This is a genomic window from Symploca atlantica LB2515 (assembly GCF_052546295.1).
This window is the reverse complement of sequence record NZ_JBQWMT010000001.1, coordinates 2,511,374-2,569,044: the sequence shown is the minus strand read 5'-3', so window position 1 is coordinate 2,569,044 and position 57,671 is coordinate 2,511,374. Positions and strand designations below refer to the sequence as shown.

Below are 57,671 nucleotides of genomic sequence, written 5' to 3'. Positions count from 1 at the left end.
TACTATATATATTGAGTTCTAAGGCATCTGCACCTGCCTCTTGAATCTGTTGGGAGTAGTCTACCCAGTTGCCTAAAGTGGAGCCATTAAGGGAAGCAATAATAGGAATCTGCACTAATTCTTGAGCCCGACGAATGTGTTCGAGATAGATTTCTGGTCCGACTTGATAACTTTCTGGCTCTGGAAAATAAGTTAAAGCCTCGGCAAAACTTTCGCTACCGTAAGTAGTGTGGTAGTCGAGTTCTAACTGTTCCAGCCGCAGTTGTTCAGCAAAAATACTGTGGAGTACAATGGCACCAGCACCAGCATCCTCCATGCGCTTAACGTTATCTATGTCTTCAGTAAGTGGCCCGGCAGCTGAGGGGACAAGTGGTGATCGCAACTTTAATCCCAGATAATTTGTGGTTAGATCCATAATCTTTAAGTAAAGTAATGTTTGCTGCAAGATTTTTTTTAAGTAATAAGCATTAAGTAAACACTAAAGGGATAGGTATAAAATTGATTCCAATTCAAGCAGTAAATAGTAAACCAAACTCATTCCCTTCACGGCCCCTTAGCTGCACTCAGTGTTTTGACTCAAGGGCATGCTTATTACCCTTCGCTCCGCTCAAGGGCATGCTTATTACCCTTCGCTCCGCTCAAGGGCATGCTTATTACTTATTACTTCAAGCCAGAGTACTAGAGTCACCTTTACAGTGGCCATTTTGCTCCTCTAGCTGACGGGAAGCAAGATATTGGTACATCCGCCAGCGAGCATTTACGTCTTGCTGGGCTTCTTGTAATAGTTGCTTAGCTTCAGTTGGCTTGCTCTTGGTGAGCATCTTGAATCGATTTTCTTCATACATAGATTTGTCTACTGGGGATTTAGGCGATCGCATATCAAGCTTTAGTGGATTTTTGCCCTCTTTAAGCAGTTCTGGATGATAGCGATAGAGCAACCAGCGACCTGAATCTACTAGTTCCTTTTGATGGGACATGGCGGTGGTCATGTTGATTCCGTGGGCAATGCAGTGGGAATAGGCAATAATTAGGGACGGTCCATCATAGGCTTCGGCTTCTAGAAAGGCTTTGAGGGTGTGTTCATCCCGTGCACCTAGCGCCACACTGGCCACGTAGGTATTGCCGTAGGTCATAGCCATTAAGCCTAGGTCTTTTTTCGCGGCAGGTTTGCCACCAGCAGCAAATTTGGCAACTGCAGCACGGGGAGTTGACTTGGATGCCTGACCACCAGTATTAGAATAGACTTCAGTATCGAGTACTAGTATATTCACATTGCGGCCACCGGCGATTACGTGATCTAAACCACCGAAGCCGATATCGTAGGCCCAGCCGTCACCGCCGATAATCCAGACGCTCTTTTTAACCAGATAGTCGGCGAGGCTTAGTAGTTGTTTAGCATCAGGGGAATCGAGTTCTTGCAGTCTTTGCTTGAGTTGGGCAACTCGCTCTCGTTGTTCCCAAATATCGGCTTCGGACTTTTGAGACTGGTTGTTAAGAATAGCGCTAGCGAGGTTGTCACCTACTTCTCCAGCTAGTTTAGCAACCAGTTCAGCGGCGAATTGAGCTTGCTTATCAACAGAGACACGGAAGCCTAAACCAAACTCAGCATTGTCTTCAAAGAGGCTATTAGACCAAGCTGGCCCGCGTCCTGCGGCGTTGTGTGTCCAAGGCGTGGTGGGGAGGTTCCCGCCATAGATTGAGGAGCAACCAGTGGCATTGGCAACGAGCATGCGATCGCCAAATAGTTGAGTGGCCAACTTAATATAAGGCGTCTCTCCGCAACCAGCACAAGCACCCGAAAATTCAAATAGGGGTTCTTGCCACTGTTGTTGTCGTATGCGGTCTGAGTTGAGGGCTAGTCGGTCAGGATTGGGCAGTTTTAAGAAGAAATCCCAGTTTTCTCGTTCTGAGTCCCTCAAAGGCGGTTGAGATTGCATGTTAATCGCTTTAAGTCGCGACTGAGACTTGTTTTTGGCCGGGCAGATATCGACACAGATACCGCAGCCGGTGCAATCTTCAGCAGCTACTTGAATGGTGAATTTTTGACCGGAAAACTCTTTATCTTTGGTGTCGGTATATTTAAAGGTTGTCGGTGCTTGGGCTAGGTGCTGCTCGTCGTAAGACTTACCCCGAATCACGCTGTGGGGACAAACTATAATGCACTTGCCGCACTGGATGCAGACATCCGGATCCCACACGGGAATTTCTAGACCCACATTGCGTTTTTCCCATTTCGTAGTGCCACTGGGATAGGTGCCGTCTACGGGCAGAGCGCTAACTGGTAGCTCGTCTCCTTGACGAGCGATCATTTTACCCAGAACTTCTCGCACAAAGGCTGGTGCCGTGTCGGGAACTGGTGGCCGCATCTCAATAGTGCTATTTACCCTCTCTGGAACTGGCACTTGATGCAGATTAGCCAGGGTATTGTTCACTGCGTCTATATTCAGTTGAACCAGGATTGGCCCTTTCTTGCCGTAAGTCTTTTCAATAGATTTCTTAATTTGGGCAATGGCTTCTTCTCGCGGCAAGACATTAGCCAAAGCAAAGAAGCAGGTTTGCATCACGGTGTTAATCCGGCGTCCCATCCCAGAACTCACTGCTACCCTTGTGGCGTCGATGACGTAAAACTTGAGCCGTTTATTGATAATTTGCTCTTGTACCGGGCGTGGTAGATGACTCCACACCTCATCTGGTTTGTAGGGGCTATTGAGGAGGAAGGTGGCACCAGTGGCCGCACAACTCAGGACATCTAATTGCTCTAGAAATAACCACTGATGGCAAGCGACAAAGTTAGCTTGACTAATTAGATAGGTAGAACGGATTGGCTCAGGGCCAAAGCGCAAGTGGGAAACTGTTACTGATCCGGATTTTTTGGAGTCGTAGACGAAGTAGCCCTGGGCATAGTTATCAGTTTCTGTACCAATAATCTTAATCGAGTTTTTGTTGGCACCAACAGTGCCGTCTGAGCCTAAACCATAAAACATCGCCCGCACCACTTTGTCCGGTTCGATGGAGAAGCTGGCATCGTAGTCTAGGCTAGTGTGGGTCAGGTCGTCGTTGATTCCGATAGTGAAGTGATTCTTGGGTTCAGGAGCAGCTAAGTTATCAAAGATGCCTTTAATCATCGCCGGTGTAAATTCCTTAGAGGATAAGCCGTAGCGGCCACCGACAACTGATTTGAGATTTTGAATTTGCGATTTTAGAACGCTGTCTGAGCCAAACTGGGCTTCGTGGATAGCAGCGACAACGTCTAAATACAGGGGTTCGCCACCAGCCCCAGGTTCTTTAGTGCGATCCAAAACTGCGATCGCTTTAGTGGTAGCTGGTAAGGCGGCGACCAACCGCTTCTGATCAAAGGGTCGATACAAGCGTACTTTCAGGACACCTACTTTTTCCCCACTGTTGGTCAGGTAGTCTACGGTTTCATGCGCCGCTTCACAACCAGAGGCCATCAGCACAATTACTCGCTCGGCTTTCGGGTCACCACAATATTGAAACAGATGGTACTGACGCCCTGTCAGTGTAGCTAATTTATCCATTGTCTTCTGGACAATGTCGGGACAGTTTTCGTAGTAAGAATTAACTGTTTCCCTCGCCTGGAAATAGACGTCTGGGTTTTGTGCTGTGCCTCTTAATACTGGATGATCAGGAGATAAACCACGACTGCGGTGAGCTGTTACTAGTTGATTATCGATCATCGCCCGCAGGTCTTCTTTAGCCAGCAGTTCGATTTTCTGAACTTCGTGGGAAGTGCGGAAGCCGTCAAAGAAATGGATGAAGGGAATTCTTGCTTCTAAAGTGGCAACGTGGGCGATGAGAGCAAAATCATGAGCTTCCTGCACTGAGGCAGCAGCTAACATCCCAAAACCGGTAGCGCGGCAGACCATGACATCTTGGTGATCACCAAAGATAGATAGACCCTGAGCTGCAAGCGATCGCGCAGCTACATGGATCACGGCTGATGTTAGTTCACCAGCGATTTTGTAGAGATTGGGCAGCATCAATAACAATCCCTGAGATGCTGTGAAAGTTGTCGTCAGAGAGCCAGTTTGTAGAGCGCCGTGTATTGCACCAGCGGCTCCTCCTTCGCTCTGCATCTCTACCACTGAAGGGACAGTACCCCAAAGGTTTGCTCTTTCTTCCGATGACCATGCGTCAGCCCACTCACCCATTGGTGAAGAGGGAGTAATTGGATAGATAGCAACAACTTCGTTAAGCTGGTAGGCAACTTGCGCGACTGCCTCGTTAGCATCTATAGTTGCAATATTTATCTTATTCATAACCTCTTCGTCGCCTTAAGCCTTTAGTGTTCTCTGGGTAATACCCTTGTGTTAGTGGTGGTTCGACACCACTTCCCTGTTGTAAATTCTCCCTAAATTCCTCCTTGCTTTACGAAAGAACGCCGGAAATATTTAGGATCTTGCTGAGAAAGCGACGCTCAAGTAGGCAACTTCTTTAAATAACTACAATTTCCCTCTCAAAGAATGTGATAATCTTTATACGCCTACCTGCCTTTTACTTTTTTAAGGTTTTATAAGCCCGAAGGAAAGTACACTCAGTATTCTTAAGATATTCTTAAATTTATCGTTGTTTGTGTTTATGACTTTTACGGCTATGCCGTTAAATTAAAGAGCAACTTTTTACTCTGAAGTTTCGTCTTTTTTAGATCAACAGAATTTCCAGCAAGCCTCTTTAAAGATTTTTAAGGAAAATTATACTTCTGTTAAGCCTCACCAATTCGCTAACTAAATGCTATTTATATGTTATTGAACAGCCTGCCTAAGTAATTTTTACTGTTACAAATATTTTCTTTTCTATCCCGTCAGGTCATAGCTTTGGTTCTAATTTAGTAGCGTGCTTTAATCAAAGGCTAATTTTTATTGTATTGAAAGAGAGCAAGTTAGCTGTTAGCAAAGATACTAATGATCTAGGTCTCAGCTCTATCAGGCAAATTAAAGCGTTGGCGTTTGTAACGTAAAGTAAACTCCTAAGCTACTGTACCTCTGTATACAGTGCTTAGGGTAGTCGTATGCTTGAAATCAAAGCTTCTCCTGGTAAGTCATCTGAGGTGACACAACTTCCAGAAAATTTTGCTGTCTGTGAGTAGTACTTCCTTTCTTAGCCTGCTATCAAGAGAGGTTGGACTGTTGCTGTCATGCAAGTAGTTCAGTTAAAGGTAGGATCACTGTTCCCGCACTTTGCCAAAGACCCTGACCTTGAGGATAGAGTTAATTATTTAACGCAGGGTTCCACCCCTCACACCTCTCTAATCAGTTAACTTCCTTGCAGTCGATCTTATTCAGCTATTGAAGTTTTACTAACAGAGTTACTACTGTTTTGAGAAGAAGTTACTAGTTTTTCCTATTATTTCACGGTTTCTTACCAGTTCCTTCCCTGAAATTTTCACCTTTGAGTTTTACATTCAAATCGATGAAGATCTGATCTTGCCATAGTTTTAGTTAAAAAGGAGAAAAAAACTTGTTTTTCACGATTTACCACCGATTTGTTACCCGAAATTTTCACCTTTGAGTTTTACATTTAGATTAATCAAAAGTTTATTTGAGTAATATCTCAATTTAAAAAGGAAAATTTATCTTGTTTAGAGATAAAAAAATCGGTTGAATCTTGAAATGCTGGGAAGCAAAATAAGGGGTTCCCTGAAGAAGTATCAGTGCCAAACCTGGCTAAAAAGACTTTAGGGAATCCTAGTTAGTTATTGTGACGTCTTGAGGATAGAACAACGGCAGTAACCCTAGTAAAACCTCAAAGACAACTCCAGATGAGAGCTAATCCCCAAATTTGTTAATGCTTCTTGTCTGAGTATAAATAAACAAGATCAGGATAGTAGCTTCCAGTTAAAAGCAAATATCCAAGTAATTTAAAGCTACTCACTCTGCTGAAAATCAACTTGTAAGGAATTTTTTTGATAAGTATTGCTTCTTTTTGATGAGTAGTCAAAAAAACATTTTCCTCATTTATTAATCTCAGAATGTTTCAAAAAATCAAAATAGTATTAGTAATTACTGTTTAGAAACATTCATGCAGATAATCTGAAGTCTAGAGCAACGCACAATAATCAATCACCATTTTTATTAAACAAATGATGGCAGCTCATCATTAATGAGATGGTGAATTAGTCGATGATTATTTCGGGAATTGAGGCCAGATTAGCACTGCTCGTAGATGAAGTAGATGACTTGGAAAAGGCTCTGGTAGATCTTATACGGGTAAAGAAAAAAATGTCTGACAAATTAGAAAACTTGATGGAACTTAACCCGACCAACCAGCAACTGCAACAGACTCCGATCGCCATTATCGGGATGGCCTCGGTTTTCCCGAAAGCGGAAAATTTGCAGGAATACTGGGAAAACATCCTTAATGAAGTCGATTGCATTACTGATGTCCCTTCTTCCCACTGGGATGTAGATGATCACTACGATGCCAACCCTAGGGCAAAGGACAAGACTTACAGCAAAAGAGGCGGCTTTATCCCAAAAGTTGATTTCAATTCCCTGGAATTTGGACTTCCTCCCAACTTGCTGGAAGTTACAGATGTTTCGCAGTTGCTGTCTTTGGTAGTTGCCAAAAAAGCAATGGAAGATGCCGGCTACGGACAATCTCGTGATTTCAACCGAGATAGTACTGGAGTTATTTTAGGTGCTGCTTTGGGAAGACAAAGTGCTACTCCCTTCTCTTCTAGATTGCAGCATCCTATTTGGAGAAAAGTACTCAAAAATAGCGGACTATCAGACGAAGATACAGAAAAAATTGTTGAGAAAATTAAAGCCGCTTACGTCGAGTGGGATGAGAATGCATTCCCCGGCCTGCTAGCCAACGTAATTTCTGGTCGGATTACTAACCGACTAGATTTGGGAGGAACTAACTGCGTCATTGATGCTGCCTGTGCTAGTTCTTTAGCCGCGATGAGAATGGCAGCTACTGAATTGCTCACAGGTCAGTGCGACATGATCCTCACCGGAGGAGTTGATATTGATAACTCTATTTTTACTTACTTGTGCTTTAGCAAAACGCCCGCTCTTTCCCTGAAACAGCAAACTAGACCATTTGACGTTGATGCAGATGGGATGATGCTGGGAGAAGGAATTGGCATGGTAGTTCTCAAGCGCCTCACCGATGCTCAGCGAGATGGTGACAAAATTTATGCTGTGATCAAAGCAATTGGTACTTCCAGTGACGGCAAATTTAAGAGCATTTATGCACCTCGCCCAGAAGGTCAAGTCAAAGCCTTACGTAGTGCCTATCAAAATGCAGGTGTTTGCCCCACGAGTGTTGGTCTAATTGAAGCCCATGGAACAGGCACAATGGCCGGAGATCCAGCCGAATTTAAAGCGATAAAAGAATTTTTCGGCGAAAACAATGCAAATAAACAACATATTGCTCTAGGTAGTGTCAAATCACAAATCGGACACACCAAAGCGGCAGCAGGTGCGGCCAGCCTAATTAAAACTGCTCTAGCTCTGCATCACAAAGTCTTACCACCCACCATTAACATTACTAAGCCCAATCCCAAACTTAATATTGAAGACTCTCCATTTTATTTGAATACCAAAGCTAGACCCTGGATTCGTGGAGCAGGGCAAGAGCCGCGAAGAGCGGGAGTGAGTTCCTTTGGTTTTGGTGGTACAAACTATCACGTTATTTTAGAAGAATATCAAGAAGAACAACATCAGCCCTATCGCATCCACAGCACTCCTCAACCAGTACTCTTGCATGCGCCGACACCGACACAGTTGTTAAGCAAGTGTGAAGAAGTTCTAGGTCAACTCCAATCTGATAGTGGAAAGCAGCATTATGCAGAACTGAGTGCGGCTTCCAAATCTGTAGAAATCCCAGTTACTAGTGCCAGAGTGGGTTTTGTTGCCAGTTCCTTGACTCAAGCTGGCAAGAAGTTGCAAACTACGATTGATTGGCTGAAAAACAAGCCACAACTAGCAGCTTGGGAGCATCCTCAAGGACTCTTTTACCGCCAAACTGGTCTAGATCCTCAAGCAAAAGTAGTAGCTTTGTTTTCTGGACAAGGTTCTCAATACCTCAATATGGGTCGGGAACTGGCGATTAATTTCCCTGTGGCGCGCCAGCTTTATAGCTATATAGACTCTCTATTGGTCAAAGACGGACTAAAACCTCTGTCGGAAGTAGTTTTCCCTAAACCTGTATTCGAGCCAGCTCAAGAAGCTGCCCAGTTTGCTCTGTTGCAGCGTACAGAATATGCTCAGCCAGCAATTGGGGCTTTGAGTGTAGCGATGTACAAGATATTGCAACAAACCGGATTCAAGCCTGATTTTGTTGCAGGACATAGTTTTGGTGAGCTAACCGCTCTTTGGGCTGGTGGAGTTTTGACTGACGAAGATTACTTCTTCCTCGTCAAATCTAGAGGTCAAGCTATGGCCACGCCGGATGACCCCAACCTGGATGCTGGAGCCATGCTGGCTGTTAAAGGAGATGTTAGTAAAGTAGAATCGTTGATCCAGCAATTCCCCCAAGTCAGCATTGCTAATATCAATTCTCCTCAGCAGATTGTTTTGGCCGGACCAAAGTCAGAAGTTACCAAAGTACAAGAGGCTTTGAATAATCACGGCTATCAGGTTGTACTATTACCCGTTTCAGCAGCTTTTCATACGCCAATGGTTGCCCATTGTCAGGAGCCTTTTGCTCGGGCAGTGAAGTCAGTCATGACCAAGAGTGCAGGAATACCGATTTACACCAATGTAACTGGCGATCGCTATCCGACTAAACCTCAATCTATCCAGAAAAACCTAGAAGAACACCTCCGCAGCCCAGTATTCTTCAAGCAAGAAATCGAAAATATCTACGCTAATGGTGGTTACTACTTCGTTGAATTTGGCCCCAGGAGCATTCTGACGCACTTAGTAAAAGATATCCTCGGCGATAAACCTCATATGGCAGTAAGCCTAAATGCTAGTCGTCAGAAGGATAGTGATCAGCAACTGCGGGAAGCCGTGATGCAGCTGCGTGTAGCTGGCTTATCTTTACAAGATCCGGATCCTTATCAACTAGAGTATCCAGTACTCGAACCTCAAAAGCCCTTAAACAGCAAGCTAACTTTCCGTCTCGACGGCGTTAACCAAGTTAGTGAAAAGACGAAAAAAGCCTTTGAAACAGCTTTGCAAGATGGACATAAAATTACATCTGCTGCTATTGCATCTGAGGCAACTCCTCAACCTGAAGTAGCGCCTCCAGTTCAAGAAACTCCTCAACCAGAGCCAAGTTCTATTACTCAATCCACTTCTTCTTTAGTCATGAACTTTCCAGTCACCCCCTCTAAACCTATGCAGACTCAGCCAATGACAGAACTATCGATGAACTACCAACGCGTTTTAGAAAGTTTTGAATATAGCCTTGCACAGTTTAATCAACACCAAGGTGAAACTTTGCAAGTTCATGGGCAGTATCTCAACCATCAGATGGAGTATGCCAAAATATTTTTCCAACTGATGCAACAGCAAGGTGTCTTGTTTACTCAAGCGGGCGATGCTACCAAACCAGCCCAGGCTCAGTTAGCTGTAATGGAAAGTCTGGAACGTAGCATGATGAAGTTTCAGGAACACCAGGCTGCCACCCTGCGGGTTCATGAGCAATCCCTCAACCATCAGATTGAATATGCCAAGCACTTTTTCCATCTAACACAGCAACAGTACGCAATGCTGATGACTCGTGGCTCCACTCAATACCATTTGGGCATGAGTGAAGGGGTAGCAGACTTAATGGATACTCAGAGTAGTTCTTCGGTTGCTCTTCCTAATGGCAAAGCTATCTCTACCTCTGAGCTGGCCGTGAGTCAGCCAGAGAAAGTTTCTAGCAACGGCCATGGTTCTAAACCGACCGCAACAGCAGTCATGGAAATGGTTGCTCCCGCTCCAGAGAAAGTTTCTAGCAACGGTAATGGTTCTAAACCAGCCGCAACAGCAGTTCCGGAAATGGTTGCTCCCGCTCCAGAGAAAGTTTCTAGCAACGGTAATGGTTCTAAACCAGCCGCAACAGCAGTTCCGGAAATGGTTGCTCCCGCTCCAGAGAAAGTTTCTAGCAACGGTAATGGTTCTAAACCAGCCGCAACAGCAGTTCCGGAAATGGTTGCTCCCGCTCCAGAGAAAGTTTCCAGCAACGGTAATGGTTTTAAACCAGCCCCAACAGCAGTTCCGGAAATGGTTGCTCCCGCTCCAGAGAAAGTTTCCAGCAACGGTAATGGTTCTAAACCAGCCGCAACAACTCCAACACCGCCTGTAGTTGCTGAGACAGCAGCAATCGTAGACTCAAGCGCCATTGGCATCGACATCACTAAACTGAGCGAAACTTTGTTAGAAGTGGTTGCAGATAAGACAGGTTATCCTCCTGAGATGCTAGAGCTAGAAATGGATATGGAAGCTGATCTGGGGATTGATTCCATCAAACGTGTAGAAATCATGGGGGCAATGCAGGATCAATTCCCAGAGTTGCCCAAGCCAAATCTAGAAGAACTTGCCGAAATAGAGATGCGCACGCTGAGCCAAGTTGTTGACTTTATGAAGCAGCTCTCACAAGGAGAAGCAAAAAAAAAAGAACTACAACCAGCTTGAGCCTGAATCACTAGATTTAACCCACAACATTCCCCGCGCTTCGGTCAGACTGAAATTCCTTCCTCAACCTGATATGTTGGATTTCACCTTACCTGAGAACCACATTTGCTTGCTGACTGATGATGGTTCCCAAACCACATCTAAGTTAGCTCAGTCCCTGATCGAGCGAGGTTGGAAAGTGGTAGTACTAAGTTTTCCCCAGTCAGTAATTGCACAACAAGCACCTTTGCCTGGCCAAATCAATCGAGTGGTACTTGAAGATCTGAGCGAAGCTCATCTGCAACAACAACTAACAGCAATTACCACCAACTATGGCCCCATTGCCGCTTTTATCCATCTCAATCCAGTCGGTCAAGGCGAGCAAAGTGAAGGAATTCGCTTTTTGGAACTAGACCAATCTCTGATTAAGCAAGTTTTCTTCCTCGCTAAACACCTCAAAAAATCACTGACGGAAGCCGCAGGCAAAGGACGCAGTTGTTTTTTCACCGTATCTCGCCTTGATGGAGAGTTTGGTCTAGGACACAAGGTCAACTACAGTCCCATCAGTGCTGGCTTGTTCGGATTGACTAAGACCCTGAATCATGAATGGAAGCCCGTTTTCTGTCGAGCAATTGATCTGAGTCCTGAGATTGATACTGAACTCTCGGCTAATTACATCCTTGCCGAACTGCATGACCCCCATTTTCTGTTGACGGAAGTTGGATACGGTTCCCAGGGAAGAGCCACTATCATTAGTGAGTAAGAGACTTTCCCTTGATTGATAGTATAGAAATCTTAGGTGAATTGTGAGAATTGCATATTTTAGATATCCTCATAAATCATTTAGAACATCTATACATCTAGTGATCTGACAGCTATTAGATTTTAGATAAACTACTGAATGTCTAATAGTTAATGTCTCAAATTTTACTGAAAATTGGCAGCAAAACTGTAGTAGTTCAACGTAAAGAATAAATTACTAGTGAGGTATTAGAGATGGGGTAACAGAAACAAGGATGACCAATTACAAACCCCAGATCTAAAACCCTAAGTTTTGAGGGGCAGTTGCTAAAAACCTCCGAAATTTGCTTAGTTCTCAATCTGAAATGGAAACAAAAGCAATGAGTTGGTTTAGCCTGCCCCTTTTTCGATCAATAGAAAATTTCTCTAATAGATTCCCCTAAAAATTCACTTAAAGCTAAGATAATCTATTTAACGGTTAATAATCACCAAATTCAAGAAAGATTATGACTACCCTTCAAATTAAACCATCATCTGTTTTTCTTGTGAGTGGCGGTGCCAGAGGAATTACTGCTAAATGCGTTATTAGACTTGCCCAAAACTCCCCCTGTAAATGGATTTTACTTGGTCGTTCAAAATTTACTACAGATGAGCCTGCTTGGGCCAAGGATTGTTTTAGTGAGTCCGAATTGAAAAAACGGATTATGGAGGATCTCCGTAATCAAGGAGAGAAACCGACACCTAAAGTAGTGCAAAGTATCTACAAAAAAATTGCCTCTCAGCGAGAAATTGCTCAAACACTACAAACTCTCGAACAGACAGGAAGCCAAGCAGAATACCTCAGCGTAGATGTAACTGATGCGATTGCACTCAAAGAAAAGCTTACTGGTGCTGTAGAGCGCTTAGGGCCAATTAAGGGCATTATTCATGGAGCTGGCAATCTAGCCGATAAGTTAATTGAGAAGAAAACAGAGCAGGATTTTGACTGTGTTTATCAAACCAAAATCAAGGGTTTAGAAAACTTGCTCAGCTATGTACCAGCTAGTCAACTAGATTATTTAGTTTTCTTTTCTTCAGTTGCTGGTTTTTGCGGTAATGCTGGTCAAGCAGACTACGCCCTTGCCAATGAAATTCTCAATAAATCTGCTCATCTTGTTAAGCAACTCCATCCAGCTTGTCATGTAGTTGCAATTAATTGGGGTCCCTGGGATAGCGGTATGGTAACCCCGGAATTGAAGAAGGCTTTTGCTTCGCGCAATATTGAGATTCTCCCTATTGAAGCTGGCACACAAATGCTACTTCAAGAATTAGCTGACACTAATCATCAAACAGCCCAAGTGATTATTGGTAGCCAGGTGCCACCAATGGTCAAAGATTTCGACTCGGAACTGCGTAGCTACCGCATTTATCGCCAAATAGCAGTAGATGCCAATCCATTTTTGTACGATCATATGATCGCTGGCTACCCAGTTTTACCATTCACTTGTGCCATCTCATGGATGGCTCATGCCAGTGAACAAATTCATCCCGGTTACAAATGCTTTAGTTGCGAAAATGCTAGGGTTTTAAAGGGAATTATTTTTGATGAAAATGCAGCCAGTGAATATGTTTTAGATTTAAAAGAAATCACTAAAAATCCTGAAGAGATTCAACTAGAAGCCAAGATTTGGAGTAAAAATAAAGAAGGAAAAATTCGTTATCACTTCAGCACTCAAGTAAAGATTAGACGAGAAATTCCCGCCGCTCCTGTCTATGATTTAGTGAATATGACACCGGATCATATTATTTCTGGTTCGAGGAAATCATTCTATCAAAATGGACCAATATCCTTATTTCACGGCCCCACTTTTCAAGGAATAGAAAGAGTTGTAAATATTAGTCCGACAACAATTACAACTGAATGTGTTGTCCATAGAGTCAGCGAAAAGCAACAGGGTAATTTTACTGTGCAAGGTATTTGTCCTTATATTGCTGACGTTCAGACTCATTGCGTACTACTCTGGATACAACATTTTCAGCAGTCTTTGTGCCTACCAGCAAAACTAGATAAATTTGAACAATTCGCTCCTATCAAATACGGTCAGCCCTTCTATAGTTCGATGGAATTGCTATCTAAAACCGATACTGGATTGAAGGTCAATATGATTAGCTATAACCAACAAGGAGAAATCTACACTCGCATGGCAGGTGGACAAGCAACTATTATACCTTTGCATTTAGCGGTAGCTTAAAGATTTATAGCTAACTATTTAAGGACGTTTAAAGCTGCTTTTAGGTGTAAATAATGCAAATAAAGTCGCTATTTAAACTCCCAAAAAGCAGCATTGTAGATATTTTTGAAACCTTCTTATGACTCCGGCAGAATATCTAAGCCTTGGTTGGACGGAGGATGAGTTGTATCAAAGGGTTGACCACGTGGGATTAGTAGTCAGGTCAACTAATAAGGCACTCTCGGTTGAGCAAGTCCTTAGCTTTCACAGGGAATTAGCGTCCAATCCTGGTCTATTAGTAAGCAAACATAAGTAGGAGTAAGAGTAATGGAAAAAATAGCAATAATCGGATTATCTTGCCTCTTCCCCGATGCTCAAAACCCAGAACAATTTTGGCATAACCTAATAGGGGAAAAAGATTCAGCTTCCTTGGCAACGGCTGATGAGCTGGGAGTCGATCCGGCAATCTTTTATGACCCAGAACAGGGGACACCGGATAAGACATACTCCTTAAAGGGAGGATTTATTAAAAATTTTGCATTTGAGGCAACTGGCTACAACTTACCTTCAGCAGTTATTGAAGGTTTAGATACGATCTTTAAAGGCTCCCTCTATGTCGCTAAGCAAGCTTTAGAGAACAGCAATTATTGGGGTAATGAAAAAGTTCTCTCTAACTGTGGTGTCATTCTCGGTAATCTTTCATTACCTACTAAATTATCTAATCAGTTGTTAGCTCCAATCTATCAGAGGGCTATCGAGCCTGCTCTCGGAGAGCTTTTGCACCATGACAACTTTCGTCTGGCTTCTGCAGCGGACGCTGATCAGGTGTCGCCTTATAATGCCATGCTCTCTAGTTTACCTTCAGGGTTAGTTGCCCAAGCTCTTTCTTTGGGGGGCATTAATTTCTCTCTAGATGCTGCTTGCTCCTCCTCCCTTTATGCAGTGAAGTTGGCCTGTGACCAATTGTTGTCACGCAAAACCGATCTGATGTTAGCTGGAGCCGTCAGCTTTGTTGATTCTCTCTTCTTGCGGATGGTCTTTTCTGGGGTTCAGGCTTACCCGACAAATGGCGTCAGCCAGCCTTTTGATAAATCATCTAGAGGTCTGACTCCTTCAGAGGGAGTCGGAATGGTGGTGCTCAAACGCTACAGTGATGCACTCAGGGATGGCGATCAGATTTATGCCACTATCTGTGGTGCCGGATTATCCAACGACGGCAAAGGAAAACACCTGCTCAGCCCGAATCAAAGAGGACAAGTTCTGGCTTTTGACAGAGCTTACGCTGAGGCAGGAATTAATCCAAAAAGTATCGATTATCTAGAATGTCATGGCACTGGCACTCTGTTAGGAGACACTACTGAACTAGCTTCTATGGAGGCTTTCTTCGGTCAGCATCAGGCGGCTCCTTTGGTGGGCTCAGTTAAATCTAATGTGGGTCACTTGCTCACCGCTGCTGGCATGGTCAGCATTATTAAAGTAATTTTGAGCATGTCTAAAGGCGTCATACCACCCACGATTAATATTACCGAACCTCTGGAATCCCCAGATAGGATAATCGGGCCTGAGCAAATCGTGAGAACAGCTACTCCCTGGCCAAATAATGGCTCACTCAAACGTGGTGCAGTCAGTGCCTTCGGTTTTGGTGGTACTAATGGACATTTAATTCTTGAGCAACCTAGCAGGCTTGAACCAATCCCTGAAGCAGACACTAGATTCGAGCCAGTGCCTCCCACACCAATGGCCATCGTCGGAATGGATGCCTTTTTTGGAGTCTGCAATGGTTTGGATGCTTTTGATCGGTGTGTTTATGATGGAAACCAAGCTTTTATCCCTGTTCCTCCTCAACGTTGGCAAGGAATAGAACAGCAAGAGCAGCTACTGAAAGACTATGGTTTTGAGGACGGTAAAGCACCGTTGGGTGGCTATATTAAAGAGTTGGAAATCGATCCTCTACATTTCAAAATACCACCCAATGAAGTAGGCAAAGTACTACCTCAACAACTGTTGATGCTTCAAGTAGCTGATCGGGCACTCCGAGATGCGGGACTGGTAGAGGGAGGTAATGTGGCTGTAATTGTTGCCATGGAAGCAGAACTTTCTATCCACCAGTTACAGCAAAGATGGAATCTGCCCTGGCAAATTGCAGAAGGTCTCAAGCAAGAGAACCTGTCTTTGCCTGATCAGGAGATGTCGCAACTAGCAAATATCGCAAAAGATAGTCTTCATAACCCGGCTGGTTCCAGCGAATTTGTGGGTTGTATCGGCAATATTATGCCCAGTCGGATTTCTGCTCTCTGGGATTTCAATGGTCCTTCTTTTACGATGAGTGCTGGCGAAAATTCCACCTTCAAAGCCTTGGAAGTGGCGCAAAGGCTACTGGCAACTGGCGAAGTAGATGCGGTGCTTGTCGGTGCTGTCGATCTGGCCGGCGGGGTGGAGAATGTCTTGTTGCGCAACAAATTGGCAAAAGTCAACACAGGTGTCAACACCTTGGGTTACGACCAGAAAGCCAACGGCTGGACAGTCGGAGAGGGCGCAGGAGCGGTTGTTTTAAAACGTCATGACACAGCTAAGCAAGAGCAACATCGCATCTATGCAGTGATTGATGCTCTCAGTTTAGTGCAAGATAAAACCACGGCACGGGTCGATAATTTTCCCACCAAGCCCAATTCTCAAGCGATTGCCCAAGCTTGCCAACAGGCTCACCAACTGGCAGGCTTATCTCCTAAAGACGTTCACTACCTGGAAGTTTTCAGCAGTGGTATTCCTTTAGAAGATGACTCAGAGATTGCAGGCTTAATGCAGGCTTACAAGACCTCTGACCACGACCTGAGTTGTGCGATCGGCTCGGTAAAAGCTAATGTTGGTCATACCTACGTTGCTTCAGGAATAGCCAGTTTAATCAAAACTGCACTCTGCCTGTATCACCGCTACATTCCGCCAGTGCCACAGTGGTCAAGTCCGAAAAAACCTGAAGCTTGGCAAGGTAGTCCCTTTTATGTGGATACAGCAGCTAAAGGCTGGTATCTGCCGAAAGAAGCCCCTAAAAGGGTAGCTGCAATTAATAGTTTGGGGATAGATGGTACTTACGCTCATTTAATTTTGTCGGATGAACCGAGTCAGGTTGAGCGTCACAGTAGGTATTTGGAACAAATGCCTTTTAATATGTTCCCCATAGCTGCTAACAGTAGAGAAGAGGTACTGGAACAGCTTAGTAGTTTACAAAAAACTATTGAAGATAGCGTTTCTTTGTCTGCTACGGTCAGCCACACCTTTGCAGAATTTCAAAAACGTTCTGAGGCAACTTATGCCTTAGCAATTCTCGGACGTAACAAAGAGGAATTGGCCCGGGAAATTCAGCGGGCTTTCAGTGGTGTTGCTAATGCTTTCGAGCAGGGCAAAGACTGGCAAACTCCTGTAGGTAGTTGTTTTACAGCCAACCCCTTAGGGAGAGAGGGTAAAATCGCTTTCGTTTACCCCGGTGCCTTCAACGCTTATATTGGTTTTGCCCGGAATATCTTCCGGATGTTTCCCAAATCGACATTCGATGACTCGGCCGTCCAGAACGCGGATAACCTTCTTGTAAAACTAGAAAGAGTTTTTGCCCCAAGAAGCTTGAATAAATTGTCAAGAAGGCAGCTTGAGGCTCTCGAACAAGAGTTACTAGACAATGCACCAGTCATGCTGGAGGCTGGCATTGGCGTTTCCGGATTCCTCACTGCCATTATGAGGGATTATTTCCAAGTCCAGGCAGACTATACCTTTGGGTATAGTCTAGGCGAAATTAGCATGATTTGTTGCCAGGGCATTTGGCCGACTTATTACCAAGAAGGTAGACTCGCCTTAAACTCGTCTCCTCTTTTTGGCACAAGGCTGTCTGGTCGTAAAGATGCACTGAGGGAGTATTGGGGGCTATCTGAGGAGCATGATTGTCAGGATCCTGAGTTTTGGGCTACCTACGTTCTCATGGTTTCTGCTGAGCAGCTTCAGGAATGTTTGAAAGATGAGAGCCACGTCTATTTGACTCACATCAATACACCAACAGAGGTAGTAATTTCCGGAGATAAGCAGGCTTGTCAAAGGGTGATGAAAACTTTAAATTGCGAAGGTTTCAGTCTTCCCCTCGACCACGTCCTCCATTGCGAAGCAATGCTCTCGGAATATGAGGAGATAGCCAGAGTCAATACTTTACCAGCAGAAAATACAACGCGAACAGTTTTTTACTCGGCAGCGGATTACGAACCTGTAAAACTCGACAGTGAGTCCATTGCCAAAAATATTGCTAAAGCACTCTGTCAACCACTTGATTTTCCTCGGCTAATTAATAGAGTCTATGAAGATGGTGCCAGAATATTTATTGAAGCTGGCGCTAGTGGGACTTGTTCTCGTTGGTTAGATGTCAACCTAAAAGATAAAGACCACGTTACAGTTTCCCTGGATAAAAGAGGCGCGAATGAACATACTTCTATCCTCAAAGCATTAGCAAAATTGGTCATTCATCGAGTCCCTCTCAACCTGTCACCATTGTATTGCCAAACCCAAGCAAACTCTGATCAGAGTAAGTCAATTGTTAAAACTATTACCTTGGGCAGAAAAGGAATTGCTGAGACAATTTTGAGTGAAGAAAATCAAAAAATATTCAAAAATATTTCTTTGCAAGAACTTCCTAGCCAAAGTGAGTCTCAGCCAGTTGATCAATCTATTCACAGGTTGTTTGCAGAAGCAAAAAACACTAATTATTCCAGTGAAGCTAACGGAAATAGTGAGTCACCAAAAGATAAATTGGTGCTGAAAAAAGCACCTGACAAATATCAATTGAACGGTGACATTTGTAACAGTTTGTGCTCTCAAGAAAACTTACAATCTGAGCAAACAAGTGCAACACAAGAGGCAGCAGATAATCATCAATCAAATCAGACTCATAGCACAACAAACAATGAGTCTGTTGCAGAACTATCACTACCTAAATTACACAGCTCTCAGTGCCAAAAACTGAGCGAAAATAATTCCCGTCTCAACCACGCTCAGGCTGTCTTTCTAGACGCGCGGCAGGAATCACTCCGACAGATGTGTGAAATCATTCAGAACCAAATAGAATTCTCCCAACAGTTGCTTGCTCAAGAATCCTTAAGTAAAGAGAAATCACTTGTGGATAAGCCAGTTGGTGGTAGGGAATCTAATAGTAGGTAGTCACGATAGCAAATAACTAGCAAGCAGTTGGTTTTAATTGGAGGATTTAAAAAATGGTAACCACACAAACGTCCCTTGAAGGAAAAGATAATAGTCTGCAATCATCTACCTGTCCTTACGGTCAAAATCAGGTTAAGAGAAGCTTTATCGATTGCGTGTCTTTTGATGATGCAGGAATCAAAGCTAAACTACTCAATTTAGATCAACCTTGCTACATCGTGAGAGTTCAGGGGCAGGTTGGTGTAACCAATGAAGGTCATTGGTTACAGAGGGACAACACTCTGATGGAGCAAGTGGAAATGCTGATGGCTTCTCCACCACTGCCAATTCAACAGTTAGGCGACCCCAGTTTTCTAGCATTTCATGGCGTCAAATATGCCTATACTACTGGTGCGATGGCTGGTGGCATTGCCTCTGAGGAGCTAGTCATTGCTCTGGGTAAAGAAAAGATTTTGAGTTCTTTTGGCACTGGCGGTCTATCTCCTTCCCGTGTTGAAGAAGCAATCCATCGCATTCAACGAGCTCTGCCCCAAGGACCTTACGCCTTCAATTTGCTTCACAATCCCCACGATCAGTCGGTTGAACGCGCTACGGTTGACTTGTATCTCAAATATGGTGTTAACACTGTAGAAGCTTCTGCCTTCCTAGATTTGACTCCCAATATCGTCTATTACCGAGCTGCAGGACTTGGTCTAGACGGAGCTAATCAAATTCAAATCAAGAATAAAGTTATTGCTAAACTCTCCCGCCGAGAAGTTGCCAGTAAATTTCTCCAGCCAGCTCCGGCAGCGATTCTTCAAGAACTAGTCAGCCAGGGTTTGATCAGTGAGTTACAAGCAAGCTTAGCTCAACAAGTACCAGTGGCGGATGATATCACCGTAGAAGCTGATTCCGGTGGTCATACAGATAATCGTCCTTTAGTCTGTCTGTTGCCTTCTATCATTGAATTAAGAGATGAAATCCAGGCAAAATACTGTTACTCTAAACCCGTCAGAGTAGGAGTAGCAGGAGGAATTGGCACTCCCCAATCAGCATTAGCCGCATTTATTATGGGCGCTGCTTACGTAGTGACTGGCTCGATTAATCAGTCTTGTGTTGAAGCCGCAGCTTCTGAACATACCAAGAAATTGTTAGCTCAAGCAGAAATGCCCGACGTGATGATGGCTCCCGCGGGGGATATGTTTGAAATGGGGGTAAAAGTTCAAGTTCTCAAAAAAGGCACTCTCTTTCCTTTAAGAGCTCAGAAACTTTACGAAATATATAAAACCTACAACTCAATCGAAGAAATTCCTACCCAGGAGAGAGAAAAACTAGAAAAACAGATTTTTAAACAGAGCCTGGAATCTGTTTGGGAGGCTACCGCAGATTATTTATCTAAACGTAATCCTCAAAAATTGGCCAGAGTAAGCAATAATCCCAAGATGAAAATGGCTTCAATTTTTCGCTGGTATCTGGGATTGTCTTCTCGGTGGTCTCACTCTGGAGAAAAAGGTCGGGAAATGGATTACCAAATCTGGTGTGGTCCAGCAATGGGTGGGTTTAATGACTGGGTAAGAGATTCTTATTTAGCTCAACCACAGAATCGGAAAGTATTTGATTTAGCTTTCCATATTATGACCGGAGCGGCATTTCTCTACCGGATGCAAAATTTGAAAATCCAGGGTCTACAAATGCCAGTTCACTACAGTCAGTATCATCCATCTCCGTTTAAGTAGGGGCGAGTTTTGTACAGAGGTGAGCGAGCGTTTGAGTACTAAAATTTTTAGCTCAACCAGCCCCTAATCTTAGAGTATCGATACTTGTTTTCTAAAAAGTAAATAGTCTAAAGACTACAGTGGATTTTCAAGTCTGGTTAGACTCTCTAAAATAGCATTCAAACTTATGGACATTAATGACAAAACTCTCCTGATCACAGGCATTGGTAATTATGTTGGATTACGCGCAGCAGAAATAGCCCTAGAGCGAGGAATCAAAGTAAAGGGGCTGGAACCTTTACCAGAGGCGGCCAAAAAAGCTGAAGCACTGGGAATAGAGGTAGTGGTAGGCAGCACCTCAGATGCAGCCCAATTAGACCAGGTTTGCCAAAACATAGATATCGTGTTTCATACAGAATCTATGGTAGACCCAGCCGGCCCCATAGAGCCTTTTCGCCGAGTAAACGTCGATGGAGCTATCAATGCCGTTAAGGCTGCTAAGCAAGCAGGCGTTAAGACTTTCCTCCATCTTTCTACAGTGATGGTTTATGGCTTTAAATTTCCCGATCAAATAACAGAAGATGGACCTTTACGAGGCGAGAAAAATCCTCTTTGTCAGACGAAAATAGAATCGGAGCAAGAAGTATTAAAGTTTAACGCCCCGCCTGATTTCGGAGTGATCATCATTCGACCAGGGGACATTTATGGGCCTGGTGCCTCTAGCTGGATACTTGAACCACTGCAATTAATGCGACAGAAAGTATTCGCTCTGGCCAATGGAGGTAAGGGAATCATCAACCATGTCTATATCGATAACCTAATAGATGGCGTTTTTCTGGCTGCCGAACAAGAGAGATATGGTGAAGCCTTTAACATCACCGATGGCGGCAAAACCACCTGGAAACAGTTTTTCTACCGACTAGCTGAGATTGCTGGTGAACCTCAGCCGGCTTCTATGCCAGCCATGGCGCTAAAAACGGCGGCTAAACTCCAAGGCAAGCAACTAGGAATCTTTCCCGAAAGTATTGATTTTGTCACCCGGTGCCACACTTACTCCATTGAAAAAGCTCGGCGTGTTCTTGGTTATCAACCCAAAATTCTTCTTGACGAAGGTATGGCAAAAACCGCCACTTGGTTGCGAAAAAATGACTTATTAAAACCAATTCCTACCGGAGGTGCAAAAACTCTATGAGCAAGCCTACTATCAACCCCAATGTCGGAACCCCTCTAACAGCAGAAGCTATTCAAGATTGGCTAGTTTCTAATCTAGCTGAACAGCTAGGAGTTGAACCGGAAGAAATAGATATTAAAGAACGCTTGGATAGCTATGGTTTAGACTCAGCGCAAGCGATGCTACTTGCTAGCAAAATGGAGAATTTTTTAGGATTCCAACTCTCTCCTACTCTGGTATGGCACTATCCGACAATTGATGCTTTTTCTGAGCGCTTAGCTGAAGAATCAAAAGATTTAGATATGGAGATTGTTGAGCAGGTAAGTAGTGAGAAGCTAGCCAAAATGTTAGCTGAGATCGAGCAACTTTCACCAGAACAAGTGAATGCAGCAGTTACCACAGAAAAGCAATTTATTGAGGATTGAGGGATAGAATCAACATGACTGAACTATCACAGCGAATCGCACAACTTTCTCCAGCACAAAGAGAGCTGCTGTTACTACAGCTCAAAAAAGAACAAGGGTTTGTCCTGCGCAAAGGAGTATCTGGTGTCAATCCGCCAAAACCTTTGGATTTGAAGGCAGAAGCTGTTTTAGACTCAACTATTCGTCCTCATCCTTTGCAGCCTTACAGACCTGTAACAGAGCCACTATTCATCTTTTTCACTGGCGGAACAGGCTTTTTGGGAGCTTTTCTACTTCAAGAACTCTTGCATCGAACTCGCGCAGATATCTATTGTTTAGTACGGGCTGCTGATGCTTACTCTGGCAAGAGAAGGCTACAAGCTAACATGGAGCAATATGGAGTTTGGAACGAGCGTTTTAGCTCCAGAATTATACCAGTTCTCGGCGATGTTTCTAAGCCAATGCTGGGTTTTGCACCTGAACAGTATCAAATCTTGGCTCACAAGATTGATACTATCTATCACAGTGCTGCTTTACTTAACTATGTCTATCCCTACTCAGCACTGAAAAAGATTAATGTTCTCGGTACTCAGGAAATTTTGAAGTTTGCCTGCCATGTTAAGGTTAAACTTGTTCACTATATTTCCAGTGTTGCTATCTTTGAATCCTCTGCTTATGCTGGAAAAGTTTTAGAAGAAGATGGTAACTTTGACCAAACCAAAGGAATGTTTCTGGGTTACTCTCAAAGTAAATGGGTTTCAGAAAGATTAGTAATAATTGCCCGTGATCGAGGACTTCCTGTTTGTATCTATAGACCACCATTTATCCTAGGACACAGCAAAACAGGCATCGGCAACACAGACGACTTTCTGGCTTTGATGATCAAGGGTTGTCTCCAAATCGGTACTTTTCCTGATATAGATTATCTGATGGACGCCTCTCCTGTAGACTATGTTGGTAAGGCTATTGCCTATCTTTCACTACAGAAAGAGTCAATCGGGAAAGCCTTTCATCTGCAACATCCCCAACCACTACCCTTAAACCAAGTGGTTGAATGGCTTAAAGAAGGTGGCTATTCAATTGAGCATGTTACCTATGAAGCATGGCAAAAGCATTTGAAAGCCAGCATGCGTTCTGAAGAGAGTGCTTTATATAAACTACGACCTTTCTTATTTGAGAGATGGACTGAGGAGCAACTGACCATTCCGGAGATGTACTTCCAATCGAGAAGACCAAAACTCAGTTGTCAGAAAACTCTGAAGGCTTTGGCCGGCAGTTCCATTGTCTGTCCGCCTCTAGAACCCGAACTATTTAGTAACTACCTAGTTTACTTCATCAATAAAGGTTTTGTGAAGATGGAAGACCTTTCGAGACTTGCAGAAAACACCCCAGAAGAATTAGCTGTATAGGGGTAACTTAATGACCGAAGTAAGGATATTGGCGTTTGGGGTTTGGGCAACTATAGATTAACTTTGCTTGTTGTGTGAGAGTAACCAATCATCAAAAGTGGACGAAATCTGCTCAGATTACTACTTTGATCCAAACGTCAGTTACTCTTCGTGTAATTTAGTTTTTACCTAGTGGTAGAGTATAGATTTTTTCCCATGGTGATGCTGGATTAAGTCTGATTACTGAAACCCAAAACAGCATTTTGTAGCTTAATAGACAGCATATCTTTTAAATCCATAGTTGTCTAAATCTTAATAAACAGTGTACGGCACTAACGGCTATTGCTAAACAAGCATTAAGGAAAAAATGCTAGTAGCGGTACTATAGCAAAAGACTGGCACTAACGGAAGATTTTGGTTCTGGAGCGAGGTAATTTCCTAACAAAAAAAACAAGCCAATGGAGATTTTAGGCAAATTATAAGGTTGGGTTAAGTTTAATCTTTACCAAGCCAGATCCAACAAAGTCCGACATTTTTCTTTATTTTAAGATGCAGTACCGGGTGTACCCCGGAAACTGGGTAAAAGTAAGTCCTTTGGTTATCTCAGTGAAGTTGTGTCCTGCTAGTAGTGAGTCTGCAACTTTAACAATGATCTAGGAAACCAATCACCCAAACTTGTCTTTGCGTACTATGTCAACCTTTGAAGCCAATTATCTCCCTGAGGCGCTACTTATATGAGTCAACCTACTACCGAACTTAATCTCCAAAACACTCTGACAGCAGAAACTATTCAAACTTGGCTGATGATTAACATTGCCGAGCAGCTAGGAGTGACGCCTAATGAGATAGACATCCAAGCAGAATGGGAAAGCTATGGTCTAGATTCAGCACAGGCAATGCTTCTTGCTAGCAGAGCGGAGAAGTTTCTGGGGATTCAGCTATCTCCTTTAATGTTGCTACATTACCCCACAATTGAAGCACTTTCCCAGCGGTTGGCAGAAGAACCCGAAGTTTCGGAATCAGAATTTTTGGAGATTTGAATTATGAATGCATCCGAACTTTTGGCAAGTCTTACTCAGCAGGGTATTCAGTTATGGGCTGATAATGACAAACTGAGTATTCGTTCTCCTAAAGGAGTATTGACCTCAGAACTACGCTCTGAATTAGCCCAACATAAGGCAGAACTTCTGGAATTTTTGCGCAAGCAGGATTTGCCAGAAACCACTACTTCTGAATCCTCAAGTCAGGGTTTAACTCTACAAACTATTGGTCGCTTAATTGGCGGATTTAATAGTAATTCTGCTGCTGGTTATAAACAACCAATCATTGATCCAATATTAATGGCTCAAAGGCTAAAAGTTACCTTTAGACCTTTGCCCAAGAGCTATAATAAAGCAGCAATTCTTAAATTCCGAGAAGAATTAGAACTAAAGCTTCGCAATTACGGAGTGCAAGTAGAGCCTTGGCAAAAAGCAACAACTGAGTTTCGCTACGAGATCAAAATCCCATTTTTGAAATTGAAAAAAAGTTTCAAAATGAGGGTAGTCAAATCGGGCATCAATGCAGTAATCGATGTAGAAAGACCTCCTTCTTTAAATAGCAAATTCAAAAATTTCATTGCCGAGAAGTTGTACCAAATTTATTCTCGCTTTATTGGCAAGGATAAAGAAATATCAATTCCCAAAATTGCCAGATTAACCGGCTGGGCTGTTGAGCACGCTGCTAAATATATTGAAGATCCCAATAGTACCCAGGTGATTACACTCACTGAGTTAGATCAAGATTTTACTAACTCGCAAATTCCTTACCAACGGAAAATTGGCATTGGTTTAAACATTCTAGTCAGAACTTTTTCTGAAGTAGTTATTGGAGTATCTGACACCAAGCTCTCTATTTTGAACATGAATCTATCGGATTCTATCTTTGGTCAAGAAGAAGTTGATAGATTTGTTTTAAAATCCCTAATTCCCAAAATTTTTGTGCCGATTGCCCCAGTTCTATTGAATAGATTTGCAATCGGGCAGTACAATCCTCAGGAAACTAGTTATGCAGCTAAATTAGTAGCTCTGGGCAAAGAACTAGCTTCAACTGGTCTGTTTCCCCCTGGCTTTAAACTGAGTGAGGTAATTAAAAGAAAGTCCCACAGGGATATTGTCAAAGTAATTGTCAATGGAAGAACTGGTGTATCTTACGGTTTTGTTGCCTATGCCGAACAACCGCAATACATAGGCAAGCGGGAAATTACAGAGGAAGAGTGGGAGAGCCTATCAACTGTTGAGGGATTTGGCAGTAATGAAGTCCGTCAGAACGAAATTAATAGACGGTACGTCAAAACAAAAAGAGGTGAAGAAACTATCTTTCAACAGATTCCCGATATCTGGATTTTAAGTGCTCGTTCAGGTTCCAATAAGACTGACTTAAATCTTGAAAGTGATATCGTCAGAATTGGTTTGAAAGATAGATTATTCCTACAATTGCCTCAAGGAATTAATCCAGAAGAAGTGGATATCAAACCTTCTTATGACCTCTACGTCATGCTAGGTATGGCTCTCTCTGCAGCTTTGTATGCACCGGAATTAATCAAAAATGGTGCGCCCATGGTTCACTTTCATGGTTATCCTGCACTTCAATGGTTTAAGTCCCATGAATATTGTGTAGGAGTTCATAATCCTTCAGTCCCTTGTGGCACCTATGAATCAGGAGTGTTCAATTTCCTGGGTATCGACAGTTTGTCAAATCAACCTGACCCTAATATTGCCTTAGTGAGTTTGGTAGAACCAGACCACGGCACAAATTTCATGGCTCCTGAGATGGAATATCTCATAGAAAGATTAAAGGATGGATGTGCTCGCCAAGAAGTTGAACTAGGCGGTAAACATTTTACTTCTCTTAAGCAATAACAGCTAGCAGAGATTCAACTTAGCCTAATATCCCGCGCTTCTTTAGTTAACGACAAACTGCATCAAATTAAGATCTGAAATAATGCCACAAACTTACGATTTTCCTATCAACCAGTCTAGCCTCAATAACTCTGATACCAGTGCGCTCGAACTGCTAGAAGATCTTCCCTTTACCTGGGAACGCTTAATTCCTAAACAAATACCTGGCGATCCGGCAAGTAAAAAGCTGTTCGATATTCATCTACGACGCTATGAGACTGCGGCGCGTTATGTCAAAGGAAAGAGAGTACTAGATATCGCTTGCGGTACAGGATATGGCAGCCAGATGCTAAGCCTTGCCGGTGCAAAAGCTGTGGTTGGGGTAGATTTGTGTCCTCAGACAGTTGAATATGCTAAGAAGCACTACCGGGAAAGCAACATAGAGTTCATCTGCGCTGACGCCGAGCAGTTTGAGTGGCACGAGCAGTTCGACGTTGTTGTTTCTTTCGAGACAATTGAACACGTCCCTAATCCTCATAAGTTCTTGGAATGCCTCCGTCGCTCCATAGCTTTGGGTGGTGATCTACTGCTGTCAGTACCACTGGGTGAAACTCGGCATATTGATCCCTACCACCTTCATGCGTTTAGTCAGGAGGAAGTGTTTGTTCTCTTGGAAAATGCTGGGTTTTCTGTGGAGAAGTATCGTTGCGATGATTGGAGTTTGTCTCGTAGTGATCTTCTTCGATGGAGGCAACTCTATCCGGCAGCCAGACCATCCCTGCGCGAACAGTTATTGACTCGTCGAGGTTGGCATCTCCTGCGTGATTTTATCTTCCGAGGTGTGATTCCTGTGCCGGAACTAGCACTTGCTGCCAAGGCAACCGATAGCTCGGTTATTGAAGGTCAAAGAGTTTTGCGAACCCTCGAATAAGTACCAAATAAGCATCCAATTAGTTGATTAACTTTGCCACCCGGCTCACCTCTGAACCATGAACCTCAACGACAAAACTATTCTGATTACAGGAATTGGCGGTTTTATCGGCTTACGTGCAGCTGAACTTGCTCTAGAACGGGGAATGAAAGTCCGAGGACTGCAACGTTCTCAAGATAAGGTCAAAAAAGCAGAAGCTCTCGGTGTTGATGTGGTGGTTGGTAGCATCACAGATATCGTAGCTGCCCGAAAAGCCTGTCAAGGGGTAGATATAGTTCTACATACGGCCGCTATTGCCAAAGAAAGCGGGTCAATAGAAAAGTTGCGTGCAGTGAATGTTGGCGGCACAATTAATATGGCCAGAGCCGCAATGAATGCTGGGGCCAAAACATTTGTCCATCTCTCAAGTGTCATGGTATACGGATTTAAATATCCTGATCGTGTTACAGAAAGAGGGCCGCTCCGTGGAGAGAATAATCCTTACTGCCAAACTAAAATAGAAGCTGACCAGGAACTTTTAAAACTGAATACTCCAGAGAATTTCGGCATCATTATTATTAGACCAGGAGATGTTTACGGTCCCGGCAGCACATCCTGGATCGTACGACCACTTTCATTAATGCGTAAAAGACTATTTGTCTTGGCTAACGGTGGACAGGGAGTAATGAACCATGTATATATAGACAATCTGATTGAAGCGATCTTTCTTGCCATAGAAAAAGAAGCTTATGGAGAAACCTTTAACATCACTGATGGACAAGAAACTTCCTGGAAGGAGTACTTTACACGCTTAGCAGATATTGCTGGTGTCCCTGCACCATTGTCTCTGCCAGCTTGTATTCTGAGGTTTTTAATCCAACTACGCTGCTTTGGGCAAAACATTCTCCATCAAAATATTGATACTCTACCAGAATCGATAGATTTCATCACTCGTCCTTATGCTTATTCGGTAGAAAAAGCGCAAAACCAGCTAAGCTACGAACCCAAAATAACTCTGGAAGAGGGACTCAAGCGGACAAAGGAATGGCTTAGACAAACCAATCTCTAAAAATTGATTATGGTTAAAAGGTTCACCACTAACAGAATAGAAACCTCGTCTAAGTAGACCATAGCTAAGCTCCTTCTAAGTTGTTACTAGTTTCACAAGAGCGTATTAACTTTCTTTTTTTGATTGATCCATAAAATCTCTAAAAAACCGATAAAACAAGTCTGATATTCCCTGTGAAGTCATCATTGACCTGGGTGCCGAGGGTCGGGACTTAGCACCCCAATTCCCAATTATCTATAGCACCTCCTACGGTTAACTTGGTGCGATTCCCTAAGATTATTGCAATTTGGAAGTATTAGTAGTTATGGTGCATAAAGATAGTCAGCCACTCCCCAAAGGGACACTCGCAAAACCTATAGTTCAATGGGTTGCAGCTTCGGCAGCTGTCATGGCCTTAGCCAGTGGAGGTCTCTTTATCTATAGCTTTATCAGAGATCGACCGACTAACTTCTCGAGCGTAGGCTCCACTACTCAAGAGGTGGCTCCTGTCGTCCGAAACGTTGCATCTTTAGGGCGTATAGAACCAGAAGGAGGGATCACAGATATTTCTGCTCCCGCACCCAATTCCGGAGATGGTGCCGTAGTTAAAAAGATTTTAGTTAGTAAAGGCGATCGCGTTAGTGCAGGACAAGTGATTGCCATCCTTGATAATCAGGCTCAACGGCAAGCCATCTTAGAGCAGGCTAAATCAGAAGTTACAGTGGCCAAAGCTAATCTAGATAGAGTAAAAGCCGGAGCTAAATCGGGAGACATTAATGCTCAAAAAGCCTCAATTAGTAATTTAGAGGCTGAATTAACCGGACAAATTGCTTCTCAAAAGGCAACTATTGCTCGTATTAAGGCCGAGTTACGTAACGCCGAAGTAGACTTTAATCGTTATGAATATTTACAAAAACAAGGTGCCATTTCTGCCTCCGAGTTAGACAGTAGGCGTTTGAAAGTAGATACCACTAAAGAGCAGCTCAGAGAAGCCAACGCAGCTCTTGATCGCACTATAGAAACTCTTCAAGAAAGGCAGCTACAGGCTAGAGCCACCTTAGACAGCATTGCCGAAGTCCGTCCTGTGGATGTGCAAGTAGCACAAGCAGAAGTTGATAAAGCAAGCGCTGCAGTTAAGCAGGCCGAAGCCAACCTGGATTTATCCTACATTAGAGCGCCGATGGATGGGCAAATTATTGAGGTCAGTAGCAAAGCAGGAGAAATTCAAGACGTTGATGGGATTGCCAGAATAGCAAAAATAGCTAATACAGACCAGATGAATGTGATAGCAGAAGTCTATCAGACTGACATTGAAAAAGTTAGAATCGGCCAAGAGGCAATTATTACTAGCGAAGCTTTTCCAGTAGAATTACAGGGTAAAGTCGCCGAGATTGGTCTGCAAGTTAACAAACAAGAAATCTTCAGCACCAACCCCATGGCTAACACCGATAACAAAATTGTTAAGGTCAAAATCCGCCTTGATCCAGAAGCGAGTAAGCAAGTTGCTGCCTTAACCAACTTACAGGTAGAAGTGGTTATTGTTACGCCTCCTCAGAAGGAACCGTCAATTTCCTAAGTAGTCATTTTGAGGTAATTGAACGATGATTCTCAGTATTCCCGTAGCTTGGCTACAACTAATTCACAAAAAAGTTCGCTTCCTGGCTACTCTAGCTGGCTTGGCTTTTATCGTTATTCTCTTGTTTATGCAGCTAGGCTTTCAAGATGCTCTTTATGCGAGCGCGACCAAGGTTCATAACAGCTTGCGAGGCGACTTATTTGTAACTAGTCCTCAATATTTATCTTTGACCTCACCGCAAAGCTTCCCTAGATCGCGTTTGTACCAAACACTCGGCTTTCAAGAGGTAGAATCTGTCACTCCGGTTTATCAGGAGTTTGGTAAATCTAAAAGTATTACAACTGGTCAAAAAAACCCTATATTTGTTTTTGGTCTAGACCTGGGTAAAATAACTTTTGACTTACCCGACGTCAATCAAAATTTAGGCAAACTAACAATTCCAGATATCGCTCTTTTTGACCGTAGTTCTAGACCAGAATTTGGTCCAATTGCCGAAAAAGTTGTCCGAGGAGAAAAAGTCGAAATTGAAATTTCTCCCTTCAATGACTTAACCCTTGCTCATAGACTGAAAATTGGTGGTTTGTTTTCTCTCGGAGCTTCTTTTGGTGTTGATGGCAATTTAATTGTCAGTGAATCAACTTTTCTGAATACCTTTGATTACCGGAGAGCCGAAAATATAGACATAGGTTTAATTAAACTTAAACCCGGAGTTGATATTAACAAAGTGCGCAATACCCTAGAAACCAGCCTACCCAAAGACATCAAAATTTTTACCCGCAAAGAATTTAGCGAGTTTGAAAAAAAATATTGGAATGTCAGAACACCAATCGGCTTTGCTTTTCAGCTAATGGTGACGATGGGTTTTGTTATTGGTGTGGTTGTTGTTTATCAAGTGCTTTACGGTAATATTTCTAGCCACATAGTTGAGTACGCAACACTCAAAGCTATGGGACACGCTCATAGTTACTTACTAACTGTGGTATTCCAGCAAGCTGTACTTCTAGCAGTTTTAGGTTACATACCAGGATTTGCTCTTTCTTTAGGTCTATACGATATTGCCGAAGTTGGTACACACTTGCCGTTTGTCATGCATTTTGGTCAAGCATTTATGGTGTTAATGTCAACCATTTTAATGTGTTGCCTTTCGGGAGCTCTGGCTATGAATAAACTACGGTCTGTAGACCCAGCTGATATTTTCTAAGTTTTTTTATTGAGCTTAATCAACCGATGCACTCCGACAGTATCGTCTCTATTAGGAACCTCAATTACTACGTAGGTGCTAAGCCATTACGGCAGCAAATTTTGTTTGATATCAATGTAGAAGTTAAACCCAGAGAAATTGTGATCATGACGGGACCATCGGGTTCTGGAAAAACCACTTTACTGACTTTAATTGGTGGTTTGCGTTCTGTACAAGAAGGGAGTCTGAAGTTTCTCAATCAGGAACTTCGCGGTGCTAACGAAAAACAACTAGTACAAGTACGTCGGCACATTGGCTATATTTTTCAGGCTCACAATTTACTGGAGTTCTTAACAGCTCGCCAAAATGTACAAATGTCCCTAGAACTATGGAAGGACATTCCTGAACAGGAGGCAAAAGCCAAAGCAGAAGAAGTACTAGAGGCTGTTCAATTAGGCGACAAAATTGATTTGCATCCTCAAAAGCTCTCAGGGGGACAAAAGCAGAGGGTAGCCATTGCTCGTGCCTTGGTAAGCAGTCCCAGATTGGTATTAGCTGATGAACCTACTGCTGCCTTAGACGGTAAGACAGGTCGAACAGTTGTGGAACTTATGCAACGACTAGCTAAAGAACAAGGTTCTGCTCTGTTGCTAGTGACTCATGATAACCGAATTTTGGATATTGCTGATCGCATCATTAATATGGAGGATGGTCACCTAGTCAGCAAGATGCTAACCAAAAAATAGTGTTTTTTTGTCAAAGTTTGCAGAGAGCATTTTTTTATGGATTTTATTACTTCTAACCAACTGCGTTTTGCAGCAAAATTGACTACATTAACCTGTGCCTTGAGTGTAGGAATTATTTTTCCAGAAACTGTATCTGCTGCTTCATCAGAGCGTCAGTATAATAATGTTACGCCAACAGTTCTACAATGCATTCTCACAGCAGGCGAACAGCGAACAGAAGGTCTAGAATCAGGAAAAAAAATTAACTATGAACCTGAGTCCAATAACCCGTACATCGGCAAAGTTAACATCCCCAGCGTTTTAGGGCCAATCAGGTTAACATATAACCTCAATCCTTCAGCGAGTACTCTAAACTTCATATTGCGAGAAAAACCTTTCTTGGTGCCAACAAACACTATTTGGCAGGAATATAATGAAACGGTTACACAATGTGGAGGTTCAGTTAGAAACAGTTAAGTGGGAATTTAACTGAGCGACTGATAGCTGACGGCTCTTTTTTAACTGCTTAATTCTGACCACAATTTCTAACTTCTGTAGCAGATAAGTATCTAGATTTGATACTTATGTATCATTAAGAATAAACCTGGCGTACTTCCCTCATTTGTTTGCGTCTGTTTTATTGTCAATTACAAATTTCTTGATAATCCTTCAGCAAAAGCCTGGGGGATTTTTAACTATAAGAGGTACTTTTGAATTACCTCAGACTCAGGTTTACGTAATTATTGCCCATTGGGACTTTTAAGAGCAGCAATACATACGAAAATGAAATTAGCATGAAATCGATGTCTTTCAAAGGTTAGAAACTTTCAATACTCCGTTAGTAAGAGGTAATCTCACTAGCGACCCTGTAAAGTGAAGGCCATAGTTCGATCAAGATAATTCCTATGCCTCACCAAATACCTCAATCTAACGTAGACATTGCAGTTCACTGTGCTGACGAATGTGAAGACTGTGTCGATGAGTGTTTTGGTGGTATGCCTGAATGTGGGCGCCTCTGTCGTAGATTGCGCTCAGGTATGTTCGACTGCTGCTGGCTTTATGAGTAGAAGATCGCGCTTTATTCCTCAAGTAGTTCAAATTTTCCTTTATCCTCTCCTCAAAAACAGTGAAGACTTGAAACGATCAAGTTAATGTTTCTTGAGCATTATCGCAATTTAATCAAATAAATATTTGTCATGAACAACGCCAACTTCTGGCAACTCTACAGTGAGGCAGCGCTAACCTCACTAAGCTTTTTTTGGAAAGCATTATGGGCATTTATTCTTGGATACATTATCAGCAGTGCAATCCAAGTTTTTGTGACCCGCGAACGCATGAAAGAGACGATGGGTGAGGCAGGAAAAGGTAGTGTTGCCCTTGGTACATTCTTTGGCTTTATCTCTAGTTCTTGTAGCTTTGCCGCCCTAGCAACAACAAAATCTTTGTTTAAGAAAGGCGCTGGATTTATCCCTTCTTTAGCTTTTTTATTAGCCTCGACTAATCTTGTTATTGAACTTGGTTTTATTATTGCTATCTTTCTCGGTTGGCAGTTTGTCGTGGGTGAGTACCTTGGCGGCATTCTTTTAATTATTTTTATGTGGCTGGTAGTTCGCTTTACTCGTCCTAATAAGTTGATTAAAAAAGCACGTCGGCGACTACGAGAAGGAGAAGAAAACGAGAGCGATGCGGAAGAAATCCCTGATTGGAAAGAAAAGATTCAGAGCAAACAAGGATGGCGACAGGTTGCGAAACGCTACTTTATGGAATGGAAGATGGTCTGGAAAGACGTCACCATTGGCTTTACAGTAGCAGGTATCATCGCGGCTTTTGTACCACGCTCATTCTTTCAATTTCTCTTTATCGGTTCAGGACAAGGCAATAATCCAGGATTTCTAGCTGTACTGGAAAATACCTTGGTAGGGCCCCTGGCCGCTTTTTTCACCTTCATTGGTTCAATGGGCAATATTCCCTTGGCTTCAGTTCTATTTAGCAATGGTGTTAGCTTTGCCGGAATTATGGCTTTTATTTTTAGTGATTTGGTAGTCTTTCCAGTAATTCGCATTAATGCTAAATACTACGGCTGGAAGATGGCACTGTATATCCTCGGTGTCTTTCTGCTAGCACTTGTTGCCACAGCAATTGTCATGCATTACGGCTTTTCCTTCTTGGGACTGTTGCCTCAAGGCGGAGGTAGGAGCACTACCGATTCACAGCGCTTTGCAATTGACTATACTTTCTGGCTCAATCTTATCTTTCTGGCCATAACAGGCGTTCTTGCTTGGCTGCGCTTCGGTGGTAGCCAGGGTCGTAAACACCAACATCATCACGGTGGTGGCAAGCAAAGCATCATTGAACGCATACTCTTTTGGTTAGCTATCGTCTCTTATATCTGGCTTGCTGGCGGTGTAATTGCCCAATTCTTCTAGTAGACTTCTGGCAACAGTTTAATGAAACCTCCGTACTAAGCTTTGCTTCGCTTACTCCATTAGCGAGAAGTTACTGGTTAGGCACGACAAAATCACCCAGCAGCACAGAGTTAATGACACAAGAGCTAGTTTCAATCTGTAAAAGGGATAGTTGTTACGCGCAATCAACGGGATTTTTGTAGGGTGCCAGGTTTAGAGTTGGCGGATTGGACGATTGGGGAATTGGAATTGGGGAAAAGGTCTAGGTATGATTACCCAGACTAGCCTGTTGCGAGTCTTTGACCCAACAGAAATGTATTGGGTTATTGAAACCTTGCAGCAGACAATCAAGCAACTAGAAGCCGAAACAGGTAGACTTCCCAATGCTAGCAATGCTCATACCCAGCCACAACAGCCCGAAGTTCTCAAGACCACTCAGCGCAACCTAACAACGATCAAAAGCCACGAATTACAAACTCTCCTAGGCAACATCCACCTTTCTCTAGAAAATTTGATGGAAGAACCCAACCTTTCCCCGCAAATACTTCAGAGTCGCTTAAATTCTACATTAGCTGAAATTAAGCAGATACGTAACCTAATGAGTTGGCAGGAAACTCCGATGGGATTGATAGCTAAGGGAGAATAGAGCTGCTGTCTCCTGTAATGCCTGGTTTCGCCTACGTCTGCTAGGTCAGTGCTGGCGCAGAATCCTAGATAAGAGTGCCTGGTTACTGGAGGTATTTCTACTGCAAGAGTGTTGCTGAGTTAAGTAATCCTGTGCCATCTATTAAAAGGGTACATCTGGCAGAAACACTCTAGAATCAGGAACAAAAAACCATGTCTCAGTTTACTGGCACTGAATCAGGCGACTATTTGTATGGCTCGACTGAAGGTGATTTGATTGAAGGTTTAGCTGGCAACGACTATATCTTCGGTGAAGATGGTGGTGATATTATCTACCCCGGAGAAGGCGATGATACAGTTGAAGCTGGGCCTGGGGATGACCATGTTATTGGTCACGAAGGCAACGAAATAATCTACGGCGGTGATGGTCACGACGAGCTCGATGCTTGGATGGGAGATGATCTCCTATACGGTGATGCTGGTGACGACACGTTGTATGGTTATGACGGAAATGATACCTTAAGCGGTGGCTTAGGCAACGATGCTCTTTTCGGTGAGTCGGGAAATGATTACCTTCAAGGGGACGAAGGTAATGACACCTTGTTTGGCTCCGGAAAAGACACAACCTACGCAGATGATGCTCCCTACGACTATAGCTACAGCAGCGGTGAAACTGATACTGTAAGCGGTGGTTTAGGTGCAGACACCTTCGTACTCGGTCACACCTATCAAGGTGCCTTTTATCAAGGGGAAGGTTATGCCACTATTACTGACTTTAACTGGAGCGAGGGCGACAAAATCCAAGTGTACGGTAGTGTCGAAGATTACTTGCTCTCGAATAATTACGAGACACGAACTACTGATATCTTCTACCAAGGCGACTTAATTGGTTATGTGGCAAACACCAGCGATGTCATCCTGGCAGCAGACTTTATTTTTGTCTAAGACTGTTTTAGATTGACGCTATTTTCCACTGTCACCATTAATTTTCGGCATTGCTGAATAGTGGCATGATTTCTGACGGCTCCCCGACTTCTAAATCAAATTGATTCAATAGCAATTTGGGTTTCAACAAAGAAGTAGGGGGGCTCTATGGTTTTGCCTAGAAATCAATACTCAAGTTAGGTGGTTATGACTTTGGTTGGTTGTGTATTTAGTCATAATTTGGTAAAGTACCTGTTTGATAATCTTGGTCTGCCCCAATAAGCATGGTGCAAGATGCTGAGATGGAGAATCAAAAACCATACAACTAAAAATTGAGGAGTCTAGGGCATGAATCCCGGTGTCTTACCAGGTCAAAGTTTTCCCCTAGGCGCTACCGTCTGCCACGGAGGAGTAAATTTTTGCATCTTCTCTAAAAACTCTACGGCGATGGAGTTGTTGCTCTTTGACGACCCTGAAGCCCCCCAAGCGACGCGTATTATTCAACTTGACCCTAAACATCACAAAACCTTCTACTACTGGCACGCCTTTGTACCAGGCATCGGTGCAGGGCAAATTTACGCCTACCGGGCTGACGGGCCATTTGACCCAGAACAAGGTAATCGTTTTGACGGCACTAAAGTACTACTCGACCCTTACGCACGGGCAGTTGTTAATATAGAAAATTACAGCCGTGAAGCCGCGATTAGTCCCGGCGATAACTGCGCCCAAGCCCTCAAAGGCGTTGTCGTGGATTCCAGTACTTACGATTGGGAAGAAGATGTTCCTCTGTGCATTCCCTACGCCAAGACGGTGATTTACGAGATGCATGTTGGTGGTTTTACCCGTAATCCCAATTCTGGCGTCTCTGCGGCACGGCGAGGCACCTATGCCGGATTAGTAGAGAAAATACCATACCTCAAAGAATTGGGGGTGACGGCAGTAGAATTGCTACCTGTACATGAGTTTGATGAACAGGATGTGCAACCAGGTCTGATAAATTACTGGGGTTATAGTTCCATTGCCTTTTTTGCTCCTCACCGGGGCTACAGTTCCCGTCGTGATCCCCTTGGCCCAGTAGAAGAATTCCGTGATATGGTCAAGGCGCTTCATCAAGCAGGGATTGAAGTTATCTTAGATGTGGTCTTTAACCACACAGCAGAAGGTAACGAAAACGGGCCGACGTTCTCTTTTAAGGGTTTGGAAAACCAAGCTTACTATATCCTAGAAGAAAACCAAACTTACTACAGTAACTACAGTGGCTGCGGCAATACCTTAAAAGCTAATCACGAAATTGTCGGTCGCTTAATTATTGACTGCTTGCGTTACTGGGTAAGCGAAATGCACGTTGATGGTTTTCGTTTTGATCTGGCCTCTATTTTGTCCCGCAGTAAGACTGGCCGCCCTTTGGAAGACCCGCCAATTTTGTGGCTAATTGAGTCCGATCCCATCTTGGCCGGAACTAAAATCATCGCCGAAGCCTGGGATGCTGCTGGACTTTACCAGGTTGGTTCCTTCATTGGCGATCGCTTTACCGAGTGGAATGGCCCCTTCCGGGATGACGTGCGCCGTTTTGTCAAAGGTGATGCTGGTACTGTTAGCTCTTTAGCGGCTCGTATCCTGGGCAGTCCTGATATTTATCCGCAGCTAGACCGCGAACCCAACCGCAGTATCCAATTTATCACCTGTCACGACGGCTTCACCCTCAATGATTTAGTTTCTTACAATGACAAACATAACGAAGCCAACCGCGAAGACAACCGCGATGGAGCCAACGACAATCATAGCTGGAACTGTGGAGAGGAAGGACAAACGACTGACCCCGCAGTAGAAGCCTTGCGTCTACGGCAGATTAAGAATTTCATGACCATTTTACTGGTTTCCCAGGGTACACCGATGCTGCTGATGGGCGATGAAGTGAGGCGATCGCAACTGGGAAATAACAACGCCTACTGTCAGGACAATCCACTGAGTTGGTTTGACTGGAGTGGACTAGAACAAAACTCAGATATACTGCATTTTGTCAAGGAGTTAATTCACTTCATCCAGACAAGAGAAATCTTTCAGCAAGAGAAGATCTTGGTTACTGGCAACGGGACTCAGGAGCCCCATATTATTTGGCATGGGACTCGTCTAGGACAGCCTGATTGGGGCGATGATTCCCACAGTTTAGCTTTTGCACTGTCTCATCCAGCAAGCGGCGAGTATCTCCATGTCATGTTGAATGCTTACTGGGAACCTCTGACGTTTGATTTGCCGCCCCTGCCGAGTAAGAACCAGTGGCACCGCATTGTTGATACTGCTTTGCCTGCACCTGCTGATTGTTGTAACCTCCCGGCAGCACCAGCGGTAGCGGGATATCGGTATCGGCTGGAGGCACGTTCCTCTGTGGTGTTGATGGCGCTGTGAGTTGCTCAACAAATACGCGGTAATTGTTCCCCACTCAACATATCAACTAGGCGCGTTGCCCCAATTCTGCTGTGCATCGTCACTATGCCAGTAGCAGTGCCAACACTACCGATGCGGCAAGCTTGTCTCCCTAAAGGATGTCCTCTCATAATTTCCAAGGCTTTCTCGGCATCTTTTGGGGGTACAAAAGCCACAAATCTGCCTTCGTTAGCTACATAAAGGGGATCGAAACCGAGAATTTCACAAGCTCCCTGAACATCTTCAATTACTGGAATCTGCTTTTCCTCAATGCTAATGCTGAGATCAGCAGCTGAGGCAATCTCATTGAGAGCACTTGCCAAACCCCCACGGGTCAAATCCCGCAGACAGTGGATTTCAATTCCCGCATCGAGGAGTTGTAATACTAAACTGGCAACGGGTGCTGAATCACTCTCGATGGTTGTCTCAAACTCCAATCCTTCTCTTACCGCCATGATGGCGATACCGTGACGGCCAAGATCTCCGTTGAGTAACAAGACATCTCCAGGTTGGACACTGTTGGGGGCTATCTGCTGCTGATGTTCAATGATGCCAATGCCAGTCGTGTTGATAAAAATGCCATCCCCCTTACCTTGATCCACCACCTTAGTATCACCAGTGACAATCTGCACCCCAGCTTTCTGAGCAGCTTGTTGCATCGATTGCACGATCTGCCAAAGGGTTGCCATTGATAGCCCTTCTTCGAGAATAAAACCAGCACTCAGGTAAAGAGGACGTGCTCCGGCCATTGCCAAATCATTAACTGTGCCGTGAACTGCCATTGAGCCAATATCACCACCAGGAAAAAATAGGGGGTTGACTACATAGGAATCCGTTGTCAGGGCAATCTTACCGCTAGGAAGATTAAGGGCGGCGGCATCATGGGAGACACCGTTAAACCTGCCAAAAGTGGGCAGGAACATTCGTTCAATCAGCTGCTGCATCAACTTGCCGCCACCACCATGGGCAAGCAAGACGTTGGGGTATTGTTGGATAGGAATTGGACAAGAGAGGCTAAAGTCTTCGATTTTTTCCATAAGGTATTTTGGCAGAGATACCCCGCACCCTTGAGGTTCTAATCAGATTTTAATTAAGTAAGAGGTTCTTCTACAGTCTCTAGTAGTGTCTTAAGAATTAGATATGATGAAGTGGCTCCTGGGTCTTGATGACCAATGCTGCGTTCTCCTAAATAACTAGCTCGTCCTTTCTTCGCCACCAAAGGAATGGTGTTTTTCATGCCTTCCTCCGCTGCTAGTACTGCCTGTTGCAATGCTTCTAATGTAGAGCAACCCGCAGTTACAGCTTGTCCACAAGCATCTGCTGCTGGTGAGAGGGCATCCAGCATGGTTTTGTCTTTCAGATTTGCTTTGCCACGCTGCACCACACCCTCAACCGCTGCCCGGAGTAGCGCCGCCAGATCTTCTGCCGTAAGTTCCTGCTTCCCTGCTACTGCCGTACTTGCCCGTAGAAATAAAGTGCCATAAAGCGGCCCACTAGAACCACCAATACTAGAGATCAAGTTTATGCTGACGGCTTTGAAAATATTACTGATATCTTTGTCTACAAGAGTTGGCAGTTGGCTGGCAACCTTTTGAAATCCTCGGTTCATGTTGATACCGTGGTCAGCATCACCAATTGCCGCATCTAGTTGGGTTAAGTAATCCTTATTCTGCTCCAGTACCACCACAACTGCTTGCAACCATTGTAAAACTTGCTGTTTTGTGACCATAATCAAACACTCTCTCTGGGCAGTTTTGCCAGAAAAATTTTATCCCAACATCGCTATTTATCTGCTACAACCCCCGTACTGCTGAAAACAGCAAATAGAGAATTGAAGAGCAATCCTACATGAGATGCTCCCCACCTCCCCCTTGGCATGACAATTAAATAGGGTTGCTATATTTTCACACTCCCCACCTCAGTGCCGCAGTCTTTACGGGCGCATCCCATAATTTAATCAGCTCCTCATCCATTTTGAGCAAAGTAATCGAACATCCCTGCATTTCTAGAGCAGTGATGTAAGGGCCAACTAAGTTACGCACAATTTTCAAACCATCTTGCTCACAGAGTTTGACCAGTTGGCGGTAAACAATATACAACTCAGAAAGGGGAGTGCCACCCATACTGTTCACGAAGGCAAGAACGCTATCCCCAGTCCGCAAAGGCGGGTTAGTCAATTCTACCTCCACCCATTCTCCTATTTGTGTGTCCCACTCCCGTAATATACGGCTATAAGCTGAGTCTTCGATAATCGAGGTAGCCAGTATTTCCGTCATCTCATTTGCTGAAGTGAAAGTTATGCGTTGACGTCCTGGTTCTCCGTGAATACCAATACCCACCTCTATTTCTTGATTCCCTAGCTCAAATATGGGACTGCCTTTAGCTGGAGGAGTACAAGAAGTTAAGGCGATGCCCATACTACGACCAGACATATTGACCTTGCGACAGAGGTCTGCTAATTGTTTTAAGTTATAACCTTGTTGTGCAGCTGCACCGCAAATTTTCTCGGCAAGGATGGTGGTTCCCACGCCCCGACGCCCTTGAGTGTAAAGGCTATCTTTAACCGCAATATCATCATCAATCAGGATGTTTAGTGCCTGAATGCCTTCTGAAAAAGCTAATTCAGCCGCCATCTCAAAATTCATCACGTCACCGCTATAATTTTTGACGATGTTGAGTACACCAGCACCAGAGTTAACTATTTTGGCTGCTTCTAGCATTTGGTCAGGGGTAGGGGAGGTAAAAACTTCGCCGGGACAAGCTGCATCTAACATCCCCATACCGACAAAGCCACCGTGCATGGGTTCGTGGCCACTACCACCACCAGAAATAATGGCAACTTTGTTCTGTAAGGGAGTATCAGCACGGTAAATAAAGTGGGGGTCAAAGTGAATTTTAATCAATTCTGGATGGGCTGCGGCCATCCCTTCTAGACTTTCTCTAACAAAGTTGTCTGGGTTATTGATTAGCTTCTTCATCTTCAGTTACTCGGAACTTTTGAGATCGTTGGAGGTAGTTCTCTTTCTAAGATATGGGGAAAGCTAAACTCAATTAACACGATGAAAGTGCCCACTGGGGAGCCACAGCGTTCCTTGGATAGTAATTTAGTGTTTTAAGACACATATTTAAACAAACTATACACAAAATCTAGCTATTAAGTTGTTGGTAATCAGTTAATCGTCTTATCATGTGATAGTAAGAGTGTCTGACAAACGTCGGACAATGATAAATATTTCCAGAAATGAAAATGGTGGTCTAGTAATCGCCAATTTAATCACATGTGTCTGTTAATAAAAACTTGTCAAGATTATTATTTTTTTGTCAATATAGTAGTGTTTTTCTGAGTAATTAGTACCATAATTTTCCTTTACTTAGAAAAACACTATTAATCCAAATTTGGCTAATTATAAGCTGGTATCTGTCGAATAATTGTAATGTCACTTTATTCTCGATTAATGGCTACAGATCGGCTTGACTCAGACAAATGCTGAAGAGTTCTTTCGTAACATCTGTTTGCACTGTCTCTTAATCTTTTCAATGCGGTGCTTAGGCTATGGCATTTGCAACCTCAATATTTATTTGGTTAGTTCACCATCACTATGAGGTAATCGTTTCATGGCTAATAAGTTCGAGTCTAAGGCAATATCTGAGAATTATAACCTCAATGGACAAGAAAAGAATTTCCTCGATAGTCTGCAGCTTAATAATTTCCTGCGCAACAGTAATACTCGATTGCCTATCTCCTATCAACCTAAATCTCAGCCAACAAGTAAGTTAGCTAAGCCTCAGAGGTTTCAGGAAGGGGTCATCTTTCGCTGGCTAAGGCAGGCTTTGGAACAAAAAGCTCAGGCTTTAGTAATCGCTTGCTGTATCGTCCCTATGCTACTAATTGGAGGAACAATCTATTACCAAACTAACCAATCATTAACTCCAAAAATTTTCCAGATCCCAATTACTCATACCACTACTCAAACTCAGAAAGTTAAGGATCTGGTTACCTACCCACCCTTAAAGAAACAAGAAAACCAGCCAGAACTCGACTGGGAAGACGTGGTTGCCACACCAGTTGCGATTGCTTTTCGGGCGAAACGAGACATCATGCTGACTCTATTGTTAGGGACGGGTGGGATAGCATTACTAGGAGTAGTGATGGGAGCTGTTGTGGCTAGTCGCCTCCAAGAACAAGCAGAAGAACTGACAACCGTAGAGTCTAAGCTTGGATACACAAACGACCAGGTTGGGATTCTTTTAGAAGAGCGAAAACGCTATCTAGAGCAATTGCAGTTACTTGCCGATGTTGCTACGGTTGCTAGTAAAACTGAGGATCGAACTTATATCTTTGACCAAGCCGTTCGAGGGGCAAAGCAATGGTTGGGAGTCGAGAGAGTTATCATCTATGGCTTTGAATCCTCTTCTCAAGGCAGCGTTATTGCAGAAGCTGTTGCTCCAGGTTGGCCGCAGACTCTGACAAAACAAATTACCGACTCCTGCATTCCGGGGAAAATTCTCGAAGATTACAGAAAAGGGAAAGTTACTACTATTCATGACATCTCTGCCACTAGTTACTGTCCGGAACACCTTCAGTTGTTAAAGCAACTAGAAGTTAAAAGTAGCTTAGTCGTACCGATTATTCTCAATAATAATTTACTTGGCTTACTCATAGCGCATCAATGTACAAAAGCTCGTTTCTGGCAACAATCAGAAATTAACTTCCTTCAATTTCTGGCTATTCAAGTAGGGCTTTCTTTAACCAGTCTTGCTCTTGCTGCCCAAAGCAAAGCTGAAGCCGTTCGCTATTTTCAACTCGATGCTATTACTGCCCACTTCCGGCAATCTCTCGACCTTGAAGATATCTACAATATTGCGACTAACAGGGTAAGAGAAACTCTCAAAACCGACCGTGTTTTTGTCTATTTATTTGACGAAAACTGGCAGGGAAAAATTATTGCTGAGGCTGTGGGTCAAGAGTGGTCAAAAATGTTTGAGCTAAATATTGCTGACCCTTGCTTGAGCAAATATGTTGAAGAGTACAAGCGCGGTCGTGTGGTGGCGGTTGAAAATATCCATCAAGCTGGTCTGAGTGATTGTTACCTAGAGCAACTGGCACCTTTCCAAGTCAAAGCATATTTAGTAGCACCCCTTTTGACCTGCGGCAACTTACACGCCTTATTAGTAACCCATCAGTGTTCTCACAAAAGAGCTTGGCAAGAGTCAGAAATTACTTTCTTCAAGCAGGTAGCGGTTCTCGTCAGTTATGCCCTTGACCAAGCAGCATTTCTGGAGGAGCGAGAGCGAGCCTGTCTAGTTACTGAATCCGTTTCTCAAGAAGGTATTAAACAGACCAAAGAAACAGCTCGCAGTTCTACTTCCTCTCAACAAATATCTAGCTTTCTTAAGCAAACTGCGGAAGTTGCCCAAGAATTACAAGCCCCTGTTAGCGCCTTCCCAATCACTCCAGAAAACTAGTACTTGTTATTGCCTATTCGTACTTTTTGTAGATCATCAGCTAGCTAACATGCTTAACCAAGTTCTCTCAGTAGTTTCAGACTTAGTGTTTGTGCAAGATCCCCTAGGGCGCTTCACTTATATCAACTCACCAGGTGCACAGACATTAGGGTTTGAGCCCAACTACTTTTTAGGCAAAACCTTTGTTGAGCTAGGCTTTCCCGATTCAGTTACTGAGTGGTTTACCGCTAAATTACAGGTTGTGTGTAGCACCAAGCTAGCTACCAGTGGGGAGATGAGTGTCCCGACAATTCAAGGGATTAAAGACTACGAGCACATTTTCAGCCCGGTTCAGAGAACTGATGGTGGCATTGAGGCGATCGTTTGCATTTCTAGAGATATCACAGAGCGTAAGCAAACGGAAAGGGCGCTACGACATTCCGAGGCAAAATATCGCAATTTGTTTGAGTGTTCTGGTGACTCGATTTTCATTATGGATGCTGAAACTCTACAGCTTTTAGATGCTAACTGGAATGGTGTAAGGCAGCTAGGTTATACCCGTCAAGAACTGCTCAAATTGTCACTAGCTGATCTTGAGGCTCCCATGGCGGCTAGCCGCCGCCAAAGCCTACTTCAACAGTTAGAGCACGAAGGTAGTGTTATCTATGAACATGCTCTTCGTTGTAAGGATGGCAGCCAAATCATCGCTGAAATTCATACTCAGGTGATTGAGTACGGTGAGCGACTTGCTTTTCAATGTTTCGGACGTAATATCACAGAGTGCAAGCAAGCAAAGGTTGCCCTAAAAGAAAGTGAGGCAGGTTATCGTCGCCTGATTGAAACAGCACAGGAGGGTATTTGGATTATTGACGCTGATGCCCTGACAAGTTTCGTCAGCCCCAGGATGGCTCAAATGCTGGGTTACACAGTTGAGGAAATGCTTGATACTCACTTATTTGACTTCATCGATGAAGAAGTTCAAGCAATTGCTGAGGTCAATTTAGAGCGCTCCTACCAAAATATCAAAGAGCAACACCAGTTCAGGTTTCGCCGTAAAGATGGCTCCCCACTGTGGACGATTGTCTCTACCTCTCCCATCTTCAATGAGGAGGGGCAATATCAAGGTGCTTTAGCAATGATTACCGATCTGACAAACATTGGGGATTCGTCATAAATAAAAAATAGTTAATTGTCGCTGCGCATGTCCCTGGTTAATCACAAATAGTTAATTGAGATCATCAGCCAGATCATCATGTATCAAGTTCAATTTTTCATTTCCCATTTGTTATCACCAATTTTCCATTTTTCCATACCCAAGAAACAATCATGCTAAAAACAATTGATACTATCAACACTTCTTCGGTCAAGCGTTTACTTAGGCTTTGGGAAAAGCGTTATGTGCCTCAGCTGACTTCTGTGTATATATGGCAAGATCAATCTTCTCGTCAAGAATTGTTAACAGCCGCTTCACCAGAAGGTAGAGCCTTAACTGTCACCAAACTGCACAAGCAGATAATTAAGATTAGGTGCGAACTAGCAGGATTACAGACGAATGCTCTCTACAGCTATATTCCGAATGTTGTGAATTTATGGGAGGCAAGAAGGCTTACTCAATTTAGTTACCAAATTTATTTGAAAATACTCGATTTTTACCAAAAACCTTCATCAACTACTTTCTCCACAACAGATAAACTATCGGTAGCAGCCTTTCAATCTAGCAATGTTTCCGTAGTCTCTTTGGGAATACCAGCTATCGGAGAATTAGCTACGGCACTAGAACCATTATTGTTAGAGTTTCAGGAACAACACAAGGCATCCCGAGACTGGCGTACGGCAGGTTTTATGACCACGCAGTTAAACCTTTCTAATCAGTTATTGCTCCAAAAATTGACATTAGCTGAACAGGTATTACTCAAACCCTACTTGCAGTTTGTTGAGGAACAAGTTGCTCTTCCCTGGCAGCGAGTCTGTGCTGCTGCCGCTAAATATTCTCTCGACAGCCCTACTTTGGCTTTGGTTGAAAAAATGTTGCCTCTTTCTGACAAAATTGCCCAGAAAGTTTACCAGCAGCTTACGCAGATTTTTCCTGATCATTGTAGCCGTAGAGGAGGTTTGAAAGAGCCTGATGTAGCACACTCTTGTCTCCGTGATCTGAATATGTGGCAAGCTTATTTGTGGCTATCTGTTTTAGAAGAAACTACCACGGCGGTAGAAGAGGAATTGCTGACTACGTGCATCATGGTGATGACTGGTGTAGAAGTAAAATGGGAGTTAATTGAGCAGTGGATCAAACTATTAATGGATGAAATTATCGCTCAGGCAACTCCCTCTCAGATTCCTATTGTCTTTCCTTACTTAATCAAGATACAGGAGCTATTTTTCCAAAGACGGATGCGCCTAGGAGCAAGTCAGAAAAAAAGCCAATAAGCTTTGGGAGATTTAATTGGTGAAATTAATTACGGGCAAAAATGATAGTTTAAAAAGTAACTAAGTAGGGGTAGAAAAAATTACTTAGTTACTTTTTTGGGGCTAACTAGTTAGAGGAGTTGTTCGATTTTATGATCTAACAACATCAACAAGGTTTGGTGGAGAGAAGTTCTCATCTTCGCGAATATTGGTCAGCACTTGGGTGACTCTAACTATTTTCCAATATTCTCCTTCCTTAAATAGATAACTTCCTTGGCAAGGTAACTTGCAAACTTTGTAAGTCCCAGTACAAATAGGCTGAAAATTACCTGTGCTTCTTAAATAAGAAGCATAATCTGATGGACTTTCAAAAAATTGTACGGTGATGCGAATCATAGACTATAAACAAATTAAACATTTTTTCTTTATGGGAAAAGCTTACTAAAAATAAATGTCTTTTGCCAAGCATAGTTAAAGGAAAAATACTTGATTGTAATTAAAGATTCTCGAACAATATTGAGGAAAATGGTGTAATTAACTGTTCGATAAAAAGCCTATTATCTGACTTGCAATTAGCTATTTTTCTGGGTGACCAATCCCCTATCTTGCTAGCTAAGGGCAGTTAAACACACAAGAAATGGGAAATTTGCCAGTAACTTCAGTAACTGATGTTAACCGTTCTATGACGATGCTTGCCTTGTCATAGCAAATTTCGCCTCTAGCGAATAGAATATCTCTCACCTGATTAGATTTGAGTAAATTCCTGAGCCGATAAGTCCTATCAAGGTTAAGATAGAAACTCTGTACTAAATCCAGGTTTATACTGCACGCTTTCAACAAGCATGAGGGTGAAACCCCTAAGAGCAGACAATTCCATACAGGTTAGTTTGTTCAGTTAAGACAGATCAATTTCGTTGCTCACAAAATTCGCTTATAGGGTGAAACCTTTTCAACCATGAGCCGTAAAAAAGTGACTTTTCGACTTCCCGAAGATCTGATCCAGGAGATCGAGACTAGGGCATTAGCGACTGCTAGGGATCGTACAGCAGTCGTTGTGGAAATTTTGAGGCAGGGAGTTTCCCAGACAGATGAACAAGTCTTAGACGTAGTTCAAACGCTGCTCAAACGGGTTGAGGAATTAGAAGAAAAAATTGCCAGTTTAAACCAGCACTCAGCGGAGCTAACTCCTAGATCACCATCAAACTCGGTTGTAATCGCCTCTAACAACTCTTGGGAGAATACTAGCTTATTGCTGCCTAGACAAGCTTCTGCTGAGCAAAAAGCGGACATGCATTTACCGCAGGTTTTACAGGGAAGAGCAACTCAACCACAGCTAGAAGACGGAGACGGTAGCCTTCTTCCTGCAAAAGATTTGACCTCCAATATAGCCAGAACTTTTGAAGAGACGCAGCAGTCACTACTTACTTTTAGAATTGAGCAACAGGCAAAGATATTTGACCAAGCACTCTCGGCTTCTCCTGACCTAATCTTTATGATTGACCGAGCGGGGAGGTTTACTTATGTTAACCTAGCCCTGGCGCAATTAGTACGATTAGAGCAGCGCCAAATTTTGGGCAAAACATGGCAGCAGTTGTGCCTACCGTCAGATTTCATGGAGCCAATCGACACTAGGCGAGAACAGGTGTTTGCCACCAAGCAAACCTCGACTCATGAAATGAGCTACCCAACCAATTTGGGTAGAAAGATGTATGAGTTCACCCTTAGCCCGATTGTTGGTATTAGCAGCAACACTGAGGCAATAATTTGTATTGCCAGGGAAATTACTAAGCGTAACCAGGTACAAGCCGCATTGCAAGACTCAGAAGCCAAATATCGCAACCTTTTTGAATCAGCGAATGATGCAATTTTTATCATTGATGCTGAAAGCTTACGCATTTTAAACGGCAACTGGAATGCGGCGAGGCGACTAGGTTACACTCCCACAGAACTGCTCAACTTGTCAGTGCAAGACATTGACGCGCCATCAGTGGTTCAAAAAAATGCTGAGATCATTAAAAAGTTGCGGGCAAAAGGCAGTATCGTCTTTGAACACCTGCACCGCCACAAAAACGGCACCCTTATTCCGGTAGAAATTAGTAGTCGGATGATTGAGTATGAAGGGCGCTTAGCCTTTCAAAACTTTGTGCGTGATATTAGCGAACGGAAACAATCTGAAGAACAGTTGCGCTTGTTAGAATTAGCTGTTTTTAACGCCAACGAAGCCGTTTTAATCACTGAAGCTGAGTCCCTCAACCATCCAGGGCCCAAAATTGTCTATGTCAACTCTGGCTTTACCAAGATGACGGGTTATCAACCAGAAGACGTGATTGGCAAGACGCCGCGCCTCCTACAAGGGCCCAAGACAAACCGCGCCCAGTTAGACAAAATACGAAAGGCTCTATCCCAGTGGGAACCAATCCAAGTTGAATTAATCAACTACCGCCAAGACGGTTCAGAATTTTGGGTATCGATGAATATTGTTCCTTTTGCCAATGAACACGGTTGGTACACTCACTTCATGGCAGTACAGCATGACATCACCCAGCAGAAGCAACTAGAGCTACAACTGCAACAGAGTGAGGAGCGCTTCCGCACCTCTGTGGAGAATATGTTGGAGTGTTTTGCCATCTATTCGGCGATGCGCAATCAAGCAGGTCAGATTGTCGATTTTAAGATTGAGTATCTCAATCCAGCTGCCAGTGATTGCTATTACCTAACTCAGGAAGAGCAGGCTGAGCAGTACTCTTTTCAATTGCTACCGACTCAGCTATTTGCCGAATACAGCCGAGTGGTGGAAACCGGAGAACCACTGATGAAAGAGTCCTTAATCTACGAAGAGCTTAACGGTAAAAAGCACCTCAGTTATGCTTTTGATTTTCGGGCTGTCAAACTGGGGGATGGATTTGTGGTTACCTGGCGTGATATCACCAAGCGTAAGCGTTTTGAAGACGATTTACACAGAACTCAGGAACGGCTACAGCATCTACTCAATTTTAGCCCAGCCATATTTTATGCTTGCCAGCCTACGGGAGATTATGCTTTGACTTTTGTCAGTAAAAATGTCCAGTCAATACTTGGTTATGAAATTAGGGAGTTTTTGCAGGATTGTCGTTTCTTTTTTAAACACATCCATCCGGAAGATGCCCAGCACTACTTAAGGGCTGTAAACGATTTATTTGAACGAGGACATATCACCTACAAATACCGCTTTCAGCATCAAAACGGTGAATATCGTTGGTTAAGAGACGAGGCAAGAATTGTGCTAGATAGCAAGGGGGAACCCTTGGAGATTACTGGTTCTTTGATTGACATCACTGAGGAAAACCCCGAACACTAGGTTACTCGGCTCAAGCTTAGAGACTGCTTGGGCTGAGAATCCTGGCTAGATAGCAATATTTTGAGAGGTGAACCCCAAGCAGGGCTAACCAGAACTAATCAATCAGGGATTAGAATACAAAACCACTTTTTTTTATTCTTTCTTAGGCTAGAAGACAAGAAGCCAGATTGTGCTACCAAGCAACTGGCGAAAGTTAATTAATAATTACCCATTCAGCCCTTAAATAAGATACTTTTTGATTTTGTAGCAATGTGTGACTGAAAAGTTTACGTATCTGTGATAGCAATCACCGTCTTTCCACCAAAAAAATTCAGTATTTATTTTAATTAACTTTACATCTCAAGAGCATTCACTCAGCTATATATTGATATAAGTAAAAGCTTTAAAGATTGTCTAAAGATTGTCCTAGATCTAGTCAAGTTTTTTAACTTAATCAGTTAACTTTAAGACAAAAGGCAAAAATTGCCTCTCGACAGTAGTAAAGTCTCGGTCTAGGGGAAAAGACCTCTTTGTACACTCTAAAACCTAGAAGTGCGACATTATACCTGAAACTAATGACCAGCAAAGTAATGGAACTCTATTTTCCAGAGGATCTGATCCAAGCTATTGAAACTCGGGCAAAAGCAACCAGCACTGACCAGAATACTGTGGTGGTTGATATCTTAGTTTCAGCTTTTGGACTGCCATCCTCGTCACAGGTGCCAGTAACAGAAGGACAACTCGTTGAAGAACTAGTGGAGGAAAAGACTTCTCAGCTTTCTTTAGCTAATATGCTGCTACAGGCAGAGATTGTTAAACGCAAACAAATATCGGCAACTTTATCTCAAGAAAAAGAATTTATTTCTGCACTTATCAGGAATCTGCCGATAGGTGTCATTTCAACTGATGAATCGGGAAAAATCTTATTAGTCAATTCAGCCTATGAAGAAATTTGCGGTTACTCTTCTCAAGAACTCGTAGGTCAATCTCCTCCCTATTTTTATTGGGATGTAGCTAACCAAGAAGGAATTTACGAAACATTTCTGCGTTCTCTGTCGGGTCAGTCAGAAAAAATTGAACTGTGGTTCACCAGAAAAAATGGAGAAAGATTTCTGGCTCAATTACATCCCATCGCTTTATTCGATGCTTATGGCAATTTACTACATCATCTAGCCGTCATAATCGACATCACCGAAGGTAGACAGGCAGAAAAAGCGCTACAGGAGTCTGAGGAAAAATACCGCAGTTTGTTTGAGTTGGCTAATGATTCAATTTTGATTATCGATGCCGAAACTCAGGGTTTTTTGAACGTTAACTGGAATGCCGCTAGACGACTGGGTTACACCCGAAGCGAAGTACTCAATTTAGCAATAGAAGACATCAGTTTGCCGATGAGTGCTCAACGCCAACAAGCACTAGAGCAGGAGTTACGTATTAATGGCAATGTGGTGTTTGAACACATTTATCGCTGCAAAGATGGTGTAGAAATACCCGTCGAAATTAGTAGTCAAATTATTGAATACGATAATCGCCTAGCCATTCAAAGCTTTGTGCGCGACATCAGTAAGCGCAAGCGCACTCGGGAAGCTTTTCAAAAGCAAAGAGAGATTCGACAAACAATCTTCGAGCATATCCCTATTTTGATCTTCTTTTTTGATGCTGATTGTCAAATACAGTTAATTAACCGAGAAACCGAAGAAGTACTGGGTTGGTCTTTGGCAGAACTGCAAAAGATTGACCTGTGGAGTCAATGCTATCCTCATCCAGAGTACCGCCAGATGGTGATCGAGCATATGCAGACAGCGGATGCTGGTTGGCAAGACTTTCAAACACGAGTGCGGGATGGACGGCTTTTAGATATTTCTTGGACTACAGTACAACTGTCGGATGGCACCTTAATCGGTATTGGACGAGATGTCACACAGCGCAAGCACTCAGAAAGGGAACTGCGCCAAGCTCATAGTGAGTTAGAAGAACGTTCTGAGAAACTCATAGAACTCAACCATCAGTTGCAAAGTACCCTAGAAGAGTTGCGGACTGCCGAAGAAGAACTGCTTGTGCAAAACGAAACTATAGCCAAAGCCCACCAGCAGTTAGAAATTGAGGTGCGCCATTATCAAGATTTATTTGACTTAGCTCCTGATGCCTATCTGTTGACGGACTCTGAGGGAGTGATTGAGGAAGCGAACCAAGCAGCAGCAGAACTGTTGAGTTGTGAGCAAGAGCATTTACTGGGTAAAGCGCTCAAAGAGTTTATCCCCCCTGGAGAACGTCGGGCCTTTCTGGGTAAGTTGAGCAAAATAAGAGAACCTCAATCGCCATACACTTATCAGCTACGACTCAAGCTCAGAAGTGACGCCTCACAACAAATTGTTGCCAAGGTGAATGCCAAACACAACTTAAACAAGAAAATCCTTGGTTTTCGCTGGCTGATGCGGCAGCTTGTTACAGAGCATAGCGAATCTGCTTGATTAAGTAATCTTCGTCTCAGGATAGGCCACTGCTTATGCCTCATTTTGGGCATCAGCCATCGGGTGTTGCGGTCATTTCTAAATCAGAAACAAATAAGACTCTGCTGACCAACACAAACTCAAGTTTAGCTTTTTACCTTAGTAGTCTGCTGTGATTAGTGCAGCAAAACTATGTGATCTAAATCATGATCGTTTTTATTGAACTTTCTAAGTAATTAATAACATTAAATAACACCTTAAATAGTGTCTGTTTTCCAGCCTCAATGTTTCATAAATAAAAATTTTAAAGAATCGATGAAGCTTACTTTTTATCTAATCTATTGCTCTAACTAATCTGTTACCTTAAAAATGGTAGACACCAAAAAAATAAGGGTACATTCTCCATAGATCAAAACTAAGTTCAGACAAGCCTGTCAATATCGGAAAACACTAACTTAGGTTGCCCAAAATTTACTCAACACCAAGTAAGCCTCTGTGGAGAGGCGTAAAACTCCTCTTTAGAGGCTAAACTCAATACAGCTCGGTTGCCATTCAAACTAATGACCAGCAAAGTAACAGTACTCCGCCTACCCTCGGAGCTTGCTCAAGCGATTGAAACTCAGGCTGAAGCGGCTGGTATAGACCAGGAGACTCTGGTTGTAGAGACTTTATCTTTAGCCTTTGGCCTCCCAATACCTTCACCAGTCAATAGAGAAACTGAGGCGCTCAGACAAAAACTTGATCAAATTGACAAGCATGTACACGTTCTCTCAGAACAACTGGCTTTACTTGAGCCAAAAACTGATTGGGACAGCAACAAACAAAGTCTGATTGCTCTACTCAAGCAGTCTCTTGATGCCTTCAAACTTTTAAATAACTCCACTACTTCTCAGTCTAGTGAAAGTGAGCTGGTTGATCAAACCAACGAGACATTGACGGCAATGGCAAGAACCGATGACAGAGCCGAAACTACTCTACTAGAGCAAATTATCTCAAATTTTCCAGAGTTAATTTACGTCCAAGACCGTACTGGTCGCTGCACTTATATTAACTCGTTGGGTGCACAAATTTTGGGTTTCCAGCCCAACTTCTTCTTGGGTAAAACACTTTCTGAGCTGGGTTTTTCCGCCGAAAATGTAGAGCAGCTAGTTTCTCAATATCAGCTAGTATTCAGCACAGGGCAGTCGATCAGAGACCAATTGAGTGTCTGCCATGTTCACGGCTGTCGGGAATACGAGTACTTTCTTAACCCAATTATCGATGCTAATGGCAATATTAATGCGGTCTTTAGCATTACTAGAGATATAACAGAACGTAGGCAGGCAGAAAAAGCGCTACAGGAGTCTGAGGAAAAGTACCGCAGTTTGTTTGAGTTGGCTAATGATTCAATTTTGATTATTGATGCCGAAACTCAGGGTTTTTTGAACGTTAACTGGAATGCCGCTAGACGACTGGGTTACACCCGAAGCGAAGTACTCAATTTAGCAATAGAAGACATCAGTTTGCCGATGAGTGCTCAACGCCAACAAGCACTAGAGCAGGAGTTACGTATTAATGGCAATGTGGTGTTTGAACACATTTATCGCTGCAAAGATGGTGTAGAAATACCCGTCGAAATTAGTAGTCAAATTATTGAATACGATAATCGCCTAGCCATTCAAAGCTTTGTGCGCGACATCAGTAAGCGCAAGCGCACTCGGGAAGCTTTTCAAAAGCAAAGAGAGATTCGACAAACAATCTTCGAGCATATCCCTATTTTGATCTTCTTTTTTGATGCTGATTGTCAAATACAGTTAATTAACCGAGAAACCGAAGAAGTACTGGGTTGGTCTTTGGCAGAACTGCAAAAGATTGACCTGTGGAGTCAATGCTATCCTCATCCAGAGTACCGCCAGATGGTGATCGAGCATATGCAGACAGCGGATGCTGGTTGGCAAGACTTTCAAACACGAGTGCGGGATGGACGGCTTTTAGATATTTCTTGGACTACAGTACAACTGTCGGATGGCACCTTAATCGGTATTGGACGAGATGTCACACAGCGCAAGCACTCAGAAAGGGAACTGCGCCAAGCTCATAGTGAGTTAGAAGAACGTTCTGAGAAACTCATAGAACTCAACCATCAGTTGCAAAGTACCCTAGAAGAGTTGCGGACTGCCGAAGAAGAACTGCTTGTGCAAAACGAAACTATAGCCAAAGCCCACCAGCAGTTAGAAATTGAGGTGCGCCATTATCAAGATTTATTTGACTTAGCTCCTGATGCCTATCTGTTGACGGACTCTGAGGGAGTGATTGAGGAAGCGAACCAAGCAGCAGCAGAACTGTTGAGTTGTGAGCAAGAGCATTTACTGGGTAAAGCGCTCAAAGAGTTTATCCCTTCCGGAGAACGTCGGGCCTTTCTCAGCAAGTTGAGTCAAATGAGAAAATCCCCGTCGGGAGATAGTTGTCAACTCACTCTTAAAACTCGCCGAGGAAGTACTTGTCAGGTTGGTATCAAGCTCAATGCTCGACAAGACTCGCAAGGGCCCGTGACTGGTTTCCGTTGGCTGATGCGAGAGTTAGTTAGCTAATTTCACGCTGATTTCAGAAAATTCATCTTAACCGATTTAACCGATCAATCTTAGTGCAGGGGATTCGGGGGAGGTACTCCGTTAGCTAATCGGGAGTTTGGGGGAAAGTCACCCCAATTTAAGGACAAAGAACTATTTGCCGCTTCAGTCAGTGCCATTGAGCTACGTACTCTCTAACTGCGTCGGCTGAATCCAACTGCAACACCTCACGGGCAATTGCCTCAGTTTCTTCCATCCGCCATTGGGAAATAGCCACAACTGCTCTAGTGATTGCTGGCGGATTGATGCTCAACTCATCCACCCCTAACCCTAGCAAAATCGGGATTGCTGCTGGCTGTGATGCCAAATCACCACAAACACTTACTCTAATCCCCGCCTGATGAGCCGCTGTGACAGTTTGCTGAATCATCCGCAGTATTGCAGGTTCCCAAGCATCAGCAAGATTGGCTACTTTGGGGTTAGTGCGGTCAGCAGCCATGACATACTGACTTAGGTCATTAGTGCCAATACTAAAAAAGTCTACCTCAGTGGCTAATTGGTCAGCCATGGTTACTGCTGCGGGTACTTCGATCATGATACCGATTTCAATCGCTCGGGCGAAATTTATCCCCGCTTGGTGCAGTTCTCTTTGAACCTCTCTGAGAATCCGCTTCGCCGCACGTACCTCTCGCACAGAAGAAACCAGGGGAAACATCACTTTAATGTTGTGTCCGTAACTCGCTCGCACTATTGCCCGTAGTTGGTTTTTGAGTACCTCCAGAGAGTCGAGACTCTGACGAATACCTCGCCACCCCAGGAAGGGATTGGTTTCTGGTGCCAGGTTCAGGTAAGCAATTGGCTTATCACCACCAACATCTAGAGTACGGATAGTCAAGGGAAGAGTCCCTAGAACTTGGGCAATTGCTTGGTAAATTGCTAATTGTTCTTCTTCCGTGGGAGACTCTAGGCGATCAAGATAGAGGAATTCGGTTCGCAGTAAGCCAACTCCCTGTGCGCCAGATTCTAAGGCAAATTCAGCACCAGCCACCCCGATAATGTTAGCCATCACGGGTATTTTTTTGCCATCTTGGGTAATTGCCTCTGTAGCTTTAGTGTTTCTTGGTTGTACTTGTCGAGCAATAATGCGTCGTTTTTGGGTCTCTTGAGGTTCTACCCATATTTGACCCGTCTCGCCATCTAGTGCCAACTCAGTGCCAGCTACTAAGGTCAACAAATCTTTGCCAACACCTACCACCATGGGGATACCGAGCATTTTGGCAATCAGTGAACTATGAGCTGTAGCAGTACCAGCAACGGTACAGATACCCAGCACTTGGTTGGGGTTGAGTTGAGCAACTTCCGATGGTGTCACCTCTAGGGCTACCAAAATTCCTGGTTGAGAAAAATCTAGAGGAATTTCACTAGCGCCACTTAATAGTTGCAGCACTCGCTGTCCTACATCTCTGACATCTGCTGCACGAGCTTGTAAATACGGCTCTTCAAGAGCTTGGTAGATAGCGATCGCTTCTTCAATGACAATCTTCCAAGCAGCGGCAGCACACTGATGCTGCTCAAAAATTCTCTGATAAGCTGGATCTAGCAACGCTGGATCTTCTAAATAAAGTAAGTGAGCCTGAAAAATACTAGCTTCATCAGTGTTTTGGCCTGGTAAACTGCTAACAACTGCCTGTATTTGCCGTTTCGCTGTCTCAATGGCTAGCTGTAGCTGTTGCCACTCAGCTGGCGGATTGTCTACTGGTCGGTCTAAGATTTCGGGAAGAGCTAGTTGATGCGGTATTACTCGTCCGAGCGCTACACCGCTAGAGGCGGGAACACCTACCAGCTTTGCGCCTTCAATTGCAGCCTGAGGCAGTGGGGGGGATGTTTCCTCTTCAACTACTTGCCTATTGTTACCTGCAATTTCACCAAACTGGTCTGTTACTAGCTGTTGCAAGGTTTTCAAAGCAGACTCGGCATCGTCACCAAGAGCAGCGATCACTATCTCATGCCCTTGTTGCACCCCTAAGGTAATTAGCTGATTGATGCTTTTCGCGCTAACTACTGTGCTATTTTTTGTTAGGTTCTGTACTGTGATCTGAGCTTGAAACCGAGCTGCTGTAGCCACAAACTGAGCAGCAGGACGGGTGTGAATTCCCAAGGGATTGTGTAAAGTCAGGCGGATTAACTGGGGTGTTGCTTCTTGGTGAACTACGGTTATTTCTTGGTCAGGAAGCTTTATATTGGGCTCAGTTTCGGTAACTGATAGCTGAGATGCTTTAGAACTCAGAGCTGACCTTGCTTCAGCCACGACCTTTTCTAGATTAGCACCCGTTGCCGCTTGCACCACTGCGGCGATCGCACCCTCGACTAAGGGAGCTTCACATAATTTTACGTTGCTTTTTTGGTCTTCTGCAAGGAATTCCCAGGCCATCTCAGCACTGAGTACTGAACTACCTAAATCCATTAATACCACTACACCGGCATCGCTGTAGACAGACTCAATTGCCGCTTGTACCTGCAGGACATCTGTACCAAAAGGATTTTCCGGGTCATCGATACCAGCTGCAATCGCAATTGGTACTGGTTGCTGAGCCATTTGTTTGGCTAACTCTACGACTCCAGCAGCTAGCTGGGCACTATGGGAAACAATGACAATCCCAACCACAAATTCTCCATGGGCTGATTAATTAATCAAGTATTTCTTGATACATGGCACTTTCGCTATCATTATCCCCTTTCTTTAAGTAAAGACTAGTTCGGGGTAACATTTCTTGCAGATGGTTTTTAGTTAATTTGCCATGATGCCTCTACGTCAAACCTTATTTGTGTCTAATATTCAACTTTCTTACCTAGAGTGGCATCAAGCTCAAGAACCACTACTTTTGCTACATGGTTTGGCTGATCATGCCCTGGTTTGGTCTAGTTTTGCAGATTACCTGGCAAGTGAATACCACATAGTTGCACCAGATATGCGGGGTCATGGAGAAAGTGATAAACCAGAAAAAAATTATACTTTTAAGGATACGATCGCTGATCTAGAAGCATTGATGGATCACTTGGGTTGGTCGTCTGCTCATTTAGTCGGTCATTCTTGGACAGGTAAACTAGCTACCATTTGGGCAAGGCAAAATCCCCAGCGGTTGCGGAGTCTGACTCTAGTTGATCCAATTTTCGTCTGGAAAATGCCTAGTTTATTAAGGGTTACTTTTCCTTTGTTGTATGGTGTTTTGCCTTTTCTTAAAGGTATGGGGCCGTTTGTTAGTTATCAACAAGCCGAGGAGCAAGCACGTCAGTTAAATCAATATCAAGGATGGAGTACTTTGCAACAGCAAGTCTTCCAAGCAAGTATTGAACAAAAAGCCGATGGTAATTGGGGAAGCAAGTTTGTTGTAGCGGCCCGCAATCAGATTTTTGAAGATGTGATGCGGATACCGGGCT

Annotated in this window: 29 protein-coding genes and 3 pseudogenes (2 of these 32 running past the window's edge); 25 read left to right on the top strand and 7 right to left on the bottom strand. The window is 43.5% G+C overall.

Translation table 11 applies throughout. The annotated features are described in order from the left end of the window. Together ACT7WV_RS10715 and nifJ are read right to left on the bottom strand one after the other, a co-directional pair. Window positions 1-415: the 5' end (the start) of a dihydroorotate dehydrogenase-like protein gene (locus tag ACT7WV_RS10715; RefSeq protein ID WP_445102894.1), read on the bottom strand. The gene continues 596 nt to the left of window position 1, outside the view; 415 of the gene's 1,011 nt are visible here — the first part of the coding sequence; the start codon lies at window positions 413-415; the stop codon falls past the left edge of the window. A 250-nt stretch (window positions 416-665) separates the two neighbouring features. Next, window positions 666-4,280, bottom strand: coding sequence for a pyruvate:ferredoxin (flavodoxin) oxidoreductase (gene nifJ, locus ACT7WV_RS10710; RefSeq protein WP_445102893.1), 3,615 nt, complete (start codon window positions 4,278-4,280; stop codon window positions 666-668). A gap of 1,860 nt (window positions 4,281-6,140) precedes the next feature. Here nifJ and ACT7WV_RS10705 point away from each other — a divergent pair. The 18 genes and pseudogenes from ACT7WV_RS10705 to glgX form a co-directional block, all read left to right on the top strand. Beyond that, window positions 6,141-11,328, top strand: a pseudogene (locus tag ACT7WV_RS10705) (beta-ketoacyl synthase N-terminal-like domain-containing protein); the annotation flags it as partial. Between the two features lie 493 nt (window positions 11,329-11,821). Next, window positions 11,822-13,546, top strand: a complete 1,725-nt coding sequence (locus tag ACT7WV_RS10690; protein WP_445102891.1) for an SDR family NAD(P)-dependent oxidoreductase — start codon at window positions 11,822-11,824, stop codon at window positions 13,544-13,546. 306 nt (window positions 13,547-13,852) lie between these two features. Beyond that, window positions 13,853-18,715: a PfaB family protein gene (locus tag ACT7WV_RS10685; protein ID WP_445102890.1), complete on the top strand. Its 4,863-nt coding sequence runs from the start codon at window positions 13,853-13,855 to the stop codon at window positions 18,713-18,715. Window positions 18,716-18,768: 53 nt separating this feature from the next. After that, window positions 18,769-20,430: a PfaD family polyunsaturated fatty acid/polyketide biosynthesis protein gene (locus ACT7WV_RS10680; protein WP_445102889.1), complete on the top strand. Its 1,662-nt coding sequence runs from the start codon at window positions 18,769-18,771 to the stop codon at window positions 20,428-20,430. Between the two features lie 166 nt (window positions 20,431-20,596). Beyond that, window positions 20,597-21,601: an NAD-dependent epimerase/dehydratase family protein gene (locus ACT7WV_RS10675; protein WP_445102888.1), complete on the top strand. Its 1,005-nt coding sequence runs from the start codon at window positions 20,597-20,599 to the stop codon at window positions 21,599-21,601. Then, a pseudogene (locus ACT7WV_RS10665) lies at window positions 21,598-23,393 on the top strand (thioester reductase domain-containing protein). The gene ACT7WV_RS10675 and the pseudogene ACT7WV_RS10665 overlap by 4 nt, the downstream one beginning before the upstream one ends. A gap of 713 nt (window positions 23,394-24,106) precedes the next feature. After that, a complete protein-coding gene (locus ACT7WV_RS10660) occupies window positions 24,107-24,412 on the top strand; it encodes a phosphopantetheine-binding protein (protein ID WP_445102885.1) in 306 nt (101 codons plus the stop codon). Between the two features lie 3 nt (window positions 24,413-24,415). Beyond that, on the top strand, window positions 24,416-26,272 hold the full coding sequence (locus ACT7WV_RS10655) for a TubC N-terminal docking domain-related protein (RefSeq protein ID WP_445102884.1): 1,857 nt from the start codon (window positions 24,416-24,418) through the stop codon (window positions 26,270-26,272). 82 nt (window positions 26,273-26,354) lie between these two features. Then, window positions 26,355-27,182, top strand: a complete 828-nt coding sequence (locus tag ACT7WV_RS10650; protein ID WP_445102883.1) for a class I SAM-dependent methyltransferase — start codon at window positions 26,355-26,357, stop codon at window positions 27,180-27,182. Window positions 27,183-27,240: 58 nt separating this feature from the next. Beyond that, window positions 27,241-28,230 (top strand): NAD-dependent epimerase/dehydratase family protein, encoded by a 990-nt coding sequence (locus ACT7WV_RS10645; RefSeq protein WP_445102882.1) that lies wholly within the window; start codon window positions 27,241-27,243, stop codon window positions 28,228-28,230. A 304-nt stretch (window positions 28,231-28,534) separates the two neighbouring features. Continuing rightward, the gene (locus ACT7WV_RS10640; RefSeq protein WP_445102881.1) at window positions 28,535-29,785 is read left to right on the top strand and encodes an ABC exporter membrane fusion protein; all 1,251 of its coding nucleotides are present in this window, start codon (window positions 28,535-28,537) and stop codon (window positions 29,783-29,785) included. Window positions 29,786-29,810: 25 nt separating this feature from the next. Then, complete coding sequence (gene devC, locus ACT7WV_RS10635; RefSeq protein ID WP_445102880.1) at window positions 29,811-30,986, top strand: ABC transporter permease DevC; 1,176 nt, start codon at window positions 29,811-29,813, stop codon at window positions 30,984-30,986. 26 nt (window positions 30,987-31,012) lie between these two features. Then, entirely contained in the window at window positions 31,013-31,711 is a 699-nt protein-coding gene (locus tag ACT7WV_RS10630; RefSeq protein WP_445102879.1) for a DevA family ABC transporter ATP-binding protein, read from the top strand. Between the two features lie 36 nt (window positions 31,712-31,747). Further along, window positions 31,748-32,167, top strand: a complete 420-nt coding sequence (locus ACT7WV_RS10625) for a hypothetical protein (RefSeq protein WP_445102878.1) — start codon at window positions 31,748-31,750, stop codon at window positions 32,165-32,167. Between the two features lie 719 nt (window positions 32,168-32,886). Then, a complete protein-coding gene (locus ACT7WV_RS10620) occupies window positions 32,887-34,116 on the top strand; it encodes a permease (RefSeq protein ID WP_445102877.1) in 1,230 nt (409 codons plus the stop codon). 202 nt (window positions 34,117-34,318) lie between these two features. Further along, window positions 34,319-34,463 (top strand): annotated as a pseudogene (locus ACT7WV_RS25840) (CBS domain-containing protein); the annotation flags it as partial. 469 nt (window positions 34,464-34,932) lie between these two features. After that, on the top strand, window positions 34,933-35,664 hold the full coding sequence (locus ACT7WV_RS10610; RefSeq protein WP_445102875.1) for a calcium-binding protein: 732 nt from the start codon (window positions 34,933-34,935) through the stop codon (window positions 35,662-35,664). Window positions 35,665-35,991: 327 nt separating this feature from the next. Further along, entirely contained in the window at window positions 35,992-38,049 is a 2,058-nt protein-coding gene (glgX, locus tag ACT7WV_RS10605) for a glycogen debranching protein GlgX (protein ID WP_445102874.1), read from the top strand. 5 nt (window positions 38,050-38,054) lie between these two features. Here the strand turns inward: glgX and hypE are convergent, their stop codons facing one another. The 3 genes from hypE to dhaK all read right to left on the bottom strand — a co-directional run bounded on the left by hypE (window position 38,055) and on the right by dhaK (window position 41,045). Next, window positions 38,055-39,104 carry a hydrogenase expression/formation protein HypE gene (hypE, locus tag ACT7WV_RS10600; protein ID WP_445102873.1) on the bottom strand — a complete coding sequence of 350 codons (1,050 nt, stop codon included), beginning with the start codon at window positions 39,102-39,104 and terminating at the stop codon, window positions 38,055-38,057. A gap of 53 nt (window positions 39,105-39,157) precedes the next feature. Beyond that, window positions 39,158-39,796 carry a dihydroxyacetone kinase subunit DhaL gene (dhaL, locus tag ACT7WV_RS10595; protein WP_445102872.1) on the bottom strand — a complete coding sequence of 213 codons (639 nt, stop codon included), beginning with the start codon at window positions 39,794-39,796 and terminating at the stop codon, window positions 39,158-39,160. Between the two features lie 175 nt (window positions 39,797-39,971). Further along, window positions 39,972-41,045 carry a dihydroxyacetone kinase subunit DhaK gene (gene dhaK / locus ACT7WV_RS10590; RefSeq protein WP_445102871.1) on the bottom strand — a complete coding sequence of 358 codons (1,074 nt, stop codon included), beginning with the start codon at window positions 41,043-41,045 and terminating at the stop codon, window positions 39,972-39,974. 637 nt (window positions 41,046-41,682) lie between these two features. Between dhaK and ACT7WV_RS10585 the strand changes: the two genes are divergently transcribed. The 3 genes from ACT7WV_RS10585 (at window position 41,683) to ACT7WV_RS10575 (ending at window position 45,939) form a co-directional block, all read left to right on the top strand. After that, window positions 41,683-43,533, top strand: a complete 1,851-nt coding sequence (locus tag ACT7WV_RS10585) for a GAF domain-containing protein (protein ID WP_445102870.1) — start codon at window positions 41,683-41,685, stop codon at window positions 43,531-43,533. A 49-nt stretch (window positions 43,534-43,582) separates the two neighbouring features. After that, window positions 43,583-44,686: a PAS domain-containing protein gene (locus ACT7WV_RS10580; RefSeq protein WP_445102869.1), complete on the top strand. Its 1,104-nt coding sequence runs from the start codon at window positions 43,583-43,585 to the stop codon at window positions 44,684-44,686. A gap of 152 nt (window positions 44,687-44,838) precedes the next feature. Then, complete coding sequence (locus ACT7WV_RS10575; RefSeq protein ID WP_445102868.1) at window positions 44,839-45,939, top strand: hypothetical protein; 1,101 nt, start codon at window positions 44,839-44,841, stop codon at window positions 45,937-45,939. Window positions 45,940-46,068: 129 nt separating this feature from the next. On the opposite strand, the gene ACT7WV_RS10570 is transcribed toward ACT7WV_RS10575, so the two are convergent. Further along, complete coding sequence (locus ACT7WV_RS10570) at window positions 46,069-46,314, bottom strand: hypothetical protein (protein WP_445102867.1); 246 nt, start codon at window positions 46,312-46,314, stop codon at window positions 46,069-46,071. Window positions 46,315-46,873: 559 nt separating this feature from the next. Between ACT7WV_RS10570 and ACT7WV_RS10565 the strand changes: the two genes are divergently transcribed. From ACT7WV_RS10565 to ACT7WV_RS10555, 3 genes are all read left to right on the top strand, one after another. Beyond that, window positions 46,874-49,255 carry a PAS domain-containing protein gene (locus tag ACT7WV_RS10565; RefSeq protein WP_445102866.1) on the top strand — a complete coding sequence of 794 codons (2,382 nt, stop codon included), beginning with the start codon at window positions 46,874-46,876 and terminating at the stop codon, window positions 49,253-49,255. A 554-nt stretch (window positions 49,256-49,809) separates the two neighbouring features. Then, window positions 49,810-51,705, top strand: a complete 1,896-nt coding sequence (locus ACT7WV_RS10560; RefSeq protein WP_445102865.1) for a PAS domain S-box protein — start codon at window positions 49,810-49,812, stop codon at window positions 51,703-51,705. Window positions 51,706-52,244: 539 nt separating this feature from the next. Then, on the top strand, window positions 52,245-54,254 hold the full coding sequence (locus ACT7WV_RS10555) for a PAS domain S-box protein (protein ID WP_445102864.1): 2,010 nt from the start codon (window positions 52,245-52,247) through the stop codon (window positions 54,252-54,254). 148 nt (window positions 54,255-54,402) lie between these two features. Here ACT7WV_RS10555 and ptsP read toward each other — a convergent pair whose 3' ends face one another. After that, window positions 54,403-56,898 carry a phosphoenolpyruvate--protein phosphotransferase gene (gene ptsP, locus ACT7WV_RS10550; protein WP_445102863.1) on the bottom strand — a complete coding sequence of 832 codons (2,496 nt, stop codon included), beginning with the start codon at window positions 56,896-56,898 and terminating at the stop codon, window positions 54,403-54,405. Between the two features lie 136 nt (window positions 56,899-57,034). Here ptsP and ACT7WV_RS10545 point away from each other — a divergent pair, with 136 nt between their 5' ends. Beyond that, window positions 57,035-57,671 carry the 5' portion of an alpha/beta fold hydrolase gene (locus tag ACT7WV_RS10545; protein ID WP_463424243.1) on the top strand. 206 nt of this gene lie beyond the right edge of the window, so the window shows 637 of its 843 coding nt (coding positions 1-637); its start codon is at window positions 57,035-57,037; the stop codon falls past the right edge of the window.

Bases quoted from the DNA above. Each gene is read 5' to 3' on its own strand.
- ACT7WV_RS10645 (WP_445102882.1), top strand. From the start codon at position 27,241: ATGAACCTCAACGACAAAACTATTCTGATTACAGGAATTGGCGGTTTT.
- ACT7WV_RS10625 (WP_445102878.1), top strand. From the start codon at position 31,748: ATGGATTTTATTACTTCTAACCAACTGCGTTTTGCAGCAAAATTGACT.
- ACT7WV_RS10650 (WP_445102883.1), top strand. From the start codon at position 26,355: ATGCCACAAACTTACGATTTTCCTATCAACCAGTCTAGCCTCAATAAC.
- ACT7WV_RS10565 (WP_445102866.1), top strand. From the start codon at position 46,874: ATGAGCCGTAAAAAAGTGACTTTTCGACTTCCCGAAGATCTGATCCAG.
- ACT7WV_RS10555 (WP_445102864.1), top strand. From the start codon at position 52,245: ATGACCAGCAAAGTAACAGTACTCCGCCTACCCTCGGAGCTTGCTCAA.
- ACT7WV_RS10575 (WP_445102868.1), top strand. From the start codon at position 44,839: ATGCTAAAAACAATTGATACTATCAACACTTCTTCGGTCAAGCGTTTA.
- ACT7WV_RS10640 (WP_445102881.1), top strand. From the start codon at position 28,535: ATGGTGCATAAAGATAGTCAGCCACTCCCCAAAGGGACACTCGCAAAA.
- ACT7WV_RS10690 (WP_445102891.1), top strand. From the start codon at position 11,822: ATGACTACCCTTCAAATTAAACCATCATCTGTTTTTCTTGTGAGTGGC.
- ACT7WV_RS10610 (WP_445102875.1), top strand. From the start codon at position 34,933: ATGTCTCAGTTTACTGGCACTGAATCAGGCGACTATTTGTATGGCTCG.
- ACT7WV_RS10655 (WP_445102884.1), top strand. From the start codon at position 24,416: ATGAATGCATCCGAACTTTTGGCAAGTCTTACTCAGCAGGGTATTCAG.
- ACT7WV_RS10570 (WP_445102867.1), bottom strand. From the start codon at position 46,314: ATGATTCGCATCACCGTACAATTTTTTGAAAGTCCATCAGATTATGCT.
- devC (WP_445102880.1), top strand. From the start codon at position 29,811: ATGATTCTCAGTATTCCCGTAGCTTGGCTACAACTAATTCACAAAAAA.
- dhaK (WP_445102871.1), bottom strand. From the start codon at position 41,045: ATGAAGAAGCTAATCAATAACCCAGACAACTTTGTTAGAGAAAGTCTA.
- glgX (WP_445102874.1), top strand. From the start codon at position 35,992: ATGAATCCCGGTGTCTTACCAGGTCAAAGTTTTCCCCTAGGCGCTACC.
- nifJ (WP_445102893.1), bottom strand. From the start codon at position 4,280: ATGAATAAGATAAATATTGCAACTATAGATGCTAACGAGGCAGTCGCG.
- ACT7WV_RS10630 (WP_445102879.1), top strand. From the start codon at position 31,013: ATGCACTCCGACAGTATCGTCTCTATTAGGAACCTCAATTACTACGTA.
- hypE (WP_445102873.1), bottom strand. From the start codon at position 39,104: ATGGAAAAAATCGAAGACTTTAGCCTCTCTTGTCCAATTCCTATCCAA.
- ACT7WV_RS10685 (WP_445102890.1), top strand. From the start codon at position 13,853: ATGGAAAAAATAGCAATAATCGGATTATCTTGCCTCTTCCCCGATGCT.
- ACT7WV_RS10675 (WP_445102888.1), top strand. From the start codon at position 20,597: ATGGACATTAATGACAAAACTCTCCTGATCACAGGCATTGGTAATTAT.
- dhaL (WP_445102872.1), bottom strand. From the start codon at position 39,796: ATGGTCACAAAACAGCAAGTTTTACAATGGTTGCAAGCAGTTGTGGTG.
- ACT7WV_RS10620 (WP_445102877.1), top strand. From the start codon at position 32,887: ATGAACAACGCCAACTTCTGGCAACTCTACAGTGAGGCAGCGCTAACC.
- ACT7WV_RS10560 (WP_445102865.1), top strand. From the start codon at position 49,810: ATGACCAGCAAAGTAATGGAACTCTATTTTCCAGAGGATCTGATCCAA.
- ACT7WV_RS10585 (WP_445102870.1), top strand. From the start codon at position 41,683: ATGGCTAATAAGTTCGAGTCTAAGGCAATATCTGAGAATTATAACCTC.
- ACT7WV_RS10680 (WP_445102889.1), top strand. From the start codon at position 18,769: ATGGTAACCACACAAACGTCCCTTGAAGGAAAAGATAATAGTCTGCAA.
- ACT7WV_RS10660 (WP_445102885.1), top strand. From the start codon at position 24,107: ATGAGTCAACCTACTACCGAACTTAATCTCCAAAACACTCTGACAGCA.
- ACT7WV_RS10580 (WP_445102869.1), top strand. From the start codon at position 43,583: ATGCTTAACCAAGTTCTCTCAGTAGTTTCAGACTTAGTGTTTGTGCAA.